This window comes from Burkholderia sp. Ac-20345, assembly GCF_017104825.1.
Taxonomy (GTDB): Bacteria; Pseudomonadota; Gammaproteobacteria; order Burkholderiales; family Burkholderiaceae; genus Burkholderia; species Burkholderia lata_B.
The window spans coordinates 1-53,325 of the sequence record NZ_JAAGPO010000063.1 but is presented as its reverse complement, the minus strand read 5'-3'; the positions used below and the strand labels follow the sequence as shown (position 1 = coordinate 53,325).

At 62.0% G+C, this 53,325-nt stretch carries 57 protein-coding genes, 4 tRNA genes, 1 rRNA gene and 1 pseudogene; 58 read left to right on the top strand and 5 right to left on the bottom strand.

What is annotated here, in order from left to right; genetic code table 11:
* Window positions 1-3: 3 nt before the first annotated feature.
* A 5S ribosomal RNA gene (gene rrf, locus G3O06_RS22810) occupies window positions 4-116 on the top strand.
* Window positions 117-850: 734 nt separating this feature from the next.
* On the opposite strand, the gene G3O06_RS22805 is transcribed toward rrf, so the two are convergent.
* Window positions 851-1,804 (bottom strand): hypothetical protein, encoded by a 954-nt coding sequence (locus G3O06_RS22805; protein WP_205817562.1) that lies wholly within the window; start codon window positions 1,802-1,804, stop codon window positions 851-853.
* Window positions 1,805-2,318: 514 nt separating this feature from the next.
* Here G3O06_RS22805 and G3O06_RS22800 point away from each other — a divergent pair.
* From G3O06_RS22800 to dsbD, 49 genes are all read left to right on the top strand, one after another.
* Window positions 2,319-2,404: transfer RNA gene (locus G3O06_RS22800), tRNA-Tyr, on the top strand.
* A gap of 44 nt (window positions 2,405-2,448) precedes the next feature.
* A tRNA-Gly gene (locus G3O06_RS22795) sits at window positions 2,449-2,522 on the top strand.
* Window positions 2,523-2,546: 24 nt separating this feature from the next.
* Window positions 2,547-2,621 (top strand) — tRNA-Thr (locus tag G3O06_RS22790).
* 66 nt (window positions 2,622-2,687) lie between these two features.
* The gene (tuf, locus tag G3O06_RS22785; protein ID WP_011350666.1) at window positions 2,688-3,878 is read left to right on the top strand and encodes an elongation factor Tu; all 1,191 of its coding nucleotides are present in this window, start codon (window positions 2,688-2,690) and stop codon (window positions 3,876-3,878) included.
* Between the two features lie 59 nt (window positions 3,879-3,937).
* Window positions 3,938-4,013, top strand: a tRNA-Trp gene (locus G3O06_RS22780).
* Between the two features lie 43 nt (window positions 4,014-4,056).
* On the top strand, window positions 4,057-4,437 hold the full coding sequence (gene secE, locus G3O06_RS22775; RefSeq protein WP_006482892.1) for a preprotein translocase subunit SecE: 381 nt from the start codon (window positions 4,057-4,059) through the stop codon (window positions 4,435-4,437).
* Window position 4,438: 1 nt separating this feature from the next.
* Window positions 4,439-4,996, top strand: a complete 558-nt coding sequence (nusG, locus tag G3O06_RS22770; RefSeq protein ID WP_006400672.1) for a transcription termination/antitermination protein NusG — start codon at window positions 4,439-4,441, stop codon at window positions 4,994-4,996.
* 142 nt (window positions 4,997-5,138) lie between these two features.
* Window positions 5,139-5,570 carry a 50S ribosomal protein L11 gene (gene rplK, locus G3O06_RS22765; RefSeq protein WP_174919027.1) on the top strand — a complete coding sequence of 144 codons (432 nt, stop codon included), beginning with the start codon at window positions 5,139-5,141 and terminating at the stop codon, window positions 5,568-5,570.
* Window positions 5,571-6,269 (top strand): 50S ribosomal protein L1, encoded by a 699-nt coding sequence (gene rplA, locus G3O06_RS22760; RefSeq protein WP_174919026.1) that lies wholly within the window; start codon window positions 5,571-5,573, stop codon window positions 6,267-6,269.
* Between the two features lie 295 nt (window positions 6,270-6,564).
* The gene (gene rplJ / locus G3O06_RS22755) at window positions 6,565-7,062 is read left to right on the top strand and encodes a 50S ribosomal protein L10 (RefSeq protein ID WP_021161756.1); all 498 of its coding nucleotides are present in this window, start codon (window positions 6,565-6,567) and stop codon (window positions 7,060-7,062) included.
* 63 nt (window positions 7,063-7,125) lie between these two features.
* Window positions 7,126-7,500, top strand: a complete 375-nt coding sequence (gene rplL / locus G3O06_RS22750; RefSeq protein ID WP_011350669.1) for a 50S ribosomal protein L7/L12 — start codon at window positions 7,126-7,128, stop codon at window positions 7,498-7,500.
* 377 nt (window positions 7,501-7,877) lie between these two features.
* On the top strand, window positions 7,878-11,984 hold the full coding sequence (rpoB, locus tag G3O06_RS22745; protein WP_174919025.1) for a DNA-directed RNA polymerase subunit beta: 4,107 nt from the start codon (window positions 7,878-7,880) through the stop codon (window positions 11,982-11,984).
* A gap of 21 nt (window positions 11,985-12,005) precedes the next feature.
* On the top strand, window positions 12,006-16,250 hold the full coding sequence (rpoC, locus tag G3O06_RS22740) for a DNA-directed RNA polymerase subunit beta' (RefSeq protein WP_174919024.1): 4,245 nt from the start codon (window positions 12,006-12,008) through the stop codon (window positions 16,248-16,250).
* A gap of 240 nt (window positions 16,251-16,490) precedes the next feature.
* Entirely contained in the window at window positions 16,491-18,338 is a 1,848-nt protein-coding gene (gene recQ, locus G3O06_RS22735) for a DNA helicase RecQ (RefSeq protein WP_174919023.1), read from the top strand.
* 226 nt (window positions 18,339-18,564) lie between these two features.
* On the top strand, window positions 18,565-18,945 hold the full coding sequence (gene rpsL, locus G3O06_RS22730; RefSeq protein ID WP_006400662.1) for a 30S ribosomal protein S12: 381 nt from the start codon (window positions 18,565-18,567) through the stop codon (window positions 18,943-18,945).
* 172 nt (window positions 18,946-19,117) lie between these two features.
* Complete coding sequence (gene rpsG / locus G3O06_RS22725; RefSeq protein ID WP_006477195.1) at window positions 19,118-19,588, top strand: 30S ribosomal protein S7; 471 nt, start codon at window positions 19,118-19,120, stop codon at window positions 19,586-19,588.
* Window positions 19,589-19,711: 123 nt separating this feature from the next.
* Complete coding sequence (gene fusA / locus G3O06_RS22720) at window positions 19,712-21,814, top strand: elongation factor G (RefSeq protein WP_122944197.1); 2,103 nt, start codon at window positions 19,712-19,714, stop codon at window positions 21,812-21,814.
* A 39-nt stretch (window positions 21,815-21,853) separates the two neighbouring features.
* Window positions 21,854-23,044 carry an elongation factor Tu gene (gene tuf, locus G3O06_RS22715; RefSeq protein WP_011350666.1) on the top strand — a complete coding sequence of 397 codons (1,191 nt, stop codon included), beginning with the start codon at window positions 21,854-21,856 and terminating at the stop codon, window positions 23,042-23,044.
* Between the two features lie 287 nt (window positions 23,045-23,331).
* Complete coding sequence (gene rpsJ, locus G3O06_RS22710; protein WP_004199280.1) at window positions 23,332-23,643, top strand: 30S ribosomal protein S10; 312 nt, start codon at window positions 23,332-23,334, stop codon at window positions 23,641-23,643.
* A gap of 177 nt (window positions 23,644-23,820) precedes the next feature.
* Window positions 23,821-24,471, top strand: a complete 651-nt coding sequence (gene rplC / locus G3O06_RS22705; protein WP_006482922.1) for a 50S ribosomal protein L3 — start codon at window positions 23,821-23,823, stop codon at window positions 24,469-24,471.
* A complete protein-coding gene (rplD, locus tag G3O06_RS22700; protein ID WP_011350675.1) occupies window positions 24,471-25,091 on the top strand; it encodes a 50S ribosomal protein L4 in 621 nt (206 codons plus the stop codon). Before rplC ends, rplD begins: the two co-directional genes overlap by 1 nt.
* Window positions 25,088-25,402 (top strand): 50S ribosomal protein L23, encoded by a 315-nt coding sequence (gene rplW / locus G3O06_RS22695; protein WP_004199275.1) that lies wholly within the window; start codon window positions 25,088-25,090, stop codon window positions 25,400-25,402. Before rplD ends, rplW begins: the two co-directional genes overlap by 4 nt.
* Before the next feature lie 2 nt (window positions 25,403-25,404).
* Window positions 25,405-26,232 carry a 50S ribosomal protein L2 gene (gene rplB / locus G3O06_RS22690; RefSeq protein ID WP_006482900.1) on the top strand — a complete coding sequence of 276 codons (828 nt, stop codon included), beginning with the start codon at window positions 25,405-25,407 and terminating at the stop codon, window positions 26,230-26,232.
* A 10-nt stretch (window positions 26,233-26,242) separates the two neighbouring features.
* Window positions 26,243-26,518: a 30S ribosomal protein S19 gene (gene rpsS, locus G3O06_RS22685; protein ID WP_004199273.1), complete on the top strand. Its 276-nt coding sequence runs from the start codon at window positions 26,243-26,245 to the stop codon at window positions 26,516-26,518.
* Between the two features lie 12 nt (window positions 26,519-26,530).
* Window positions 26,531-26,860, top strand: a complete 330-nt coding sequence (rplV, locus tag G3O06_RS22680; RefSeq protein ID WP_004199272.1) for a 50S ribosomal protein L22 — start codon at window positions 26,531-26,533, stop codon at window positions 26,858-26,860.
* An 11-nt stretch (window positions 26,861-26,871) separates the two neighbouring features.
* Window positions 26,872-27,672, top strand: a complete 801-nt coding sequence (gene rpsC / locus G3O06_RS22675; protein WP_006482899.1) for a 30S ribosomal protein S3 — start codon at window positions 26,872-26,874, stop codon at window positions 27,670-27,672.
* 2 nt (window positions 27,673-27,674) lie between these two features.
* A complete protein-coding gene (gene rplP / locus G3O06_RS22670; RefSeq protein WP_006482873.1) occupies window positions 27,675-28,091 on the top strand; it encodes a 50S ribosomal protein L16 in 417 nt (138 codons plus the stop codon).
* Window positions 28,092-28,100: 9 nt separating this feature from the next.
* On the top strand, window positions 28,101-28,295 hold the full coding sequence (gene rpmC, locus G3O06_RS22665) for a 50S ribosomal protein L29 (protein ID WP_006400652.1): 195 nt from the start codon (window positions 28,101-28,103) through the stop codon (window positions 28,293-28,295).
* Complete coding sequence (rpsQ, locus tag G3O06_RS22660) at window positions 28,292-28,564, top strand: 30S ribosomal protein S17 (RefSeq protein WP_006477189.1); 273 nt, start codon at window positions 28,292-28,294, stop codon at window positions 28,562-28,564. Before rpmC ends, rpsQ begins: the two co-directional genes overlap by 4 nt.
* Window positions 28,565-28,873: 309 nt before the next feature.
* Window positions 28,874-29,242, top strand: coding sequence for a 50S ribosomal protein L14 (rplN, locus tag G3O06_RS22655; RefSeq protein WP_006482918.1), 369 nt, complete (start codon window positions 28,874-28,876; stop codon window positions 29,240-29,242).
* Between the two features lie 9 nt (window positions 29,243-29,251).
* On the top strand, window positions 29,252-29,560 hold the full coding sequence (gene rplX / locus G3O06_RS22650; RefSeq protein ID WP_128841826.1) for a 50S ribosomal protein L24: 309 nt from the start codon (window positions 29,252-29,254) through the stop codon (window positions 29,558-29,560).
* 16 nt (window positions 29,561-29,576) lie between these two features.
* Window positions 29,577-30,116, top strand: a complete 540-nt coding sequence (gene rplE / locus G3O06_RS22645; RefSeq protein WP_006477186.1) for a 50S ribosomal protein L5 — start codon at window positions 29,577-29,579, stop codon at window positions 30,114-30,116.
* Window positions 30,117-30,123: 7 nt separating this feature from the next.
* The gene (gene rpsN, locus G3O06_RS22640; RefSeq protein ID WP_011350676.1) at window positions 30,124-30,429 is read left to right on the top strand and encodes a 30S ribosomal protein S14; all 306 of its coding nucleotides are present in this window, start codon (window positions 30,124-30,126) and stop codon (window positions 30,427-30,429) included.
* Between the two features lie 14 nt (window positions 30,430-30,443).
* Window positions 30,444-30,839: a 30S ribosomal protein S8 gene (rpsH, locus tag G3O06_RS22635; protein WP_011350677.1), complete on the top strand. Its 396-nt coding sequence runs from the start codon at window positions 30,444-30,446 to the stop codon at window positions 30,837-30,839.
* An 18-nt stretch (window positions 30,840-30,857) separates the two neighbouring features.
* Window positions 30,858-31,388, top strand: coding sequence for a 50S ribosomal protein L6 (gene rplF / locus G3O06_RS22630; RefSeq protein ID WP_085042828.1), 531 nt, complete (start codon window positions 30,858-30,860; stop codon window positions 31,386-31,388).
* Between the two features lie 12 nt (window positions 31,389-31,400).
* Complete coding sequence (gene rplR / locus G3O06_RS22625) at window positions 31,401-31,766, top strand: 50S ribosomal protein L18 (protein ID WP_006477183.1); 366 nt, start codon at window positions 31,401-31,403, stop codon at window positions 31,764-31,766.
* Between the two features lie 14 nt (window positions 31,767-31,780).
* Window positions 31,781-32,299 carry a 30S ribosomal protein S5 gene (gene rpsE / locus G3O06_RS22620; protein ID WP_006482895.1) on the top strand — a complete coding sequence of 173 codons (519 nt, stop codon included), beginning with the start codon at window positions 31,781-31,783 and terminating at the stop codon, window positions 32,297-32,299.
* Between the two features lie 15 nt (window positions 32,300-32,314).
* Window positions 32,315-32,497, top strand: coding sequence for a 50S ribosomal protein L30 (rpmD, locus tag G3O06_RS22615; RefSeq protein WP_006400644.1), 183 nt, complete (start codon window positions 32,315-32,317; stop codon window positions 32,495-32,497).
* A gap of 26 nt (window positions 32,498-32,523) precedes the next feature.
* Window positions 32,524-32,958 carry a 50S ribosomal protein L15 gene (gene rplO / locus G3O06_RS22610; RefSeq protein WP_006477180.1) on the top strand — a complete coding sequence of 145 codons (435 nt, stop codon included), beginning with the start codon at window positions 32,524-32,526 and terminating at the stop codon, window positions 32,956-32,958.
* 42 nt (window positions 32,959-33,000) lie between these two features.
* Window positions 33,001-34,350: a preprotein translocase subunit SecY gene (gene secY, locus G3O06_RS22605; protein ID WP_072443819.1), complete on the top strand. Its 1,350-nt coding sequence runs from the start codon at window positions 33,001-33,003 to the stop codon at window positions 34,348-34,350.
* A 7-nt stretch (window positions 34,351-34,357) separates the two neighbouring features.
* On the top strand, window positions 34,358-34,576 hold the full coding sequence (gene infA, locus G3O06_RS22600) for a translation initiation factor IF-1 (RefSeq protein WP_004521905.1): 219 nt from the start codon (window positions 34,358-34,360) through the stop codon (window positions 34,574-34,576).
* Window positions 34,577-34,596: 20 nt separating this feature from the next.
* Entirely contained in the window at window positions 34,597-34,713 is a 117-nt protein-coding gene (rpmJ, locus tag G3O06_RS22595) for a 50S ribosomal protein L36 (RefSeq protein WP_004199844.1), read from the top strand.
* 38 nt (window positions 34,714-34,751) lie between these two features.
* Window positions 34,752-35,117, top strand: coding sequence for a 30S ribosomal protein S13 (rpsM, locus tag G3O06_RS22590; protein ID WP_006477178.1), 366 nt, complete (start codon window positions 34,752-34,754; stop codon window positions 35,115-35,117).
* Window positions 35,118-35,145: 28 nt separating this feature from the next.
* On the top strand, window positions 35,146-35,547 hold the full coding sequence (gene rpsK / locus G3O06_RS22585) for a 30S ribosomal protein S11 (RefSeq protein ID WP_004197937.1): 402 nt from the start codon (window positions 35,146-35,148) through the stop codon (window positions 35,545-35,547).
* Between the two features lie 154 nt (window positions 35,548-35,701).
* Window positions 35,702-36,325, top strand: a complete 624-nt coding sequence (rpsD, locus tag G3O06_RS22580) for a 30S ribosomal protein S4 (RefSeq protein ID WP_174919022.1) — start codon at window positions 35,702-35,704, stop codon at window positions 36,323-36,325.
* A 124-nt stretch (window positions 36,326-36,449) separates the two neighbouring features.
* On the top strand, window positions 36,450-37,427 hold the full coding sequence (gene rpoA / locus G3O06_RS22575) for a DNA-directed RNA polymerase subunit alpha (RefSeq protein WP_006477176.1): 978 nt from the start codon (window positions 36,450-36,452) through the stop codon (window positions 37,425-37,427).
* Window positions 37,428-37,565: 138 nt separating this feature from the next.
* Complete coding sequence (gene rplQ / locus G3O06_RS22570) at window positions 37,566-37,961, top strand: 50S ribosomal protein L17 (protein ID WP_006477175.1); 396 nt, start codon at window positions 37,566-37,568, stop codon at window positions 37,959-37,961.
* 202 nt (window positions 37,962-38,163) lie between these two features.
* Window positions 38,164-38,490, top strand: coding sequence for a divalent-cation tolerance protein CutA (gene cutA, locus G3O06_RS22565; RefSeq protein WP_174999006.1), 327 nt, complete (start codon window positions 38,164-38,166; stop codon window positions 38,488-38,490).
* Window positions 38,483-40,330 (top strand): protein-disulfide reductase DsbD, encoded by a 1,848-nt coding sequence (gene dsbD / locus G3O06_RS22560; RefSeq protein WP_205817561.1) that lies wholly within the window; start codon window positions 38,483-38,485, stop codon window positions 40,328-40,330. The genes cutA and dsbD overlap by 8 nt, the downstream gene beginning before the upstream one ends.
* Window positions 40,331-40,485: 155 nt before the next feature.
* Here dsbD and hemB read toward each other — a convergent pair whose 3' ends face one another.
* Entirely contained in the window at window positions 40,486-41,484 is a 999-nt protein-coding gene (gene hemB / locus G3O06_RS22555) for a porphobilinogen synthase (RefSeq protein ID WP_174969758.1), read from the bottom strand.
* 252 nt (window positions 41,485-41,736) lie between these two features.
* Entirely contained in the window at window positions 41,737-42,396 is a 660-nt protein-coding gene (yihA, locus tag G3O06_RS22550; protein WP_174919063.1) for a ribosome biogenesis GTP-binding protein YihA/YsxC, read from the bottom strand.
* Between the two features lie 214 nt (window positions 42,397-42,610).
* On the opposite strand from yihA, the gene G3O06_RS22545 reads away from it, so the two are divergent.
* The 5 genes from G3O06_RS22545 to msrQ all read left to right on the top strand — a co-directional run bounded on the left by G3O06_RS22545 (window position 42,611) and on the right by msrQ (window position 48,764).
* Window positions 42,611-43,264, top strand: coding sequence for a c-type cytochrome (locus G3O06_RS22545; protein WP_205817563.1), 654 nt, complete (start codon window positions 42,611-42,613; stop codon window positions 43,262-43,264).
* Between the two features lie 227 nt (window positions 43,265-43,491).
* A complete protein-coding gene (locus tag G3O06_RS22540; protein WP_174987432.1) occupies window positions 43,492-45,708 on the top strand; it encodes a cytochrome c biogenesis protein ResB in 2,217 nt (738 codons plus the stop codon).
* A 4-nt stretch (window positions 45,709-45,712) separates the two neighbouring features.
* A complete protein-coding gene (gene ccsB, locus G3O06_RS22535; protein WP_174969756.1) occupies window positions 45,713-46,903 on the top strand; it encodes a c-type cytochrome biogenesis protein CcsB in 1,191 nt (396 codons plus the stop codon).
* Window positions 46,904-47,061: 158 nt separating this feature from the next.
* A complete protein-coding gene (gene msrP / locus G3O06_RS22530) occupies window positions 47,062-48,057 on the top strand; it encodes a protein-methionine-sulfoxide reductase catalytic subunit MsrP (protein ID WP_174919060.1) in 996 nt (331 codons plus the stop codon).
* A gap of 20 nt (window positions 48,058-48,077) precedes the next feature.
* Window positions 48,078-48,764: a protein-methionine-sulfoxide reductase heme-binding subunit MsrQ gene (gene msrQ / locus G3O06_RS22525; protein ID WP_174999020.1), complete on the top strand. Its 687-nt coding sequence runs from the start codon at window positions 48,078-48,080 to the stop codon at window positions 48,762-48,764.
* A 78-nt stretch (window positions 48,765-48,842) separates the two neighbouring features.
* Here msrQ and G3O06_RS22520 read toward each other — a convergent pair whose 3' ends face one another.
* The gene (locus tag G3O06_RS22520; protein WP_205817560.1) at window positions 48,843-49,121 is read right to left on the bottom strand and encodes a lipoprotein; all 279 of its coding nucleotides are present in this window, start codon (window positions 49,119-49,121) and stop codon (window positions 48,843-48,845) included.
* Window positions 49,122-49,157: 36 nt separating this feature from the next.
* Here G3O06_RS22520 and cyaY point away from each other — a divergent pair, with 36 nt between their 5' ends.
* Window positions 49,158-49,487: an iron donor protein CyaY gene (cyaY, locus tag G3O06_RS22515; RefSeq protein ID WP_174987439.1), complete on the top strand. Its 330-nt coding sequence runs from the start codon at window positions 49,158-49,160 to the stop codon at window positions 49,485-49,487.
* Between the two features lie 91 nt (window positions 49,488-49,578).
* Here the strand turns inward: cyaY and G3O06_RS22510 are convergent, their stop codons facing one another.
* The gene (locus G3O06_RS22510) at window positions 49,579-51,969 is read right to left on the bottom strand and encodes a penicillin-binding protein 1A (RefSeq protein ID WP_174918475.1); all 2,391 of its coding nucleotides are present in this window, start codon (window positions 51,967-51,969) and stop codon (window positions 49,579-49,581) included.
* Between the two features lie 220 nt (window positions 51,970-52,189).
* Between G3O06_RS22510 and G3O06_RS22505 the strand changes: the two genes are divergently transcribed.
* Window positions 52,190-53,116 carry a competence protein ComA gene (locus tag G3O06_RS22505; RefSeq protein WP_205817559.1) on the top strand — a complete coding sequence of 309 codons (927 nt, stop codon included), beginning with the start codon at window positions 52,190-52,192 and terminating at the stop codon, window positions 53,114-53,116.
* Window positions 53,113-53,325: pseudogene (locus tag G3O06_RS22500) on the top strand (fimbrial protein); the annotation flags it as partial. The gene G3O06_RS22505 and the pseudogene G3O06_RS22500, both read left to right, overlap by 4 nt.

The following is a 53,325-nucleotide window of genomic DNA, read 5'->3' as shown; positions in this document are numbered from 1 at the left end:
TTGCCTGATGACCATAGCGAGTCGGTCCCACCCCTTCCCATCCCGAACAGGACCGTGAAACGACTCTACGCCGATGATAGTGCGGATTCCCGTGTGAAAGTAGGTAATCGTCAGGCTCCCTAAGCCAGAAACCCCCGCCCGAAAGGCGGGGGTTTTTGCATTTCAGCGGCGGAAATGCATGGGGGATCGGGATGGGCAGCCTGGCTGGAGCTGGGCGCCGAGTGCGCCAATTTAGCGCTTGCCGTTCTCGAGCGATCCGCAGCTCTGCGCCGCCGATCAAACCAATCGAGCCGGCCCCGCGCTGACAGCTTGCGCTGGCTGGGACCCACATTCGAACATCCATCCCTGCCGCTCACGACAATGACGGCCAGGTCGAGTAGCGACTCCATCAATACCTGACTACCTCTCGACGCAGATTTGAGCGTCGCGGTACGTGGGCCCGGTGTGGCATCGTCGGCCACCCGATTGCCGGCTATCGGGCGCCGTTCGTTCGCGTATTGAGCTCATCTTCGGCAAAAAATCATCATTGCAATTCCGTGCCTATCGGGCAGGTTTCACCGCTTCCGTCATCACGCGAGCCGTCAGCATGATCTGGCAACGAGTCGCGTCTATCGGACGTTTTGGTGTGTTCTTGCCGCGAGGGGTGGACGACCGCTGTCCATCGATCGTGCTAAGTGGGATATCACCCGGGATGGCATCGTGTAGTCATCCCGAGATTTTTGTATCTCAATTCGTCGCATCTCCGCTCAAGTCAACCTGCGCGAGGAGGCGGGCGTGTGTAACCCGGCGGATGGAGAGGATCGTTGCGTAGCGCGAACCGGGTGCCCGCGAATCCATGAACCGGATAGCGTCAGAAATCCGCGCTGTTCCTTTTGACGAGCACGGGCTGTCCGTCGCGCAACACATAGATTTCTTCGATGAGTGAATAGGCTGTGCCGCCAAAACAGTCTCGCCCTTCGCCCATTAGCGCGAAGCGCGTGCCACTGGCGTCGACGCCGGTCGATCGCACCGCGCATGTGGTACTCGGATCGCCGAGTGCGGAGCCGTCGCCAGGCGGAAACCGACGCATCGTGTTCCGCCCTTGATCTCGGGTTAGGACGACCAACGCAGGGCAGCGACCAGTAGACATTGAAGGCTGGCTGTCGCACGCCAGCTTTCCGGCATCTTCCAGCGGATGCGGAGCGGAGAACGCGCCGGCGTCGAATCCTACGCAGGTATTGGTGTCCAGCTGCACGAGGTGGGCATCGTACGGGCATACGGGATGTCGCGTGTATGCCGCGGATTCGCTGCGATAGGCCGACCAGATGCTGACGTTGGTCGGCTTGCACGACGGCGAGGTGCAGTGGGCGGCGCACTGCAGAATGTTTGCCGAGATTGCTTCGACAAGCCTGCGGGGCAGCCCGGGGCGGGGCCGCATGTCGTCGCCAAGTAGTGGTTGCAATACGTCGATGCAGGCTGGGCTGCCGGATTCATTTGGCGATGTGTCATCGCCGACGCTAGCGCCGACGAGGTACATGGAAGCATCGCTGAGCAGCCACGCATAGGCGATCGCATCCTGGCTCCACGGGTGCGCCGCGGTCGAACCGATGTCTCCCAAATCGAGGCACCCGGCATCGAGCGCGGACTTCAATTGGCTGTATGCGGCGAGCGATGCGGTTGCCGCAGGGCGTCCTGGAGCATGGCTGTCAGCCAGGGCCTGCTGGCGGATCCTGGCGATTGTGCTCGAGCGACACCAGGTGTCTGCCGGACCGGCGCCATGAGCGGTCAAAGTCATGAAGGCCATCAAAAGGACAAGCAGGCGCATGAGGATCCGAACCAGAGGCGGGCAGGTAGCCCGGGATGGTATCGTGCTTGTCGCCGAAGTCGACAAAGGTCGGGCCGCATCCACGATTTCCCGTCGGAAGCGTCGGTCAAAGATCGGATGCAGTTGCCGGAGCGTGCGCGAAAGCCTTGTCACGTACATCGCCTGCGAATCGGTCCAGATAACCCGTGATGCTGAAAATGGCGCCTTGCGAGATATCGGAAACAGACGAATGAACCCGCCCGGCACGAAATTTGCGGAAATTTTCGTTTACCCGCTTGGCAGAGTGCTAAAGAGGTCGTATGATGGCGGTCTTTCGTTTTCAGCGTAGATGCAGATCGACGTTGAGGGCGGAGTCTGACGAAGATGCGGCACTGATCGGTAGCACCCATGCTTGCCTTAGCCGGGCAAGGGCGGGAGATCGGTGGTCAAGCCAGCGTCGGGAAGAGAGTGAAAATAATCTTCCGGATGTGCTTGACAGAAGTGCGATGCACCCCCATAATCGTCAGTTCTCTACGGAGGGGTGCCCGAGTGGCTAAAGGGGGCAGACTGTAAATCTGTTGGCTTACGCCTACGTTGGTTCGAATCCAACCTCCTCCACCAAGATTATCAGCGCAGTGAGCGGTAAGGAATCGTTTGTGGCCCGTGCGGGTGTAGCTCAATGGTAGAGCAGAAGCCTTCCAAGCTTACGACGAGGGTTCGATTCCCTTCACCCGCTCCAGACCGCGAAGTTGAAGCGTAAAGCGCCCATGTGGCTCAGTGGTAGAGCACTCCCTTGGTAAGGGAGAGGTCGGCAGTTCGATCCTGCCCATGGGCACCAGCAGTACAAAGTCAGTGTCTTGTTTGCGCGCGGCGCAACCTGTGAAATTCCTTTTGGGAGTCGAAAATGGCCAAGGGTAAATTCGAGCGGACCAAGCCGCACGTGAACGTTGGTACGATTGGTCACGTTGACCACGGCAAGACGACGCTGACGGCAGCGATCACGACGGTTCTGACGAAGAAGTTCGGCGGCGAAGCGAAGGCATACGACCAGATCGACGCGGCACCGGAAGAAAAGGCGCGCGGCATCACGATCAACACGGCACACGTCGAGTACGAAACGGCTAACCGCCACTACGCACACGTCGACTGCCCGGGCCACGCTGACTATGTGAAGAACATGATCACGGGCGCAGCGCAGATGGACGGCGCGATCCTGGTTTGCTCGGCAGCAGACGGCCCGATGCCGCAAACGCGTGAGCACATCCTGCTGGCGCGTCAGGTTGGCGTTCCGTACATCATCGTGTTCCTGAATAAGTGCGACATGGTGGACGACGCTGAACTGCTCGAGCTGGTCGAGATGGAAGTTCGCGAACTCCTGTCGAAGTACGACTTCCCGGGCGACGACACGCCGATCGTGAAGGGTTCGGCAAAGCTGGCGCTGGAAGGCGACACGGGCGAGCTGGGCGAAGTGGCGATCATGAGCCTGGCCGACGCGCTGGACACGTACATCCCGACGCCGGAGCGTGCAGTTGACGGCGCGTTCCTGATGCCGGTGGAAGACGTGTTCTCGATCTCGGGCCGTGGTACGGTTGTGACGGGTCGCGTCGAGCGCGGCATCGTGAAGGTCGGCGAAGAAATCGAAATCGTCGGTATCAAGCCGACGGTGAAGACGACCTGCACGGGCGTTGAAATGTTCCGCAAGCTGCTGGACCAAGGTCAAGCAGGCGACAACGTTGGTATCCTGCTGCGCGGCACGAAGCGTGAAGACGTGGAGCGTGGCCAGGTTCTGGCGAAGCCGGGTTCGATCACGCCGCACACGCACTTCACGGCTGAAGTGTACGTGCTGAGCAAGGACGAAGGCGGCCGTCACACGCCGTTCTTCAACAACTACCGTCCGCAGTTCTACTTCCGTACGACGGACGTGACGGGCTCGATCGAGCTGCCGAAGGACAAGGAAATGGTGATGCCGGGCGACAACGTGTCGATCACGGTGAAGCTGATCGCTCCGATCGCGATGGAAGAAGGTCTGCGCTTCGCAATCCGCGAAGGTGGCCGTACGGTCGGCGCCGGCGTCGTCGCCAAGATCATCGAGTAAGCCAGTTATTCGTTGATCGACAGTTTTGGGGCTGGTGACAGCCAGCCCCAACATGGTTTAGGGGTATAGCTCAACTGGCAGAGCGTCGGTCTCCAAAACCGAAGGTTGGGGGTTCGATTCCCTCTGCCCCTGCCAAAAAATAGCCACGTGTCCTACGTGGCATTTGTTTTAAGGTGTTATGGCGAATCCATCCGTCGAAACTGTAAATACCTCCGGCGATAAGCTGATGCTGGCCCTGGGCGTATTGCTGGTCTTGGCCGGATTCGTGGGCTTCTTCTGGCTGGCCAATCAGCAGTGGTATGTCCGCGGTGCCGCGTTGGCGGTAGGTATCATCGCCGGCGTGGCCGTCGGGCTGATGTCCGCACCTGGCAAGAGCCTCATCGCGTTTGCCAAGGATTCGTACAAGGAAGTCCGGAAGGTCGTTTGGCCCACCCGCAAGGAAGCAACGCAAACCACACTCGTCGTGTTCGGTTTCGTGCTCGTGATGGCGATTTTCCTCTGGTTGAGTGACAAATCGATCGAATGGGTGATTTTCTCGGCGATTCTGGGTTGGAAATGATATGAGCGATACTCCGGCATCCCCGAGCGGAAAGCGTTGGTACGTCGTGCACGCCTACTCCGGTATGGAGAAGAGCGTGCAACGCGCGCTTCAAGAGCGCATCGAACGTGCTGGCATGCAGGACAAATTCGGTCAGATCCTGGTTCCGACCGAAGAAGTGGTCGAAGTCAAAGGCGGCCACAAGGCTGTGACCGAGCGTCGTTTCTTCCCCGGCTACGTGCTGGTGGAAATGGAAATGACGGACGAAACGTGGCACCTCGTGAAGAACACCGCGAAGGTCACCGGTTTCGTTGGCGGTGCGCGTAACCGCCCGACCCCGATTTCCCCGAAGGAAGTCGAGAAGATCATGTCGCAGATGCAGGAAGGCGTCGAAAAGCCGCGCCCGAAAACCCTGTTCGAAGTCGGCGAGATGGTGCGCGTCAAGGAAGGCCCGTTCACGGACTTCAATGGCACCGTCGAAGAAGTCAACTACGAGAAATCGCGCGTGCGTGTGTCGGTCACCATCTTCGGTCGATCCACACCGGTCGAACTCGAGTTCGGTCAGGTCGAAAAAGTTTGATCCCGATTCGGTGGGCAGCCTCGGCTGCCCACCTTCGCGCTTACGGCCCGCGTCATGGCCGTTGAGGAGCGTCAGTAGCCAGCGGCGAAAGCGCGTTACTACTCACCGAACGCCTCCCCTGGCGTTCCATTGAGGTTCACAAATGGCAAAGAAGATTATCGGCTTTATCAAGCTGCAGATCCCTGCAGGTAAAGCCAACCCGTCGCCGCCGGTCGGTCCGGCACTGGGCCAGCGCGGCCTGAACATCATGGAGTTCTGCAAGGCGTTCAACGCGCAGACTCAAGCTATGGAGCCGGGTCTGCCGGTGCCGGTGGTCATCACGGCATTCGCTGACAAGAGCTTCACGTTCGTGATGAAGACGCCGCCGGCGACCGTCCTGATCAAGAAGGCGGCGAAGGTGGACAAGGGCTCGAGCAAGCCGCACACCGACAAGGTCGGTTCGATCACGCGCGCTCAAGCTGAAGAAATCGCGAAGACCAAGATGCCGGACCTTACGGCAGCTGATCTGGACGCAGCCGTTCGCACCATCGCTGGTAGCGCACGCTCGATGGGCATCACTGTGGAGGGCGTGTAAATGGCTAAGATCTCCAAGCGCCGTCAGGCATTTGCCGCCAAGGTTGATCGCCAGAAGCTGTACGCGATCGAAGACGCACTGAGCCTCGTGAAGGAATGCGCGAGCGCGAAGTTCGACGAGTCGATCGACGTCGCAGTCCAGCTCGGCATCGATGCGAAGAAGTCGGACCAGGTCGTTCGTGGTTCGGTCGTTCTGCCGGCAGGTACGGGCAAGTCGGTTCGCGTTGCCGTGTTCGCGCAAGGCGAGAAGGCTGAGCAAGCTCGTGCAGCAGGCGCGGAAATCGTCGGTATGGAAGACCTGGCAGAGCAGATCAAGGCTGGCCAGATGGACTTCGACATCGTGATCGCTTCGCCGGACACGATGCGTATCGTCGGTACGCTCGGTCAGATCCTCGGCCCGCGCGGCCTGATGCCGAACCCGAAGGTCGGTACGGTCACGCCGGACGTCGCAACCGCCGTCAAGAACGCGAAGGCTGGTCAGGTGCAATTCCGTGTCGACAAGGCCGGTATCATCCACGCGACCATCGGCCGTGCATCGTTCGAGTCGACCGCACTGCGTTCGAACCTGTCGGCGCTGGTCGAAGCGCTGCAGAAGGCGAAGCCGGCAACGAGCAAGGGCATCTACCTGCGCAAGATCGCACTGTCGAGCACGATGGGCGTCGGCGTGCGTGTTGACCAGGCTACGCTGGCAGCACAGTAAGCAAGTATTCGGGCCGCTTCGTTCGCGAAGCGGCCTACATGGGCTTTGGGCGGTTGTTCGTGCAACAGGGCGGGCAACCGGTTATCAAAGACCGTTGGTGGGGCGCAGCAGTCAGGTGATCCCTTAATTCAAGCCAACGCAGATGGCGAACCCGAAAAAGTTTTGCAGTGGTGAAGCCGCAGGCCGTGAAGCGATTCCCGGCGTGAGGTGGAAATACTCCTAACGAGGTCGGACGCCGTTGTTGAACGAGGTACGCGAGGTTTCGTGCCGAACGTATCGTTTCTGGAGGCTAACCGTGCCGCTTAATAGAGAAGACAAGCAAGCCGTCGTCGCTGAGGTTTCCGCGCAAGTCGCGAAGGCCCAGACCGTTGTGCTGGCTGAGTATCGTGGAATTGCGGTTGGCGATCTGACCAAGCTGCGCGCGAAAGCGCGTGAGCAACAGGTTTACCTGCGCGTGTTGAAGAACACGCTGGCGCGTCGCGCTGTTGAAGGTACGCCGTTTGCTCCGCTGGCAGAGCAGATGACTGGCCCGTTGATCTACGGCATCTCGGAAGATGCAATTGCTGCTGCTAAGGTCGTCAACGACTTCAGCAAGAGCAATGACAAGTTGGTCATCAAGGCTGGTTCGTTCGATGGCAAGGTGATGGACAAGGCTGGCGTGCAAGCGCTGGCAAGCATCCCGAGCCGCGAAGAACTGCTCTCGAAGCTGCTGTTCGTTATGCAATCGCCTGTTTCGGGCTTCGCGCGCGCTCTGGCCGCGCTGGCCGAGAAGAAGCAAGCGGAAGCTGCGTAATCGAACGTGCATCAGCGTCATTGATCGCTGGCTGTATCCGAATTCAATTTAGGAGTATTTCAAATGGCAATCGCAAAAGAAGACATCCTGGCAGCAGTCGAAGGGATGACCGTTCTGGAACTGAACGAACTGGTCAAGGCGTTCGAAGAGAAGTTTGGCGTGTCGGCAGCTGCAGTGGCAGTCGCTGGCCCGGCAGGCGGCGGCGCTGCTGCTGCTGCTGAAGAGCAGACCGAATTCACGGTCATGCTGCTCGAAGCAGGCGGCAACAAGGTTGCAGTCATCAAGGCAGTTCGCGAACTGACGGGCCTGGGCCTGAAGGAAGCGAAGGACCTGGTTGACGGCGCACCGAAGCCTGTCAAGGAAGCAGTGCCGAAGGCTGCTGCTGACGAAGCCAAGAAGAAGCTGGAAGACGCAGGCGCGAAGGCCGAAATCAAGTAAGTTTCGGCTCGCTGCGCGAAGGCTGGCGGTATTTTCACCGCCGGCCTTTTTGTGCTTTGTGGGGACGTTATTCTGGCACTCATTCGGGAGCCCGAATAATCGGCCCCAGAAGCCAAAGAAAACCGCCTGATCGTTGTCATTGGTCACGAATGGCGGTTCTCTTTGTCTTCTGAAGCGACTGCAGAAGGCAAGTTTGGTCGGGTAGCGGGCAACACAGGCATCCGCTGCCGTCAGCCAGCGGTTGGTAGCGGCCAACCACCAAGCTTCTCGGCTCGTTCAAGCCGTCGAACGGCCATCGGGTCTCAGTCGGTGAACACTCGGGTTTGAAACGTCAAGGTATTCCGCCTCGATAGCACCCGCCGTGATTCGGAGATCGTATGCAATATTCCTTCACCGAGAAGAAGCGCATTCGCAAGAGTTTCGCGAAGCGCCCCATCGTTCACCAAGTTCCGTTCTTGCTGGCTACCCAGCTTGAATCATTCAGCACGTTTCTGCAAGCCGATGTGCCGGCCACACAACGCAAGCCTGAAGGTTTGCAGGCCGCGTTCACATCGGTATTTCCCATTGTTTCGCACAACGGTTTCGCGCGCCTTGAGTTCGTGAGCTATGCGCTGTCCTCGCCGGCATTCAACATCAAGGAATGCCAGCAGCGTGGCCTGACGTACTGCTCCGCGCTGCGCGCGAAGGTCCGCCTTGTCATCCTCGACAAGGAATCGCCGAACAAGCCGGTCGTCAAGGAAGTGAAAGAGCAGGAAGTGTACATGGGCGAAATGCCGCTCATGACGCCGACGGGCTCGTTCGTCATCAACGGCACCGAGCGTGTCATCGTCTCGCAGCTGCACCGTTCGCCGGGCGTGTTCTTCGAACACGACAAGGGCAAGACGCACAGCTCGGGCAAGCTGCTGTTCTCGGCACGGATCATTCCGTACCGCGGCTCGTGGCTCGACTTCGAATTCGATCCGAAGGACATCCTGTACTTCCGCGTCGACCGTCGCCGCAAGATGCCGGTCACGATCCTGCTGAAGGCCATCGGCCTCACGCCGGAACAGATCCTCGCGAACTTCTTCGTGTTCGACAACTTCACGCTGATGGACGAAGGCGCACAACTCGAGTTCGTGCCCGAGCGCCTGCGTGGTGAAGTCGCGCGTTTCGACATCACGGATCGTGATGGCAAGGTCATCGTCCAGAAGGACAAGCGGATCAACGCGAAGCACATTCGCGACCTCGAAGCCGCCAAGACCAAGTTCATCTCGGTGCCGGAAGACTATCTGCTCGGCCGCGTGCTGGCGAAGAACGTCGTCGACGGCGATACCGGCGAAGTGATCGCGAGCGCGAACGACGAAGTCACGGAAAGCGTGCTCGAGAAGCTGCGCGAAGCGGGCATCAAGGACATCCAGACGCTCTACACGAACGACCTGGACCAGGGCCCGTACATCTCGTCGACGCTGCGTGTCGACGAAACGACCGACAGGACGGCCGCGCGCATCGCGATCTACCGCATGATGCGTCCGGGCGAGCCGCCGACCGAAGAAGCGGTCGAGGCACTGTTCAATCGTCTGTTCTACAGCGAAGAAGCGTACGACCTGTCGAAGGTCGGCCGTATGAAGTTCAACCGCCGCGTCAGCCGTGACGAGATCACCGGCCCGATGACGCTGCAGGACGACGACATCCTCGCGACGATCAAGATCCTCGTCGAGCTGCGCAACGGCAAGGGCGAAGTGGACGACATCGACCACCTCGGCAACCGTCGCGTGCGTTGCGTCGGCGAACTGGCGGAAAACCAGTTCCGCGCAGGTCTCGTGCGTGTCGAGCGCGCGGTCAAGGAACGCCTCGGCCAGGCCGAAAGCGAAAACCTGATGCCGCATGACCTGATCAACTCGAAGCCGATTTCGTCGGCGATCCGCGAGTTCTTCGGTTCGTCGCAGCTGTCGCAGTTCATGGACCAGACCAACCCGCTGTCGGAAATCACGCACAAGCGCCGTGTTTCCGCACTGGGCCCGGGCGGTCTGACGCGTGAACGCGCAGGCTTCGAAGTTCGTGACGTGCACCCGACCCACTATGGCCGCGTGTGCCCGATCGAAACGCCGGAAGGTCCGAACATCGGTCTGATCAACTCGCTCGCACTGTATGCGCACCTGAACGAATACGGCTTCCTCGAGACGCCGTACCGCAAGGTCGTGGACAGCAAGGTGACCGACCAGATCGACTACCTGTCGGCGATCGAAGAAGGCCGCTACATGATCGCGCAGGCGAACGCCGCGATCGACGAGAACGGCCAGCTGATCGACGAACTCGTGTCGTCGCGTGAAGCCGGCGAAACGATGATGGTCACGCCGGACCGCATCCAGTACATGGACGTTGCGCCGTCGCAGATCGTGTCGGTTGCAGCTTCGTTGATTCCGTTCCTTGAACACGATGACGCGAACCGTGCACTGATGGGTTCGAACATGCAGCGTCAGGCCGTGCCGTGTCTGCGTCCGGAAAAGCCGGTCGTCGGTACGGGCATCGAGCGCACCTGCGCGGTCGACTCGGGTACGACGGTTCAGGCGTTCCGCGGCGGCGTCGTCGACTATGTCGACGCGGGCCGTATCGTGATTCGCGTGAACGACGACGAAGCGGTCGCAGGTGAAGTCGGTGTCGACATCTACAACCTGATCAAGTACACGCGTTCGAACCAGAACACGAACATCAACCAGCGTCCGATCGTGAAGATGGGCGACAAGGTCTCGCGCGGCGACGTGCTGGCCGACGGCGCCTCGACGGACCTGGGTGAGCTCGCGCTCGGCCAGAACATGCTGATCGCGTTCATGCCGTGGAACGGCTACAACTTCGAAGACTCGATCCTGATCTCGGAGAAGGTCGTTGCGGACGATCGCTACACGTCGATCCACATCGAAGAGCTGAACGTCGTTGCACGTGACACGAAGCTCGGGCCGGAAGAAATCACGCGCGACATCTCGAACCTGGCTGAAGTCCAGCTCGGCCGTCTCGACGAATCGGGCATCGTGTACATCGGTGCGGAAGTCGAAGCGGGCGACGTGATGGTCGGCAAGGTCACGCCGAAGGGCGAGACCCAGCTGACGCCGGAAGAGAAGCTGCTGCGCGCGATCTTCGGCGAGAAGGCTTCGGACGTGAAGGACACGTCGCTGCGCGTGCCGTCGGGCATGAGCGGCACCGTGATCGACGTCCAGGTGTTCACGCGTGAAGGCATCCAGCGCGACAAGCGTGCGCAACAGATCATCGACGACGAACTGAAGCGTTACCGTCTCGACCTGAACGACCAGCTGCGCATCGTGGAAGGCGACGCGTTCCAGCGTCTCGCACGCATGCTCGTGGGCAAGGTCGCGAACGGCGGTCCGAAGAAGCTCGCGAAGGGTACGAAGATCGACCAGGCTTACCTGGAAGACCTCGACCACTACCACTGGTTCGACATCCGCCTCGCGGACGACGAAGCAGCGGCGCAGCTCGAAGCGATCAAGAACTCGATCGAAGAAAAGCGTCACCAGTTCGACCTCGCGTTCGAAGAGAAGCGCAAGAAGCTCACGCAAGGCGACGAACTGCCGCCGGGCGTGCTGAAGATGGTCAAGGTGTACCTCGCGGTCAAGCGTCGCCTGCAGCCTGGCGACAAGATGGCAGGCCGTCACGGTAACAAGGGTGTCGTGTCGAAGATCGTCCCGATCGAAGACATGCCGTACATGGCCGATGGCCGTCCGGCAGACGTCGTGCTGAACCCGCTGGGCGTTCCGTCGCGGATGAACGTGGGTCAGGTTCTGGAAGTGCACCTCGGCTGGGCCGCGAAGGGCCTCGGCTGGCGTATCGGCGAAATGCTGCAGCGTCAGACGAAGATCGAGGAACTGCGCGTGTTCCTGACGAAGATCTACAACGACTCGGGCCGCCAGGAAGATCTGGAAAGCTTCACCGACGACGAGATCCTCGAACTCGCGAAGAACCTGCGCGAAGGCGTGCCGTTCGCAACGCCGGTGTTTGACGGTGCGACCGAGGAAGAAATGGGCAAGATGCTCGACCTCGCGTTCCCGGACGACATCGCGGAACAGCTCGGCATGAACCCGTCGAAGAACCAGGTCCGTCTGTACGACGGCCGCACGGGTGAAATGTTCGAACGTCGCGTGACGCTTGGCTACATGCACTACCTGAAGCTGCACCACTTGGTCGACGACAAGATGCACGCGCGTTCGACCGGCCCGTACTCGCTCGTCACGCAGCAGCCGCTGGGTGGTAAGGCGCAGTTCGGTGGCCAGCGTTTCGGTGAAATGGAAGTGTGGGCACTCGAAGCGTACGGCGCCTCCTACGTGCTGCAGGAAATGCTGACGGTGAAGTCGGACGACGTGAACGGCCGTACCAAGGTTTATGAAAACCTGGTCAAGGGCGATCACGTGATCGATGCAGGCATGCCGGAATCCTTCAACGTGCTCGTGAAGGAAATCCGCTCGCTCGGTATCGATATCGATCTCGACCGCAATTAATCGGACTACGGAGAGAAAGCAATGAAAGCTCTGCTCGATCTATTCAAGCAAGTCCAACAGGAAGAAGTTTTCGACGCGATCAAGATCGGTCTGGCCTCGCCGGACAAGATCCGTTCGTGGTCGTTCGGCGAAGTGAAGAAGCCGGAGACCATCAACTACCGTACGTTCAAGCCGGAACGCGATGGTCTCTTCTGCGCGAAGATCTTCGGGCCGATCAAGGACTACGAGTGCCTGTGCGGCAAGTACAAGCGTCTGAAGCACCGCGGCGTGATCTGCGAGAAGTGCGGCGTTGAAGTGACGCTGGCGAAGGTGCGTCGCGAACGGATGGGCCACATCGAACTGGCCTCGCCGGTCGCGCACATCTGGTTCCTGAAGTCGCTGCCGTCGCGTCTGGGCATGGTGCTCGACATGACGCTGCGCGACATCGAACGCGTGCTGTACTTCGAAGCCTATGTGGTGATCGAACCGGGCATGACGCCGCTGAAGGCGCGGCAGATCATGACCGAAGAGGATTACTACAACAAGGTCGAGGAATACGGCGACGAATTCCGTGCCGAAATGGGCGCGGAAGGCGTGCGTGAACTGCTGCGCGCGATCAACATCGACGAGCAGGTCGAGACGCTGCGCACCGAGCTGAAGAACACCGGCTCGGAAGCGAAGATCAAGAAGTACGCGAAGCGCCTGAAGGTCCTCGAGGCATTCCAGCGCTCGGGCATCAAGCCCGAGTGGATGATCCTCGAAGTGCTGCCGGTGCTGCCGCCGGAACTGCGTCCGCTCGTGCCGCTGGACGGCGGCCGTTTCGCGACGTCGGACCTGAACGACCTGTATCGCCGTGTGATCAACCGTAACAACCGGTTGAAGCGTCTGCTCGAGCTGAAGGCGCCTGAAATCATCGTCCGCAACGAAAAGCGGATGCTGCAGGAAGCCGTCGACTCGCTGCTCGACAACGGTCGTCGCGGCAAGGCGATGACGGGCGCGAACAAGCGTCCGCTGAAGTCGCTCGCCGACATGATCAAGGGTAAGGGCGGCCGTTTCCGTCAGAACCTGCTGGGCAAGCGCGTCGACTACTCGGGCCGTTCGGTCATCGTGGTCGGCCCGACGCTGAAGCTGCACCAGTGCGGTCTGCCGAAGCTGATGGCGCTCGAACTGTTCAAGCCGTTCATCTTCAACAAGCTGGAAGTGATGGGCGTCGCGACGACCATCAAGGCTGCGAAGAAGGAAGTCGAGAACCAGACGCCGGTGGTGTGGGACATCCTCGAAGAGGTGATCCGCGAGCACCCGGTGATGCTGAACCGTGCGCCGACGCTGCACCGTCTCGGTATCCAGGCGTTTGAGCCGGTGCTGATCGAAGGTAAGGCAATTCAGCTGCACCCGCTCGTCTGCGCGGCGTTCAACGCCGACTTCGACGGTGACCAGATGGCCGTTCACGTGCCGCTGTCGCTCGAAGCGCAGATGGAAGCGCGTACGCTGATGCTGGCGTCGAACAACGTGCTGTTCCCGGCCAACGGCGATCCGTCGATCGTGCCGTCGCAGGATATCGTGCTGGGTCTGTACTACGCGACCCGCGAAGCGGTCAACGGCAAGGGCGAAGGCCTGTCGTTCACGGGCGTGTCGGAAGCAATCCGCGCGTACGAGAACAAGGAAGTCGAGCTCGCATCGCGCGTTAACGTGCGGATCACCGAAATGGTCCGCAACGAAGACACGTCGGAAGGCGCGCCGGAATTCGTGCCGAAGATCTCGCTGTACGCGACGACCGTCGGCCGCGCGATCCTGTCGGAGATCCTGCCGCACGGCCTGCCGTTCTCGGTGCTGAACAAGCCGCTGAAGAAGAAGGAAATCTCGCGCCTGATCAACACGGCGTTCCGCAAGTGCGGTCTGCGCGCGACGGTGGTGTTTGCCGACCAGCTGATGCAGTCGGGTTTCCGTCTCGCGACGCGCGCCGGCATCTCGATCTGCGTGGACGACATGCTCGTGCCGCCGCAGAAGGAAACGATCGTTGGCGACGCCGCGAAGAAGGTGAAGGAGTACGACCGTCAGTACATGTCGGGTCTCGTCACCGCGCAGGAACGCTACAACAACGTGGTCGACATCTGGTCGGCAACGTCGGAAGCGGTCGGCAAGGCGATGATGGAGCAGCTGTCGACGGAGCCGGTGACGGACCGCGACGGCAAGGAAACGCGCCAGGAGTCGTTCAACTCGATCTACATGATGGCCGACTCGGGCGCCCGGGGTTCGGCGGTTCAGATTCGTCAGCTGGCCGGTATGCGTGGCCTGATGGCGAAGCCGGACGGCTCGATTATCGAGACGCCGATTACCGCGAACTTCCGCGAAGGTCTGAACGTGTTGCAGTACTTCATCTCGACCCACGGTGCACGTAAGGGTCTGGCTGATACGGCACTGAAGACCGCGAACTCGGGTTACCTGACGCGTCGTCTCGTCGACGTCACGCAGGATCTGGTCGTGGTGGAAGACGATTGCGGCACGTCGAACGGCGTCGCGATGAAGGCGCTGGTCGAAGGCGGTGAAGTTGTCGAAGCGCTGCGCGACCGTATCCTCGGCCGCGTCGCGGTCGCGGACGTCGTGAACCCGGAAACGCAGGAAACGGTGTACGAATCGGGCACGCTGCTCGACGAAACGGCGGTCGAGGAAATCGAACGCCTCGGCATCGACGAAGTGCGCGTGCGCACGCCGCTGACCTGCGAAACGCGTTACGGCCTGTGCGCGGCCTGCTACGGCCGTGACCTCGGCCGCGGCTCGCTCGTGAACGTCGGCGAAGCAGTCGGCGTGATCGCGGCACAGTCGATCGGTGAACCGGGCACGCAGCTGACGATGCGTACGTTCCACATCGGTGGTGCGGCATCGCGTGCGGCAGTGGCTTCGTCGGTCGAAGCGAAGAGCAACGGTATCGTGCGCTTCACGGCGACGATGCGCTACGTCACGAACGCGAAGGGCGAGCAGATCGTCATTTCCCGTTCGGGCGAAGCGATGATCACCGACGACTTCGGTCGCGAGCGCGAGCGTCACAAAGTGCCGTACGGCGCGACGCTGCTGCAGCTCGACGGCGTGACCATCAAGGCAGGCACGCAGCTCGCCACGTGGGATCCGCTGACGCGTCCGATCATCACCGAGTACGGTGGTACGGTGAAGTTCGAGAACGTCGAGGAAGGCGTGACCGTCGCGAAGCAGATCGACGACGTGACCGGCCTGTCGACGCTGGTCGTGATCGACGTGAAGCGTCGTGGCTCGCAAGCTTCGAAGAGCGTGCGTCCGCAGGTCAAGCTGCTCGACGCGAACGGCGACGAAGTGAAGATTCCGGGCACGGAGCACGCAGTGCAGATCGGCTTCCAGGTCGGCGCACTGATCACCGTGAAGGATGGCCAGCAGGTGCAGGTCGGTGAAGTGCTCGCACGTATCCCGACGGAAGCGCAGAAGACGCGTGACATTACCGGCGGTCTGCCGCGGGTGGCGGAGCTGTTCGAAGCACGTTCGCCGAAGGATGCCGGCATTCTCGCGGAAGTCACCGGTACGACGTCGTTCGGTAAGGACACGAAGGGCAAGCAGCGTCTCGTCATCACGGATCTCGAGGGCAACCAGCACGAGTTCCTGATCGCGAAGGAAAAGCAGGTTCTGGTTCACGATGCTCAGGTCGTCAACAAGGGCGAAATGATCGTGGACGGTCCGGCCGATCCGCACGACATCCTGCGTCTGCAGGGTATCGAGGCGCTGTCGCGCTACATCGTCGACGAAGTGCAGGACGTGTATCGTCTGCAGGGCGTGAAGATCAACGACAAGCACATCGAGGTGATCGTTCGCCAGATGCTGCGTCGTGTGCAGATCACCGACAACGGCGATACGCGCTTCATCCCGGGCGAACAGGTCGAACGTTCCGACATGCTGGACGAGAACGATCGCATGATCGCCGAGGACAAGCGTCCGGCTTCGTACGACAACGTGCTGCTCGGTATCACGAAGGCATCGCTGTCGACCGACTCGTTCATCTCCGCGGCATCGTTCCAGGAAACGACCCGCGTGCTGACCGAAGCGGCGATCATGGGCAAGCGCGACGATCTGCGTGGCCTGAAGGAAAACGTGATCGTCGGCCGTCTGATTCCGGCCGGTACGGGTCTCGCGTTCCATAAGGCACGCAAGGCGAAGGAATCGTCGGATCGCGAGCGTTTCGACCAGATCGCAGCGGAAGAATCGTTCGACTTCGGCACGCCGAGCGCGCCGGCAGAAGAGCCGCAGCAACACCCGGCAGCCGAGTAAGTGCGGGCGGCGCGAGCCGCCTTGCCTTACCTCGCTGTCACCGAAACCGCCCGGTTCCGCCGGGCGGTTTTTTTTCATCTGTCGTTCGCGCACATGACGGGCCTGCCGTGCAGCCGCCGCAGGCCCGTCATGTGCGTGAACGAATCCTGGCCGATCGGCCAAAACCGCACGATTCGCCACGCGTCGAGCGAGCGGGTTGTTAAAATTGCGGTCATCGTTTAGCCGTCCCAGCCCTCATTCATGTCCCGCGCCCTCGAAATCCTCGACGAAGTATTTGGTTATCCCGCATTTCGCGGCCAGCAGGGCGAGATCGTCGAACACGTCGCCGGCGGCGGCGATTGCCTCGTGCTGATGCCGACCGGCGGCGGCAAGTCGCTGTGCTACCAGATCCCGGCGCTGCTGCGTCGCGAGGCCGGGCAGGGCGCCGGCATCGTCGTGTCGCCGTTGATTGCGCTGATGCAGGACCAGGTCGCCGCACTGAGCGAAGTGGGCGTGCGCGCGGCATACCTGAATTCGACGTTGTCGGGCGCCGAAGCCGCGGCGACCGAGCGCGCGCTGCGCGAAGGCGAAATCGACCTGCTGTACGTCGCGCCGGAACGGCTGATGACGGGGCGCTTCCTCGATCTGCTCGAGCGCGCGAAGATCGGCCTGTTCGCGATCGACGAAGCGCACTGCGTGTCGCAATGGGGGCACGATTTCCGCCCGGAATACATCCAGCTGTCGGTGCTGCACGAGCGGTTTCCGTCGGTGCCGCGCGTCGCGCTGACGGCCACGGCCGATGCGATCACGCGCGACGAGATCATCCATCGTCTCGCGCTCGACGACGCGCGCGTGTTCGTGTCGAGCTTCGACCGCCCGAACATCCGCTACCGGATCGTCGAAAAGGACAACGCGCGTTCGCAGCTGCTCGATTTCATCCGCGCCGAACACACGAATGCCGACGGTACGACGGATGCGGGCGTCGTCTATTGCCTGTCGCGCCGCAAGGTCGAGGAAACGGCCGAATGGCTTAAGGCGCAGGGCGTGCGCGCGCTGCCGTATCACGCGGGGATGGAGTTCGAGGTGCGGCAGAAGCACCAGGAAATGTTCCAGCGCGAGGAAGGCATCGTGATGTGCGCGACGATCGCGTTCGGCATGGGCATCGACAAGCCGGATGTGCGCTTCGTCGCGCACCTGGATCTGCCGAAGAGCGTCGAAGGTTACTACCAGGAAACGGGCCGCGCCGGCCGCGACGGGATGCCCGCGAATGCGTGGATGGCGTACGGTCTCGGCGACGTCGTCCAGCAGCGCAAGATGATCGACGAGTCCGATGCGGACGACGCGCACAAGCGCGTCCAGACGTCGAAGCTCGACGCGCTGCTCGGGCTGTGCGAGACGATCTCGTGCCGCCGCGTGCGGCTGCTGAACTACTTCGGCGAGGAGAGCAAGCCGTGCGGCAACTGCGACACGTGCCTCGAGCCGCCCGATTCGTGGGACGCCACGCGTGAGGCGCAGATGGCGCTGTCCTGCGTGTTCCGCGCGCAGCGCGCGAGCGGCTTCAATTTCGGCTCGAGCCATCTGATCGAGATCCTGCGCGGCGGGCGCACCGAGAAGGTGTTGCAGCGCGGCCACGACCAGCTCACGACCTTCGGGATCGGCGCGTCGCTGTCGGAGCCCGAGTGGCGCGCGATTTTCCGGCAGCTCGTCGCGTACGGCTACCTGGCCGTCGATCATGGCGGCTTCGGCGCGCTCGTGCTGACCGAGGCCGCGAAGCCCGTGCTGAAGAACGAGGAGAAGGTCACGCTGCGCCGCTACGTGAAGCCGCAGCGCACGCGCCAGTCGTCGAGCCGCAGCGGTACGCGAGTCGATCCGACGGCCGGCATGGGCACGCGTGAGCGCGCGCGATGGGATGCACTGCGCGCATGGCGAGCGGAAACCGCGAAGACGGACGGCGTGCCGGCCTACGTGATTTTCCACGACGCGACGCTCGCCGAGATCGCACGCAACGCGCCGGAGACGATCGACGACCTGCGCCATATCCCCGGCATGGGTGTGCGCAAGCTGGAGCGCTTCGGCGACGAGATCATCGACGTCGTCGAGTCGGCCTGACACAGGCGTTCCGACCCTTCCGGTAAACCACGCGTCTGACCGGCGAATCACGCAAGCCGTTGACTTAGTTGGTATTTCCGGAATATCATGCTGGGTTCCGGTATTCGGCGGGCCGAGTTGCGTTCGAAAGTTCGCCCCGTTTCGCCGGTTCGGAAGTCAACTGTGCGCCGATTCTCGCTTTGCCCGAAATCGATGCGCAGATTTTGTTCAATTTCAGGAATAAACAATGCCAACCATCAACCAACTGGTTCGCAAAGGCCGTCAGTCGGAAACGACGAAGAGCAAGAGCCCGGCCCTGCAGGACTGCCCCCAGCGTCGCGGCGTGTGCACCCGTGTGTACACGACGACGCCGAAGAAGCCGAACTCGGCACTCCGTAAGGTCGCCAAGGTTCGTCTGACGAACGGCTTCGAAGTGATTTCGTACATCGGCGGTGAAGGCCACAACCTGCAGGAACACTCGGTTGTGCTGATCCGCGGCGGCCGTGTGAAAGACTTGCCGGGTGTGCGTTACCACATGGTTCGCGGCTCGCTGGATACCCAGGGCGTCAAGGACCGTAAGCAAGCGCGCTCGAAGTACGGCGCGAAGCGTGCAAAGGCTGCCAAGTAAGCAGTTTTTGATCAGGGATCGCCGTAGGGCGGTCAAGGCGGGAGTGCCGGATTGCCGGTGCTGTCGAGTAAGTGGTCACCCGGCCAAGCTGGTTAGTCGTGAAGATGTGATCGGGTTTGTTGGTGGCCGCGGAGCTGGAACCAGCTCCAACTGAACAAGTAAAGGAAGAATCATGCCGCGTCGTCGCGAAGTCCCCAAGCGGGAAGTGTTGCCGGATCCGAAGTTCGGTAACGTTGATGTAGCCAAGTTCATGAACATGCTGATGCTGTCCGGCAAGAAGTCGGTCGCAGAGCGCATCGTTTATGGCGCATTCGAACAAATCCAGACCAAGGGTGGCAAGGACCCGCTGGAAGTGTTCACGGTTGCGCTCAACAACGTCAAGCCGGTGGTCGAAGTGAAGAGCCGTCGCGTTGGTGGTGCCAACTATCAAGTTCCGGTCGAAGTGCGCCCGTCGCGTCGTATGGCATTGGCGATGCGCTGGCTGCGTGAGGCTGCGAAGAAGCGTAGCGAGAAGTCGATGGCCCTGCGCCTGGCAGGTGAACTCTCCGAAGCGGCCGAAGGCCGTGGCGGCGCGATGAAGAAGCGCGACGAAGTTCACCGCATGGCAGAAGCCAACCGCGCGTTCTCGCATTTCCGTTTCTAAGCGCCTGGCTGGGCTTTTAGCGGAAATAAATTCCGGGCGGGTGCGCTTTTCAGGCGCCTCGCCCGTTTGTGTTGAAGCATGATGCAGCGGCGCTGCATCGTGCCATCCCAGTAGAGGATCAAAGTGGCTCGCAAGACTCCTATCGAGCGCTACCGCAATATCGGTATTAGCGCTCACATCGACGCCGGCAAAACGACGACGACCGAGCGCATTCTGTTTTACACCGGTGTGAACCACAAGATCGGTGAAGTCCACGACGGCGCAGCCACGATGGACTGGATGGAGCAGGAACAGGAGCGTGGCATCACGATCACGTCCGCTGCTACCACCGCCTTCTGGAAGGGTATGGCCGGCGACCGTCCGGAACACCGCATCAACATCATCGACACCCCGGGCCACGTCGACTTCACGATTGAAGTCGAGCGCTCGATGCGCGTGCTCGACGGCGCATGCATGGTGTATTGCGCAGTGGGCGGCGTGCAGCCGCAGTCGGAAACGGTGTGGCGCCAGGCGAACAAGTACAAGGTGCCCCGTCTCGCGTTCGTCAACAAGATGGACCGTACCGGCGCGAACTTCTTCAAGGTCTACGACCAGCTCCGTCTGCGCCTGAAGGCGAACCCGGTTCCGGTCGTGGTGCCGATCGGTGCGGAAGAAGGCTTCAAGGGTGTCGTCGACCTGATCAAGATGAAGGCGATCATTTGGGACGAGGCATCGCAAGGTACCAAGTTCGACTACGTGGACATCCCGGCGGAACTCGTCGACACGTGCAATGAATGGCGTGAAAAGATGGTCGAAGCGGCTGCCGAGTCGAGCGAAGAGCTGATGAATCAGTATCTCGAAGCGGGCGACCTGGCCGAAGCCGAGATCTTGAAGGGTCTGCGTGACCGTACGATCGCGTGCGAAATTCAGCCGATGCTGTGCGGTACCGCATTCAAGAACAAGGGCGTGCAGCGTATGCTCGACGCCGTGATCGATTTCCTGCCGTCGCCGATCGACATCCCGCCGGTTACGGGTGAACTCGAAAATGGCGAGAAGACGGAACGCCGTGCGTCCGACGACGAGAAGTTCTCGGCACTCGCGTTCAAGATCATGACCGACCCGTTCGTCGGCCAGCTGATCTTCTTCCGCGTCTACTCGGGCGTCGTCAATTCGGGCGACACGCTGCTCAATGCGACCAAGGACAAGAAGGAACGTCTCGGCCGTATTCTGCAGATGCACGCGAACCAGCGCGAAGAAATCAAGGAAGTTCGCGCAGGCGACATCGCTGCTGCGGTCGGCCTGAAGGAAGCGACCACGGGCGACACGCTGTGCGATCCGGCACATCCGATCGTGCTCGAACGCATGATTTTCCCGGAGCCGGTGATTTCGCAGGCCGTCGAGCCGAAGACGAAGGCTGACCAGGAAAAGATGGGCCTGGCGCTCAACCGTCTCGCTCAGGAAGATCCGTCGTTCCGCGTGCAGACCGACGAAGAATCGGGTCAAACCATCATTTCGGGCATGGGCGAGCTCCACCTCGAAATTCTGGTCGACCGGATGAAGCGCGAATTCGGCGTGGAAGCGACCGTCGGCAAGCCGCAGGTGGCATACCGCGAAACCATTCGCAAGTCGGCTGCCGATGTCGAAGGCAAGTTCGTCAAGCAGTCGGGTGGTCGTGGTCAGTACGGCCATGCGGTCATTACGCTCGAGCGCAGCGAACTGGGCAAGGGCTACGAGTTCGTCGACGCGATCAAGGGCGGCGTGATTCCGCGTGAATACATCCCGTCGGTTGACAAGGGTATCCAGGAAACGCTGAAGAGCGGCGTGCTGGCTGGCTTCCCGGTTGTCGACGTGAAGGTCACGCTGACGTTCGGTTCGTACCACGACGTCGACTCGAACGAAAATGCGTTCCGCATGGCCGGTTCGATGGCGTTCAAGGAAGCGATGCGTCGTGCGGATCCGGTTCTGCTCGAGCCGATGATGGCCGTGGAAGTGGAAACGCCGGAAGACTTCATGGGTAACGTGATGGGCGACCTGTCGGGTCGTCGCGGCATCATCCAGGGTATGGACGACATGGTTGGCGGCGGCAAGATCGTGCGCGCCGAAGTGCCGCTGTCGGAAATGTTCGGCTACTCGACGTCGCTGCGTTCGCTGACGCAGGGTCGCGCAACGTACACGATGGAATTCAAGCACTACGCTGAAGCTCCGAAGAACGTTGCAGAAGCGATCATCAGCGCGAAGACGAAGTAATTCGTTATCACAATCGATTATTTTTGAAAGAAGAGAATCATGGCAAAAGGTAAATTCGAGCGGACCAAGCCGCACGTGAACGTTGGTACGATTGGTCACGTTGACCACGGCAAGACGACGCTGACGGCAGCGATCACGACGGTTCTGACGAAGAAGTTCGGCGGCGAAGCGAAGGCATACGACCAGATCGACGCGGCACCGGAAGAAAAGGCGCGCGGCATCACGATCAACACGGCACACGTCGAGTACGAAACGGCTAACCGCCACTACGCACACGTCGACTGCCCGGGCCACGCTGACTATGTGAAGAACATGATCACGGGCGCAGCGCAGATGGACGGCGCGATCCTGGTTTGCTCGGCAGCAGACGGCCCGATGCCGCAAACGCGTGAGCACATCCTGCTGGCGCGTCAGGTTGGCGTTCCGTACATCATCGTGTTCCTGAATAAGTGCGACATGGTGGACGACGCTGAACTGCTCGAGCTGGTCGAGATGGAAGTTCGCGAACTCCTGTCGAAGTACGACTTCCCGGGCGACGACACGCCGATCGTGAAGGGTTCGGCAAAGCTGGCGCTGGAAGGCGACACGGGCGAGCTGGGCGAAGTGGCGATCATGAGCCTGGCCGACGCGCTGGACACGTACATCCCGACGCCGGAGCGTGCAGTTGACGGCGCGTTCCTGATGCCGGTGGAAGACGTGTTCTCGATCTCGGGCCGTGGTACGGTTGTGACGGGTCGCGTCGAGCGCGGCATCGTGAAGGTCGGCGAAGAAATCGAAATCGTCGGTATCAAGCCGACGGTGAAGACGACCTGCACGGGCGTTGAAATGTTCCGCAAGCTGCTGGACCAAGGTCAAGCAGGCGACAACGTTGGTATCCTGCTGCGCGGCACGAAGCGTGAAGACGTGGAGCGTGGCCAGGTTCTGGCGAAGCCGGGTTCGATCACGCCGCACACGCACTTCACGGCTGAAGTGTACGTGCTGAGCAAGGACGAAGGCGGCCGTCACACGCCGTTCTTCAACAACTACCGTCCGCAGTTCTACTTCCGTACGACGGACGTGACGGGCTCGATCGAGCTGCCGAAGGACAAGGAAATGGTGATGCCGGGCGACAACGTGTCGATCACGGTGAAGCTGATTGCTCCGATCGCGATGGAAGAAGGTCTGCGCTTCGCAATCCGCGAAGGCGGCCGTACGGTCGGCGCCGGCGTCGTCGCCAAGATCATCGAGTAATATCGACGATCCGCGGATCCCTACGGGGTCCGCGATTCCGCGGTATGCAGTCCGTACCGTCGAAACCGGGTGTCCAGCTTGCGCTGGCACCCGGTTTTGTTTTTCCGCCACGCCGAAGCGCGGGGCGAGAAGTTCGCACCATCGCTCCAGAATTTCGTGTAGAATCGCGGGCTTAGTAGTGGAAGTACCGTCCGGAACCTGATGTCTCGCTCCCCGCAGGCGTCATGTTTCACGTTCTTTTAGTGTTCGGCGATGCAACATCGCCTCGCTCTTTCCAGGGAATTGTCATGCAGCAACAGAAAATCCGCATTCGCCTGAAGGCTTTCGACTATCGTCTGATCGATCAATCGGCTGCCGAAATCGTCGATACCGCAAAGCGGACTGGCGCAATCGTCCGTGGCCCGGTGCCGCTGCCGACGCGCATTCAGCGTTTTGACATCCTGCGTTCGCCGCACGTCAACAAGACGTCGCGCGATCAGCTCGAAATCCGTACCCACCAGCGCCTGATGGACATCGTCGATCCGACCGACAAGACGGTTGACGCGCTGATGAAGCTCGATCTGCCGGCTGGCGTCGACGTGGAAATCAAGCTGCAGTAAGGCTTCCAGCGCCAATCGGCTTGCCGGGCGGCGCTAAGTCTTTGATTGCTTGCGGAAAACGCGAAGGCGGGCTATAATGCTTGGCTTTTCGCGTATTCGCGTAAAAAAGTTGGGCCTTGCGTGCCCGGCATTTTGTAAATCAGCCCCGACCAATCGCAGTCGGGAATGGAGAAAATGATGAGCCTTGGACTCGTAGGTCGCAAGGTTGGCATGACCCGTATCTTCACGGCGGAAGGGGATTCGATTCCCGTCACCGTGCTGGACGTGTCGGACAACCGCGTGACGCAGATCAAGACTGTTGAAACCGACGGCTACACGGCCGTGCAGGTTGCATTCGGCTCCCGTCGTGCCTCGCGCGTGACGAAGCCGCTGGCAGGTCATCTCGCCAAAGCCGGTGTCGAAGCCGGTGAAATCCTCAAGGAATTCCGCATTGACGCGGCCAAGGCAGCTGAGCTGTCGAATGGCGCCGTGGTCGGTGCTGATCTTTTCGAAGTGGGCCAGAAGGTCGACGTGCAAGGCGTGTCGATCGGTAAGGGCTACGCCGGTACGATCAAGCGTTACAACTTCTCCTCCGGCCGTGCTACGCACGGTAACTCGCGCTCGCACAACGTGCCGGGCTCGATCGGTATGGCGCAGGATCCGGGTCGTGTTTTCCCGGGTAAACGCATGACGGGTCACATGGGTGACGTGACGGTGACGGTGCAGAACCTCGAAATCGCTCGTATCGACGCAGAGCGCAAGCTGCTGCTCGTGAAGGGTGCGATTCCGGGCGCGAAGGGCGGCAAGGTCTTCGTGACGCCGGCCGTCAAGACCAAGGGGGCGAAATAATGGAACTCAAGCTCCTGAACGAAAATGGTCAGGAAGGTGCAGTGGTCAACGCATCGGACGTCGTGTTCGGTCGTGACTACAACGAAGCACTGATCCACCAGGTCGTCGTCGCTTACCAGGCGAATGCTCGCCAGGGTAACCGCGCACAGAAGGACCGTGAGCAAGTCAAGCACACGACGAAGAAGCCGTGGCGCCAGAAGGGTACGGGCCGCGCTCGTGCCGGTATGTCGTCGAGCCCGTTGTGGCGTGGCGGTGGTCGTATCTTCCCGAATTCGCCGGAAGAAAACTTCTCGCACAAGGTCAACAAGAAGATGCATCGCGCAGGTCTCTGCTCGATCTTCTCGCAGCTGGCCCGTGAAGGCCGTCTGTCGGTCGTCGAGGACATCATCCTCGAAGCGCCGAAGACCAAGCTGCTGGCCGAAAAATTCAAGACCATGGGTCTCGACTCCGTGCTGATCATTACGGATACGGTCGACGAGAACCTGTACCTGGCTTCGCGCAACCTGCCGCACGTGGCGATTGTCGAGCCGCGCTACGCTGACCCGCTGTCGCTGATCTACTTCAAGAAAGTGCTGGTCACGAAGGCTGCGGTCGCCCAGATCGAGGAGTTGCTGTCATGAGCGAGATTCGCAAGAACGATCATCGTTTGATGCAGGTCCTGCTCGCGCCGGTGATCTCGGAAAAGGCGACGCTGGTTGCCGACAAGAACGAGCAAGTCGTGTTCGAAGTCGCACCGGATGCCACGAAGCAGGAAGTGAAGGCAGCTGTCGAGCTGCTGTTCAAGGTTGAAGTTGATTCCGTCAACGTGCTGGTTCAGAAGGGCAAGCAAAAGCGCTTTGGCCGTTCGATGGGCCGCCGCAAGGACGTGAAGAAGGCGTACGTTTGCCTGAAGCCCGGCCAGGAAATCAACTTTGAAGCGGAGGCCAAGTAATCATGGCAATCGTTAAAGTTAAGCCGACATCGCCGGGTCGCCGCGCGATGGTCAAGGTGGTCAACAAGAACCTGCACCAGGGCAAGCCGTTCGCGGCACTGCTCGACTCGCAGAGCTCGACCGCCGGCCGTAACAACAACGGTCGTATCACCACGCGTCACAAGGGTGGTGGTCACAAGCAACACTATCGTATCGTCGATTTCCGTCGCACGAAGGATGGCATCCCGGCAAAGGTCGAGCGTCTCGAGTACGACCCGAACCGTAGCGCGAACATCGCGCTGGTGCTCTACGCAGACGGCGAACGTCGCTACATCATCGCCCCGAAGGGCCTGACGGTCGGCCAACAGCTGATGTCGGGTTCGGAAGCGCCGATCCGTGCAGGCAACACGCTGCCGATCCGCAACATTCCGGTCGGTACGACGATCCACTGCATCGAGATGCTGCCGGGCAAGGGCGCGCAAATGGCGCGTTCGGCTGGTACGTCGGCCATGCTGCTCGCACGTGAAGGCGTCTACGCGCAGGTTCGTCTGCGTTCGGGCGAAATCCGCCGCGTGCACATCGAGTGCCGTGCAACGATCGGTGAAGTCGGCAACGAAGAGCATAGCCTGCGCCAGATCGGCAAGGCTGGCGCGAACCGCTGGCGCGGTATCCGCCCGACGGTGCGTGGCGTTGCGATGAACCCGGTTGATCACCCGCACGGTGGTGGTGAGGGCAAGACGGCTGCAGGTCGCGATCCGGTTAGCCCGTGGGGTACGCCGGCTAAGGGTTATCGCACCCGTAGCAACAAGCGCACGACGACGATGATCGTCCAGCGCCGTCACAAGCGTTAAGGAGTAGGCAATGGCACGTTCTGTTAAAAAAGGTCCGTTCTGCGACGCCCATTTGCTGAAGAAAGTTGAGGCGGCTGCAGCTTCGCGCGACAAAAAGCCGATCAAGACCTGGTCGCGTCGCTCGACGATTCTGCCGGATTTCATCGGCCTGACGATCGCTGTTCACAACGGCCGTCAACACGTTCCGGTGTACATCTCGGAAAACATGGTCGGCCACAAGCTTGGCGAGTTCGCACTGACCCGTACGTTCAAGGGTCACGCAGCCGACAAGAAGGCCAAGAAATAAGGGGCAATCAAGATGGAAGTGAAAGCAATTCATCGCGGTGCCCGCATCTCGGCGCAGAAAACGCGCCTTGTGGCTGACCAGATCCGCGGTTTGCCGGTCGACAAGGCGCTGAACGTTCTGACGTTCTCGCCGAAGAAAGCGGCTGGCATCGTGAAGAAGGTTGTGCTGTCGGCAATCGCGAATGCGGAGCACAACGAAGGCGCCGATATCGACGAGCTCAAGATCAAGAGCATCTACGTCGACAAGGCTGCATCGCTCAAGCGTTTCACCGCGCGCGCCAAGGGCCGCGGTAACCGCATCGAGAAGCAATCCTGTCACATCACTGTGACGGTCGGGAATTAAGGAGCCATACGATGGGACAGAAAATTCATCCGACTGGCTTCCGCCTGGCTGTCAGCCGCAATTGGGCTTCGCGTTGGTACGCGAACAACAACAATTTCGCGGCGATGCTGCAGGAAGACATCGGTGTTCGTGAATACCTGAAGAAGAAGCTGAAGAACGCTTCGGTCGGTCGGGTCGTCATCGAGCGTCCGGCGAAGAACGCGCGCATCACGATTTACAGCTCGCGTCCGGGTGTGGTCATCGGCAAGAAGGGCGAGGATATCGAGCAGCTGAAGACGGAACTGCAACGCCGCATGGGCGTTCCGGTTCACGTCAACATCGAAGAAATCCGCAAGCCGGAAACCGATGCTCAGCTGATCGCTGACTCGATCACGCAACAGCTCGAGCGCCGGATCATGTTCCGTCGCGCGATGAAGCGTGCGATGCAGAACGCGATGCGTCTGGGTGCCCAGGGCATCAAGATCATGAGCGCAGGCCGCCTGAACGGTATCGAAATCGCTCGTACGGAGTGGTATCGCGAAGGTCGCGTGCCCCTTCACACGCTGCGTGCCGACATCGACTACGCGACTTCGGAAGCGAAGACGACCTACGGGATCATCGGCGTCAAGGTGTGGGTTTACAAGGGCGATACGCTCGGCCGCAACGACGCACCGGTGGTGGAAGAAGTAGCCGAAGACAAGCGTCCGCGTCGCAATGCGCGTCCGGGCGACCGTCGTCCGCGCCGTGACGGCGAAGGCGGCGCTCCGGGTGCTCGTCGTGGCGCACCGCGCCGTGGCGCCGGCAAGCCCGAAGACGGCAAGACTGGAGAATAACGATGCTGCAACCGAAACGCAGAAAGTATCGTAAAGAGCAGAAGGGTCGTAACACCGGCAAGGCGACGCGCGGCAACGCAGTGTCGTTCGGTGAATTCGGCCTGAAGGCTATCGGTCGCGGTCGTTTGACCGCACGCCAGATTGAAGCGGCGCGTCGTGCAATGACGCGTCACATCAAGCGTGGCGGCCGCATCTGGATCCGGATCTTCCCGGACAAGCCGATTTCGCAGAAGCCGGCCGAAGTACGTATGGGTAACGGTAAGGGTAACCCGGAGTACTACGTCGCCGAGATTCAGCCGGGCAAGATGCTCTATGAAATGGACGGCGTAACCGAAGAACTGGCACGCGAAGCGTTCCGTCTGGCTGCAGCCAAGCTGCCGCTGAAGACGGCGTTCATCGTGCGCCAGCTCGGCGCCTAAGGAGAAAATATGAAGGCTTCCGAACTTCTCCAGAAAGACCAGGCCGCGCTCAACAAGGAGCTGGCGGACCTGCTGAAGGCGCAATTCGGCCTGCGCATGCAACTCGCGACCCAGCAGCTCACGAACACGAGCCAGCTGAAGAAGGTTCGTCGCGACATCGCACGTGTGCGGACCGTCATGACTCAGAAGGCGAACCAGAAATGAACGATAGCGTGAAAACCTCGCTGAAGCGGACGCTGGTCGGTCGGGTCGTCAGCAACAAGATGGACAAGACCGTCACCGTGCTGATCGAGCACCGCGTCAAGCACCCGATCTACGGCAAGTATGTCGTGCGCTCGAAGAAGTACCACGCGCACGATGAAGCGAACACCTACAACGAAGGCGATCTCGTCGAAATCCAGGAAACTCGTCCTGTTTCGAAGACGAAGGCCTGGACGGTGTCGCGCCTCGTCGAAGCAGCTCGCGTCATCTAAGCGGGTAGCGCAGTAGGCAGTAACAGGCACTTCTCCGCGAAGTGCTTGAAATCGCAAAGTATTTGCTTGCGTGACCAGGATTATTTGTTATAATCCTGGTCTTCCCTCTTTATGGGAGCCCCGTCGCGGGCGAAGTTGGTGGGGGAAGCGGACTGGCGCCTGCCTGTCCGAAAGATTCACCGAATTGCGATGGCGGGTTTCGTTTGCCGTCGCTGCTGTTCCAACCCAAGCAGCCGATTGGCTGACGGGACCAAGACTGACCGAGTGCATCATGGTGGTGCATCCGGATTAAGTTGGGAAAGACAAACCATGATCCAGACCGAATCTCGGCTCGAAGTAGCCGACAACACGGGTGCACGTGAAGTTCTGTGCATCAAGGTGCTCGGCGGCTCGAAGCGTCGTTATGCCGGCATTGGCGACATCATCAAGGTGAGCGTCAAAGAGGCAACGCCGCGCGGGCGCGTGAAGAAAGGCGAAATTTACAACGCCGTGGTGGTTCGCACCGCCAAGGGCGTGCGCCGTCAAGACGGCTCGCTGATCAAGTTCGACGGCAACGCCGCTGTGCTTTTGAATAACAAGCTCGAGCCGATCGGCACCCGTATCTTCGGGCCGGTGACGCGTGAGCTGCGTAGCGAACGATTCATGAAGATCGTTTCGCTGGCGCCGGAAGTGCTGTAAGGAGTCGCGATGAACAAGATTCGCAAAGGTGACGAAGTCATCATCGTCACTGGCAAGGACAAGGGCAAGCGCGGCGTCGTGCTGGCTGTCGGTGCAGAGCATGTGACGGTTGAAGGTATCAACCTCGTCAAGAAGCATGTGAAGCCGAACCCGATGAAGGGTACGACGGGTGGCGTGGAAGCGAAGACGATGCCCCTGCATATTTCGAACGTCGCACTGGTCGACGCGAATGGCAAGGCGTCGCGTGTTGGCATCAAGGTCGAGGAAGGCAAGAAGGTTCGCTTCCTGAAGACGACCGGTGCTGTACTGAGCGCCTGACGCAGCGGAGTAAAAAATGGCTCGTTTTCAAGAGTTTTACAAAGAAAAGGTTGTGCCCGGCCTGATCGAGAAGTTCGGTTACAAGTCGGTCATGGAAGTGCCGCGCATCACCAAGATCACGCTGAACATGGGTCTTGGCGAAGCGATCGCTGACAAGAAGATCATCGAGAACGCCGTCGGCGACCTCACGAAGATCGCTGGTCAGAAGCCGGTCGTGACGAAGGCGCGCAAGGCAATCGCAGGCTTCAAGATCCGCCAGGGCTACCCGATCGGCGCGATGGTGACGCTGCGTGGCCAAGCGATGTACGAATTCCTCGACCGTTTCGTGACGGTTGCGCTGCCCCGCGTGCGTGACTTCCGCGGTGTGTCGGGTCGTGCTTTCGATGGCCGTGGCAACTACAACATCGGTGTGAAAGAGCAGATCATTTTCCCCGAAATCGACTACGACAAGATCGACGCACTGCGTGGGCTGAACATCAGCATCACGACGACTGCGAAGACCGACGACGAAGCAAAGGCTCTGCTCGCCAGCTTCAAGTTCCCGTTCAGAAACTGAGGTTACCGTGGCTAAACTGGCACTGATCGAACGTGAAAAGAAGCGCGCCCGCCTGGTCGCGAAGTTCGCAGCAAAGCGCGATGCGCTGAAGGCGATCGTCGAAGACCAAAGCAAGTCGGAAGAAGAGCGCTACGAAGCACGCCTTGAGCTGCAGCAACTGCCCCGCAACGCAAACCCGACCCGCCAGCGTAACCGCTGCGCGATCACGGGCCGTCCGCGTGGCACGTTCCGTAAATTCGGCCTCGCGCGTAACAAGATTCGTGAAATCGCATTCCGTGGCGAGATTCCTGGCCTGACCAAGGCGAGCTGGTAATAGGAGAAACGTAAATGAGCATGAGTGATCCTATCGCCGATATGCTGACTCGCATCCGCAATGGGCAGATGGTCGAGAAGGTATCGGTGTCGATGCCCTCGTCGAAAGTCAAGGTTGCAATCGCGCAAGTCCTGAAAGACGAAGGCTATATCGACGATTTCGCCGTTAAGGCGGAAGGTGCGAAGTCCGAACTGAATATCGCGCTGAAGTACTACGCTGGCCGTCCGGTCATCGAACGCATCGAACGCGTGTCGAAGCCTGGCCTGCGCGTGTACCGCGGCCGTAACGACATTCCGCAGGTCATGAATGGCCTCGGTGTGGCAATCGTGTCGACGCCGAAGGGCGTGATGACCGACCGCAAGGCGCGCGCTACCGGCGTCGGCGGCGAAGTCATCTGCTACGTCGCTTAAAGCCGAGGAGAGAGAAACATGTCTCGAGTAGGTAAGAGCCCGATCGCGCTGCAAGGCGCGGAAGTCAAGCTGGCCGACGGTGCAATCACCGTCAAGGGCCCGCTGGGCACCATCACGCAAGCGATCAATCCGCTCGTGAACGTGGCGAACAACGACGGCACGCTGAACCTGTCGCCGGTGAACGAAAGCCGCGAAGCAAATGCACTGTCGGGCACGATGCGCGCGATTATCGCGAATGCCGTGCACGGCGTGACCAAGGGTTTCGAGCGCAAGCTGACGCTGGTTGGCGTCGGTTATCGTGCACAAGCGCAAGGCGACAAGCTGAACCTGTCGCTGGGTTTCTCGCACCCGGTGGTGCACCAGATGCCGGAAGGCGTCAAGGCAGAAACCCCGACGCAAACCGAAATCGTGATCAAGGGGATCAACAAGCAACAAGTCGGTCAAGTGGCTGCGGAAGTCCGCGGTTACCGTCCGCCTGAGCCGTACAAGGGCAAGGGTGTGCGCTATTCCGACGAGGTTGTGATCCTCAAAGAAACGAAGAAGAAGTAAGGGTGCGCAATCATGGATAAGACTCAATCTCGCCTGCGCCGCGCTCGCCAGACGCGTATCAAGATCGCTGAGCTGCAGGTCGCGCGTCTCGCCGTGCATCGCACGAACACGCACATCTACGCTCAAGTGTTCTCGCCCTGCGGCACCAAGGTGCTCGCCAGCGCGTCGACGCTCGAAGCTGAAGTGCGCGCTGAACTGGCCGACAAGTCGGGCAAGGGCGGCAACGTTAATGCCGCGACGCTGATCGGCAAGCGTATTGCCGAGAAGGCAAAGGCTGCCGGCATCGAATCCGTCGCCTTCGACCGCTCGGGCTTCCGCTACCACGGCCGCGTCAAGGCGCTGGCTGAGGCAGCTCGCGAAGCTGGGCTCAAGTTCTAAGGAAGGAATTCGTCATGGCAAAGATGCAAGCGAAAGTTCAGGCTGACGAGCGCGACGACGGCCTTCGTGAAAAGATGATTTCGGTCAATCGCGTGACCAAGGTCGTGAAGGGTGGCCGTATTCTCGGCTTCGCCGCACTGACCGTGGTTGGCGACGGTGATGGCCGTATCGGTATGGGCAAGGGCAAGGCGAAGGAAGTGCCGGTCGCTGTCCAGAAGGCAATGGAACAAGCTCGTCGCAACATGTTCAAGGTGCCGCTCAAGAACGGCACGTTGCAGCACGAAGTGCACGGCAAGCATGGCGCATCCGCTGTCCTCCTCGCTCCGGCGAAGGCAGGTACGGGCGTGATCGCCGGCGGCCCGATGCGCGCAGTGTTCGACGTGATGGGCGTTCAGAACGTCGTGGCAAAGAGCCACGGTTCGACGAACCCGTACAACCTCGTTCGCGCCACGCTGGACGGTCTGCGCAAGCAGTCCACCCCGGCAGACATCGCGGCGAAGCGCGGCAAGTCCGTCGAAGAAATTTTGGGCTAAGCCCGGGTGGTCACCATGTCTGAAAAAACTGTCAAGGTTCAGCTCGTTAAGAGCCTGATCGGGACCCGCGAATCGCACCGCGCGACCGTGCGTGGCCTGGGCCTGCGCCGACTCAACTCGGTCAGCGAGCTTCAGGACACGCCGGCGGTCCGCGGCATGATCAACAAGGTCTCGTACCTCGTTAAGGTCATCGCGTAAGCGGCCCTACGGATCAAGGAGTTGATATGGAATTGAATAACCTGAAGCCGGCAGCTGGCGCCAAGCACGCCAAGCGTCGCGTCGGCCGTGGCATCGGTTCGGGCCTCGGCAAGACGGCTGGCCGTGGTCACAAGGGTCAGAAATCGCGTTCGGGCGGCTTCCACAAAGTCGGTTTCGAAGGCGGTCAGATGCCGCTGCAACGTCGTCTGCCGAAGCGCGGCTTCACGTCGCTGACGAAGGAATTCGTCGGTGAAGTGCGCCTGAGCGACCTCGAGAAGCTGCCGGTCGACGAGATCGATCTGCTCGCACTGAAGCAAGCCGGCCTGGTCGGCGAGCTGACGAAGAGCGCAAAGATCATCGCGACGGGCGAACTGAAGCGCAAGATCGTCGTGAAGGGTCTCGGTGCCACCAAGGGTGCGCGCGCTGCGATCGAAGCGGCCGGCGGTTCGTTCGCCGAGTGACACGCGTAGCGCGTCGTCACTTGCATTCATCGGAGAAGGTACTTGGCTAACAGCCCGAGTCTTGCAAAACCCGGTCGAAGCACGGCGAAATTCGGCGATCTGCGTCGGCGAGCGATGTTCCTGCTCCTGGCGCTGATCGTCTATCGCATCGGCGCGCACATTCCCGTGCCGGGCATCGATCCGGATCAACTGGCTAAGCTGTTCCAGAGCCAGGCGGGCGGCATCCTGGGCATGTTCAACATGTTCTCGGGTGGCGCGCTTTCCCGCTTCACGATCTTTGCGCTGGGGATCATGCCGTACATCTCGGCGTCGATCATCATGCAGTTGCTGGCGATCGTATCGCCGCAGCTCGAGGCGCTGAAGAAGGAAGGGCAGGCAGGGCAACGGAAGATCACGCAGTACACGCGGTATTTCACCGTGGTGCTCGCGACCTTCCAGGCTTTCGGTATCGCGGCTGCGCTGGAAAACCAGCCGGGCCTCGTCACCGATCCCGGCATGCTGTTCCGTCTGACGACGGTCGTGACGCTGGTTACCGGCACGATGTTCCTGATGTGGCTCGGCGAGCAGATTACCGAGCGTGGTCTGGGCAACGGTATCTCGATCATCATCTTCGGCGGGATCGCAGCAGGGTTCCCGAATGCCGTCGGTGGGTTGTTCGAGCTGGTGCGTACGGGTTCGATGAGCATCATTTCGGCGATCATCATCGTCGTTCTGATCGCCGCGGTGACTTACCTGGTCGTGTTCATCGAACGCGGTCAGCGCAAGATCCTCGTGAACTACGCGAAGCGCCAGGTCGGCAACAAGATCTACGGTGGGCAGTCGTCGCATCTGCCGCTGAAGCTGAACATGTCGGGTGTGATTCCGCCGATCTTCGCATCGTCGATCATTCTGTTCCCGGCAACGATTCTCGGCTGGTTCAGTACCGGTCAGCCGACGGGAAGCTGGATTTCCAATACGTTGCATAACGTTGCGGAAGCGCTTAAGCCGGGCCAGCCGGTCTATGTGCTGCTGTACACGCTGGCAATCGTGTTTTTCTGCTTCTTCTACACCGCGCTGGTGTTCAACAGCAGGGAAACCGCGGACAACCTGAAGAAAAGCGGCGCGTTTGTTCCGGGCATCCGTCCGGGCGATCAGACCGCACGATATATCGACCGCATCCTCACGCGTCTGACGCTGGCCGGTGCGATCTACATCGTCTTCGTGTGTCTGCTGCCGGAGTTTCTGGTGCTGCGCTGGAACGTGCCGTTTTATTTTGGTGGAACGTCGCTGCTGATCATTGTCGTCGTCACGATGGACTTTATGGCGCAGGTGCAGTCGTACGTTATGTCGCAACAGTATGAGTCTCTGCTCAAGAAGGCAAACTTCAAGGGCGGCAACATCCCGACGCGTTGAAAGGACTATGGCCAAAGACGATGTAATCCAGATGCAGGGTGAGGTGATCGAAAACCTCCCGAATGCGACCTTCCGTGTGAAGCTGGAAAACGGCCATGTCGTGTTGGGGCATATTTCCGGAAAGATGCGGATGCACTACATCCGCATTCTGCCCGGCGACAAGGTGACGGTTGAGTTGACGCCTTACGATCTGTCTCGTGCGCGGATCGTGTTCCGGGCGAAGTGATTTGAAAAAAGGGTATTATCATGAAAGTGATGGCATCGGTTAAGCGCATTTGCCGCAATTGCAAGATCATCAAGCGCAAAGGCGTCGTTCGCGTGATCTGCAGCTCGGATCCGCGCCACAAGCAGCGCCAAGGCTGACCGCGCGTTTGTTTGCGCTTTTTGTTTGAGGAAAAACAATGGCTCGTATCGCAGGGGTTAACATCCCGAATCACCAGCACACCGAGATCGGCCTGACGGCAATCTTTGGTGTCGGCCGCACCCGTTCGCGCAGCATCTGCGTGGCAGCTGGCGTCGATTTTTCGAAGAAGGTCAAGGACTTGACCGACGCAGACTTGGAAAAGCTGCGTGAAGAAGTGGGCAAGTTTGTCGTCGAAGGCGATCTGCGCCGCGAAGTGACGATGAACATCAAGCGCCTGATGGACCTCGGTTGCTACCGTGGTGTTCGTCATCGCAAGGGCCTGCCGATGCGCGGTCAGCGTACGCGTACGAACGCACGTACTCGCAAGGGTCCGCGTCGTGCAGCGCAAGCGCTGAAGAAGTAAGCGGAACTGACAGTTACAGGAAAACGTAATGGCTAAGGCTTCGAACACCGCGGCGCAACGCGTTCGCAAGAAGGTTAAGAAGAACGTCGCTGAAGGCGTGGTTCACGTTCACGCGTCGTTCAACAACACGATCATCACGATCACCGATCGCCAAGGCAACGCACTGGCATGGGCGACGTCGGGCGGTCAGGGCTTCAAGGGCTCGCGCAAATCGACGCCGTTCGCTGCCCAGGTCGCAGCCGAGTCGGCTGGCCGCGTCGCGATGGAATACGGCGTGAAGAATCTGGAAGTGCGGATCAAGGGCCCGGGCCCGGGTCGTGAGTCGGCAGTGCGCGCACTGCACGGCCTCGGCATCAAGATCACCGCGATTTCGGACGTCACCCCGATTCCGCACAACGGCTGCCGTCCGCCGAAGCGTCGTCGTATCTAAAGGTGTGCTGGCACGTTCGTGCTAGCACATTGCCTGTCGCCGCGTAGCGTCGACGGGCGTTGCTTTTTTGATTGACTAAGCCCACCGTTCGCCCCAAAGGGCGCGAACTAGCGCGGATTCATATCTGCGTGACTGATTGATAGAGGAATGCAAAGTGGCACGTTATATCGGCCCCAAGGCCAAGCTGTCCCGCCGTGAAGGCACCGACCTGTTCCTGAAGAGCGCACGCCGCTCGCTCGCCGACAAGTGCAAGCTCGACAGCAAGCCGGGTCAGCACGGCCGTACCTCGGGCGCACGTACGTCCGACTACGGTACGCAGCTGCGCGAAAAGCAGAAGGTCAAGCGCATCTACGGCGTGCTGGAGCGTCAGTTCCGCCGCTACTTCGCCGAAGCCGACCGCCGCAAGGGCAACACGGGTGAAAACCTGCTGCAACTGCTCGAGTCGCGCCTCGACAACGTCGTGTATCGCATGGGCTTCGGCTCGACCCGCGCTGAAGCGCGTCAGCTGGTGAGCCACAAGTCGATCACCGTGAACGGCGTCGTCGCGAACGTCCCGTCGCAGCAAGTGAAGTCGGGTGACATCGTCGCGATCCGCGAAAAGGCGAAGAAGCAGGCGCGTATCGTCGAAGCGCTGTCGCTGGCCGAGCAAGGCGGCATGCCGAGCTGGGTTGCAGTCGATGCGAAGAAGTTCGAAGGCACGTTCAAGCAAATGCCGGAACGCGCTGACATCGCAGGCGACATCAACGAAAGCCTGATCGTCGAATTGTATTCGCGTTAATCCGATTGACGGCCGAGGTACCCCGATTGCGTTACGCAAGGAGGGGCCTCGGCTGTTTATTTTCTGGTTGTTACCGGTCAGCCTTATCGGTGTAACGAGCCGAGGGTATTGAAAAGGAAAGCCCATGCAAACCAGTTTGCTGAAACCCAAGATCATCGCCGTGGAATCGCTGGGCGAGAACCACGCGAGGGTGGTCATGGAACCGTTCGAACGCGGTTACGGCCATACCTTGGGCAATGCGCTGCGTCGCGTGCTGCTGTCGTCGATGGTTGGCTACGCGCCGACCGAAGTGACGATCGCGGGCGTGGTGCACGAGTACTCGACGCTGGATGGCGTGCAGGAAGACGTCGTCAACCTGCTGCTGAACCTGAAGGGCGTGGTGTTCAAGCTGCATAACCGTGACGAAGTGACGGTTACGCTGCGCAAGGAAGGTGAAGGCGTTGTCACGGCCGGCGATATCGAGCTGGCTCACGACTGCGAAGTCATCAACCCGAATCACGTGATTGCACACCTGTCGAAGGGCGGCAAGCTCGACGTTCAGATCAAGATCGAAAAGGGTCGCGGCTATGTGCCCGGCAACGTCCGTCGCTACGGCGAAGACACGGCCAAGATCATCGGCCGCATCGTCCTCGACGCATCGTTCTCGCCGGTTCGCCGCGTGAGCTACGCTGTCGAAAGCGCACGTGTCGAGCAGCGTACCGACCTCGACAAGCTCGTGATGAACATCGAGACGAGCGGTGTGATCACGCCGGAAGAAGCGATCCGTCAATCGGCCCGCATCCTGGTTGACCAGCTGTCCGTGTTCGCGGCGCTGGAAGGCACGGAAACGGCAGCCGAAGCGCCGTCGCGTGCACCGCAGATCGATCCGATCCTGCTGCGTCCGGTGGACGATCTCGAGCTGACGGTTCGTTCGGCGAACTGCCTGAAGGCCGAGAACATCTACTACATCGGCGACCTGATCCAGCGCACGGAAAACGAGCTGCTGAAGACGCCGAACCTCGGTCGCAAGTCGCTCAACGAGATCAAGGAAGTGCTCGCTTCGCGCGGTCTCACGCTGGGCATGAAGCTCGAAAACTGGCCGCCGGCTGGTCTCGACAAGTAAGCCTGGTTGAAGCTGTAGTTGGCAAAGATGCGGATTTTCCTTTAAAATCCGCATCTTGCTTTTTTTCGTTACCGGCCCGTGCACCCTTCGAGGTGCGATAGAAGAGCTGGATCAAAACTTTGAATCAAGGAAACTGAAATGCGCCATCGTCATGGTCTGCGGAAACTGAACCGCACGAGCAGCCACCGTCTGGCTATGCTCCGTAACATGTCCAACTCGCTGATCGAGCACGAAGTCATCAAGACGACGCTGCCGAAGGCGAAGGAACTCCGTAAAGTCGTCGAGCCGCTGATCACGCTCGGCAAGAAGCCGTCGCTGGCAAACCGTCGCCTGGCGTTCAACCGCCTGCGCGATCGTGACTCGGTGGCGAAGCTGTTCGACGTGCTCGGTCCGCGTTTCGCGAACCGTCCGGGCGGCTACCTGCGCGTGCTGAAGTTCGGCTTCCGCGTGGGCGACAACGCACCGATGGCACTGGTCGAGCTGCTCGATCGTCCGGAAGTCGACGAAACGGAAAACGTGCAAGAAGCTGAGTAAGCTTCCGGTACGCAGCAGTATCTGAAAGGGGCCGAGCAATTGCTTGGCCCTTTTTGTTTTTCAGGCGCCGGCTGCGATCGATTGTCGCAGGGCGGTGCCGGCAGCGTTGTGCGGGGTGCGCTACGATACGGGGCAGCCAGCGCGCTCCCCAGGTGGGCAATCCGCGTCGGCAGGAGCCGATAGACCAGCCAGGAGGGCGCGGATGATAGTGGTGCTGATGCTGACGACGGTGCCCGACGCCGAGACCGCCAACGCGCTTTCAGACGGTGCGCTCGATGCGCGGCTTGCCGCGTGCGTGTCGGAGCTCGGTGCGATCAAGTCGCGCTACCACTGGCAGGGCAAGGTCGAAACGGCCGACGAGATCCAGTTGCTGTTCAAGACGAGCCCCGTGCGGGCGCTCGAACTGGAGCGATTTATTCTCGCGCATCATCCTTACGAGACGCCCGAAATCGTCTCGTGGCAGACGACGGCATCGGCCGCGTACGGTCAGTGGGTGACCAGCGAAACTCAACGTCTATTTCATGTTTAACGGTATGGCGCTTCCCATGCGCGTGCGCGCGCTACGGTTCCTCGCAGTCCTGTTGTCGTTCATGCTGGTGCTGGGCGGCCTGTCGGTCGCGCGCGCGGCCGACGATTTCCTCGATCCGGCGGTTGCGTTCAAGTTCAGCGCGAGCGAATCGCCGGGACAGGTGGACGTCCGCTTCAAGGTCGCCAACGGCTATTACCTGTACCGCGAGCGGTTCGCATTCGCGGTGAAGAACGGGCAGGCGACGCTCGGCGATCCGCAATTCCCGGCCGGCCATGTGAAGTTCGACCAGACGTTCCAGAAGGACGTCGAGACCTACCGTGACGAAGTCGTCGTGCATGTGCCCGTCAAGCAGGCGTCGGGCGCGTTCGAGCTCGCGGTGACGTCGCAGGGGTGCGCGGACGAGGGCATCTGCTATCCGCCGGCCGAGCACGTCGTGAAGGTCGACGGCGCCGCGCTGGGCGCTGCCTCGTCGTCCGGCGATACGGCTGGCGCGGGCAACTGGTTCGACAAGGTCACGAGCGCCGATTTCGCGCAGTCGCTGCTCGAAGGGCACGGTTTCTTCACGATCGTCGTGCTGTATTTCGTCGCGGGCGTCGTGCTGAGCCTGCTGCCGTGTTCGTACCCGATGATCCCGATCGTGTCGGCGATCATCATCGGCCAGGGCACGCGTGCGACGCATGCGCGCGGCTTCGCGCTGTCGCTGACCTATGTGGTCGGCATGGCGCTGGTTTATACGGTGCTCGGCATCGCCGCGGCGCTGGTCGGCCAGAGCCTCGGCGCGTGGCTGCAGAACCCTTGGGTGCTCGGCGCGTTCGGCGTGCTGCTGACCGCGTTTGCCGTATCGCTGATCTCGGGCAAGGACATCGCGCTGCCCGCGCGCTGGCAAAGCGGTGCAGCCGACGCGTCGAGCGCGCGCCGGGGCGGCCATTTCGTCGCGGTCGCGGCGATGGGTGCGCTGTCCGCGCTGGTCGTCGGCGCATGCATGACGGCGCCGCTGTTCGCGGTGCTCGCCTTCATCGCGCACACGGGCAATGCGCTGCTCGGCGGTGCCGCGCTGTTCGCGATGGGGCTCGGGCTTGGCGTGCCGCTGCTGGTCGTCGGCGTCGGTGCCGGGACGGTGCTGCCGCGCGCTGGCGCATGGATGGACGGCGTGAAGGTGTTCTTCGGCATCGTGCTGCTCGCGGCCGCGCTGTGGATCGTGTGGCCGGTGCTTGCCGGTAGCCTGAAGATGGTGCTCGCGGCGTTGTGGCTGCTGATCGCGGCCGCGGCGCTCGGCCTGTTCACGCCGAATGCCGGCGCCGCGTCCATCTGGCGTCGCCTCGGTCGTGGTGTCGGCGCCGCGCTCGCGATCTGGGCGGCCACGCTGCTCGTCGGCCTGGCCGCGGGATCGACCGATCCGGTCAGGCCGTTGGCGGTGCTGGCGGCACGCACGGTTGCGTCAGGCGGCGCTGCGACGGCAGGCGCGGCCGCAGCGCAGGACGGGCCCGCGTTCGCATCGGTGCGCTCGAGTGGTGAGCTCGACACGCTGCTCAAGACGGCGGGCCAGCCGGTGATGCTCGACTTCTACGCCGACTGGTGCGTGAGCTGCAAGGAGATGGAGCATCTGACGTTTACCGACGCGCGTGTGCAGGCGCGGCTCGCGCAGCTTCACCTCGTGCGCGCGGACGTCACCGCGAACAATCCGGACGACCAGGCGCTGCTGAAGCGTTTCAACCTGTTCGGGCCGCCGGGAATCATCTTCTTCGATCGCAGCGGCAATGAGATCGGGCGCGTGGTTGGCTATCAGGCCGCCGAGACGTTCCTGCGCAGCCTCGACCGGGCTGCGGTCCCGACGGTATGACCGTGCCGGCCGGGTGCTTGCCGGTGGCGTATCGGCGCGCTTGCGTGGCATGAGGTGACGATCGACAAGGGCAGGCGGCCACGATCGACGGCAAACAAAAAACGGCGTGACACCGAAGTGTCCCGCCGTTTTTCTTTCCGCCTGCAGGCGGGCAATCAGCGTTGCGCTTTCAGCAGACGCGCGGCGTCGAGTGCGAAGTACGTCAGCACGCCGTCGGCGCCAGCACGCTTGAACGCGAGCAGCGATTCGAGCACGACCTTGTCGTGGTCGAGCCAGCCGTTCATTGCAGCGGCCTTCAGCATCGCGTATTCACCGCTCACCTGGTACACGTAGGTCGGGAAGCGGAACTCGTCCTTCACGCGGCGCACGATGTCGAGGTACGGCATGCCGGGCTTGACCATCACCATGTCGGCGCCTTCGTCGATGTCCAGGCGCACTTCGCGCAGCGCTTCGTCGCTGTTCGCCGGATCCATCTGGTAGGTCATCTTGTTGCCCTTGCCCAGATTCGATGCCGAACCGACCGCGTCGCGGAACGGGCCGTAGAACGCCGATGCGAACTTGGCCGAATAGGCCATGATCCGCGTGTGGATATGGCCGTCGCTTTCCAGCATTTCGCGGATGGCGCCGATGCGGCCGTCCATCATGTCCGACGGCGCGACGATGTCGACGCCGGCTTCTGCCTGCGCGCGCGCCTGATCGATCAGGATCTCGATCGTGTCGTCGTTGATCACGTAGCCGTTCTCGTCGAGCACGCCGTCCTGGCCGTGGCTCGTGTACGGATCGAGCGCGACGTCGGTCAGCACGCCGAGCTCGGGGAAGCGCTTCTTCAACTCGCGCACCGCGCGCGGGATCAGGCCTTCCGGATTGGCCGCCTCGCGGCCGTCAGGCGTCTTCACCGACGGGTCGATGGCCGGGAACAGCGACAGCACGGGCACGCCGAGTTCGACGCACTGCTCGGCGACGTGCATCAGCAGATCGACGGACACGCGTTCGACGCCCGGCATCGACGGCACCGGCTGCCGTTCGTTGGTGCCTTCGACGACGAACACCGGATAGATCAGGTCGTCGGTGGTCAGGCGGTTTTCGCGCATCAGGCGCCGGGAGAAGTCGTCGCGGCGCATCCGGCGCGGACGATGAAGCGGATGGAAGCTCATGGCGATTGGGTAGAAATCAGGGCAGTAAGACCTTACGGAACCCTTAGGTCATTTTCGGGAGCGTTGGTATATGATAGCGATCGAGCGGCACGCGTCGCGTGCAGCTCCCCGCTTCTCCTCCCTGAGCGGGTGCCTGTCGTTTTTCGATTAGGCTGTTTGACCCGCCGTTCAACGGCGGGTTTTTTTATGAGCCGGCCGAATCCGCAGGCGCCGTCAGGTGCGCGCCGCCGTTCCCGGCCGCGCGTTGCCCGATCATTGTGCTACAGGCGCGCTTTCTTCGTCGGCGACGGACGGCCGCAGCCAGCTCTCGATCAGCTCGTGCGCCTCGTCGAGCCCCGTGCGCTTCATTGCTGAAAACAGCTGGACCGTCAGCTTGCCCTGGACGCCCTGGTCACGATACGCATCGAGCCCCTTTTGCGTGGTCCGCAGCGCGTTGATGCTTTCCTGCCGCGTCAATTTGTCGCACTTCGTCAGCAGCGTGTGGATCGGCTTGCCGGTCGGCACGAACCACTCGATCATGCGGCGATCGAGATCGGTCAGCGGACGGCGCGAATCCATCATCAGGATCAGGCCGCAAAGCTGCGAGCGGGTTGCGAGGTAGGACGACAGCAGCATTTCCCAGTGCGCCTTGGCGGCACCGGGCACTTCCGCGTAGCCGTAGCCGGGCAGGTCGACGAGATTCGCGACGGGCTCGGCGGCCGGGCCGACGGAGAAGTAGTTGATATGCTGCGTGCGGCCGGGCGTCTTCGACGCGAAGGCGAGCCGCTTCTGGTTGCACAGCACGTTGATCGCCGTCGACTTGCCGGCATTCGAGCGGCCCGCGAACGCGATTTCCGGCTGAACCGTCGGCGGCAGGTCGCGCAGATGGTTGACGGTCGTGTAGAAGCGGGCTTGATGGAGCAGAAAGGCCATGGGAACCGGAAGGACGGGCGGCGCGAGCCGCTTGGTGGAGGCGGGGTAGCCCCGATAGGCGCGGGAGCTTTCAGCACGATATTGTACAATACGGCGGTTTTGCCGAAGGCTACCGGGCGCCTGCCTCGCGCTTTTATGTAGCTTCTGCGGTAGACTGAACGCCGTCGTTTTTTGCAGAACCTCAAATTCCCACAAGACGAAACAGGGTGTGCGAATGAATCGACTGTGCAAGTCTCTGATGGTGCTTCAGGTTGCAGCAGGGTTCGTAGGTTTCGTAGCGGAGGCAAACGCGGCGGATGCGGCAAAGCCGGATCTCGACCGTGGCAAGGCAATTGCCGGGCAGGTATGCGCGTCGTGTCACGGCGCCGACGGCAATAGCGCGTCGGGCAGTTTCCCGAAGCTTGCCGGCCAGCATCCCGAATATCTGGTCAAGCAGTTGAACGACTTCAAGACGCAGCCGGGCGCGAAGGGGCCGGTGCGGTCCAACCCGGTGATGGTCGGATTCGCGAGCGCGCTGAGCGCGGACGACATGCGCAACGTCGCCGCGTACTACGGAGCGCAGACGACGAAGCTCGGCACTGCACGTGATGCGGCGACCGTGCCGATCGGCCAGAAGATTTATCGCGGCGGCATCGCGGAGAAGGGCGTACCCGCCTGCGCGAGCTGCCACGGGCCGACCGGGCAGGGGCTTCCGGTCCAGTACCCACGTCTGTCGGGGCAATGGGCCGATTACACGGTCGCGCAGTTGACCGCGTTCCAGCAGGGTGCCGGCGCGCGCAACAACAACGAGGCGATGCATCAGATCGCGACGCGGCTGTCGGACAACGAGATCAAGGCCGTCGCGGATTACATCGCGGGCCTGCGTTGAGCGGCCAGCCGCGAGAATAACCGGGCGCCCGAAGGGCGGCCGGCGTCAGAACAAGAAAAGGGTGGGGCGCCGCACTATTGCGGTCGCCTTACCCTTTTTTGTTGTCAGCACTCGCCGGGCCGAGCCAAGCCAGCCAGGATGAAGAGGCATGCTGGGAATGGGGGGCTGCGCCCCCCAAAGCGAACATAGTGAGCGTTGGGGGCTGTTTCCCCTTAGTCGGAGTTTGAATGAGCGTTACCACGTCGGGGTTGCAGTCGAAGTCGGGTCAGGGTGCGTCGAAGCGCGCGGTCGAGCTGCTGAGCTCGATGCGCTTCGCAATTGCGCTGCTGGTGGTGCTGTCGATTGCGAGCATCATCGGCACGGTCCTGACCCAGGACGATCCGTATCCGAACTACGTGAACCAGTTCGGGCCGTTCTGGGCGGACATCTTCCGCTCGCTCGGCCTGTACAACGTGTACAGCGCGTGGTGGTTCATGCTGATCCTGATCTTCCTCGTCGTGTCGATCTCGCTGTGTGTGATCCGCAACGCGCCGAAGATGCTCGCCGATGCGAAGAGCTGGAAGGACAAGGTTCGCGAAGGCAGCCTGCGCGCGTTCCACCACAAGGCCGAATACACGACTTCCGGCACCCGCGCGACGGTCGCGGCGACGCTCGCCACGTTCGTCACCAAGGCCGGCTACAAGCACATCGTGCGTGAGAACGACGGCGCGACGCTGATTTCCGCGAAGCGCGGCGCGATGACCAAGTGGGGCTACATCTCCGCGCACCTGGCGATCGTCGTGATCTGTATCGGCGGCCTGCTCGACAGCAACCTGCCGATCAAATTCCAGATGTGGATGTTCGGCAAGAGCCCGGTCAACACGAGCGCGACGATCAGCGAGATCTCGCCCGACCATCGACTGTCCGCGTCGAACCCGACGTTCCGCGGCTACGCGTGGGTGCCCGAGGGGCAGTTCGTGTCGACCGCGATCCTGAACCAGCCGAGCGGCTCGCTGATCCAGGACCTGCCGTTCTCGATCCAGCTCAACAAGTTCATCGTCGACTACTACACGACGGGCATGCCGAAGCTGTTCGCGAGCGACATCGTCGTGATCGATCGCGAGACCGGCCAGAAGATCCCGGCGCGCGTCGAGGTCAACAAGCCGTTCACGTACAAGGGCGTGTCGATCTACCAGTCGAGCTTCCAGGACGGCGGCTCGCAGATGCAGATGACGGCCTACCCGATGACGGGCGGCAACGCGAAGACCTTCCCCGTGAAGGGCACGATCGGCAGTTCGGCGCCGCTGCAGATGCCGGGCAACGATGGCGACACGATCGAGTTCTCAGATTTCCGCGCGATCAACGTCGAGAACATGGCCGACGCGAACGGCAAGCCGGACGTGCGCGGTGTCGCGACGACGAGCTCGCTGAAGGAAGTGTTCGACGAACGCCTCGGCTCCGGCGCGAAGACGTCGAAGCCGACGCAGCTCCACAACATCGGCCCGTCCGTGCAGTACAAGATCCGCGGCAAGGACGGCCAGGCGCGCGAATTCAACAACTACATGCTGCCCGTCGACATGAAGGGCGAGCGCGTGTTCCTCGCCGGCGTGCGCGCGAGCCCGAACGACCCGTTCCGCTACATGCGGATTCCGGCCGACAGCCAGGATTCGATCGGCGAATGGATGCACCTGCGCGCCGCGCTCGAGGATCCGTCCGCGCGTGCCGAAGCCGCTGCGCGCTTCGCGCAGCGTTCGCTGCCGGGCACCGATGCATCGTTGCGCAGCCGCCTGCAGGACAGCGCATTGAAGGTGCTGACCCTTTTTGCGGCGAGCGACGACAGCGTCGGCCGCGGCGCCGACGGCCAGCCGATCGGCGGCTTCCAGGCCGTGGCGACGTTCATCGACCGCTCGGTGCCCAAGGCCGAGCAGGAGAAGGCCGCGAGCCTGCTGCTGCGGATGCTCGAAGGCTCGATGTGGGAGGTCTGGCAGATCGCGCGCGAGCGTGCGGGCGAGCCGGCGGCGCAGCAGGGCACCGACACGATCCGCTTCGTGCAGAACGCGATCAACGCGCTATCCGACAGCTTTTTGTATGGATCGCCGGTCTATTTGCAGCTTGATTCATTCAAGCAGGTGCAAGCTTCGGTATTTCAGTTGACGCGCGCACCCGGCAAGAATCTGGTGTATCTTGGCAGCCTGCTGCTGGTCGCCGGCATCTTCTCGATGTTCTATGTGCGCGAGCGGCGCCTCTGGTTCTGGCTGAAGGACGCCGGTTCGGGCGTCGATGTGGTGATGGCAATGTCCTCGGCCCGCAAGACCTTCGATTTCGAGAAAGAATTCGTGCAGACGCGCGACGCGGCCGGTGCCGCCTTGCACGCCGCACCTCGCGACGCCGCGCCGGCCGGTGCGGCATCGACGGCCCGTCCGCCTGCCGGCGGCGGTTCCGATTCCGAGAATTCCACCCGGTAACATCATGGATCTCACGCAAGTTTCCTCTTCCCATCGGGCGTCGGCCCAGGCTCCGGTTACGGCGCCGCTGTTCGACGACCGTCCGTTCCTCGCGCGCCTGTCGCTGCTCGACTGGCTGTTCGCACTGGCGCTCGTGGTGGGCGCGGGCTATGCGCTCGTGCACTACAACGAGCACATGGATTACTACGACAAGGCGGTGATGATCGGCACCGTGCCGGCGCTCATCGCGCTCGGCTGGCGCTGGAAGCCCGCGCGGCTGATGATGGCGTCGATCGCCGTGCTGGCGCTGCTGTCGATCCAGATCTACCAGGGCGATCTCGCGCGCGCCGATTCGGCGTTCTTCCTCAAGTACTTCCTGTCGAGCCAGTCCGCGATCCTGTGGATGAGTGCACTGTTCGTGCTCGCGACGATCTTCTACTGGATCGGCTTGCTCGCGCGCTCGGAGTCGGGCTCCGCGATCGGCCAGAAGCTCACGTGGGTCGCCGTGCTGATGGGCTTCACCGGCCTGATGGTGCGCTGGTACGAGTCCTACCTGATCGGTGCGGACGTCGGGCACATTCCGGTGTCGAACCTGTATGAAGTGTTCGTGCTGTTCAGCCTGATCACCGCGCTGCTCTATCTGTATTACGAAGGCCACTACGGCACGCGCGCGCTCGGCGCGTTCGTGCTGCTGGTGATCAGTGCGGCCGTCGGCTTCCTGATGTGGTACTCGGTCGCGCGCGACGCGCAGCAGATCCAGCCGCTCGTGCCGGCGCTGCAGAGCTGGTGGATGAAGATCCACGTGCCGGCGAACTTCATCGGCTACGGCAGCTTCGCGCTGTCGGCGATGGTGTCGGTCGCGTACCTGATGAAGGAGCGCGGCGTGCTCGCGGATCGCCTGCCGACGCTCGAAGTGCTCGACGACGTGATGTACAAGTCGATCGCGGTCGGTTTCGCGTTCTTCACGATCGCGACGATCCTCGGCGCGCTGTGGGCCGCCGAAGCATGGGGCGGCTACTGGAGCTGGGACCCGAAGGAAACCTGGGCGCTGATCGTGTGGCTCAACTACGCGGCGTGGCTGCACATGCGTCTGATGAAGGGACTGCGCGGCACGGTGGCCGCATGGTGGGCGCTCACGGGCCTGCTCGTGACGACCTTCGCGTTCCTCGGCGTCAACATGTTCCTGTCCGGGCTGCACAGCTACGGCAAGCTGTAAGATTTCCGCTGTTCGTCCGACTATGAAACCGCCGGTGCACTGCGTGCCCGGCGGTTTTCTTTTGTAACGGGCGGGCGGTCCGGGCGTCGAACGGCGCAAGACGGGTCGGGTCGAACGCTCATGAAGCTGCGCGCGGCGCATGCAGGAGGAGCAGCACGATGTGGATCAAACGCCCTTTGCGGAACGTACTGACCGGCGGCGATATCGCACCCGGCGAAATCACGCCGCGTGCGGTCTTCGAGAACCGGCGGCGCGTATTGCAGGCGGCCGGCCTCGCTGCAGCGGGCGGGCTGCTCGGCGGCAGCGGCGCAGCATTGGCCGCCTATGCGTCGCCCGATGCGCGGGCCGCGAAGCTCGCGGCGAAAACGAATCCGAAGTTCGTCGCGGCCGACAAGGTGACGCCGTTCAAGGACATCACGTCCTACAACAACTTCTACGAATTCGGCACCGACAAGAGTGATCCCGCGCAGAACGCCGGTACGTTGCGGCCGCGCCCGTGGCGCGTGAGCGTCGAGGGCGAGGTGCTGCATCCGAAGGTGTTCGATCTCGACGAACTGCTGAAGCTCGCGCCGCTCGAGGAGCGCGTGTACCGGCTGCGCTGCGTCGAGGGATGGTCGATGGTGATCCCGTGGATCGGCGTGCCGCTGTCCGAGCTGATCAAGCGCGTGCAACCGACCGGCAACGCGAAATACGTGCAGTTCATCACGCTGGCCGATCCGTCGCAGATGCCCGGCCTCTCGACGCCCGTGCTCGACTGGCCGTACTCGGAAGGCCTGCGGATGGACGAGGCGATGAATCCGCTGACGCTGCTGACGATGGGCGTCTACGGGCAAGTGCTGCCGAACCAGAACGGCGCACCGGTGCGGATCGTCGTGCCGTGGAAGTACGGTTTCAAGAGCGCGAAATCGCTCGTGAAGATCCGCTTCGTCGACAAGCAGCCGAAGACGAGCTGGAACACATACGCGTCGAACGAGTACGGCTTCTATTCGAACGTGAACCCGAACGTCGATCATCCGCGCTGGAGCCAGGCAACCGAGCGGCGCATCGGCGAGGACGGCTTTTTCACGCCGAAGCGCAAGACACTGATGTTCAACGGCTACGGCGATCTCGTCGCGTCGATGTATCAGGGCATGGACCTGAAGAAGAATTTCTGAGGGCGACGGTGAGAAACGACATGCCTCCTTCGACGCTGACGGCCGCGCCCACGGCCGGCGCCAGCCCGGCTGCACGTGCCGCGCGGGCCGGTGCGGTCCGTCCCGCTGCCCCACGCTGGCTCGCGCCGGCCAAGGTGCTGGTTTTCGCGGCCGGCCTTTATCCGCTCGCGCGTCTCGTGCTGTTCGGGCTGACCGACCGGCTCGGCGCGAATCCGATCGAGTTCATCACCCGCTCGACGGGCCTCTGGACGCTCGTGATGCTGTGCGTCACGCTCGCCGTCACGCCGCTTCGGCGCATGACCGGGTTTGCCACGCTGTTGCGCTTTCGCCGGATGATCGGGCTGTTCGCATTCTTTTACGCGACGCTGCACTTCACGACCTACCTGTGGTTCGACAAGTGGTTCGACGTCGTCGCGATCCTGAAGGACGTCGGCAAGCGCCCGTTCATCACGGTCGGTTTCGCGGCGTTCGTACTGCTGATTCCGCTCGCGGCAACGTCGCCGCGCGCGATGGTGCGCCGGCTCGGCCGCCATTGGGCGACGCTGCACAGCGCGATCTACGCGATCGCGCTGTTCGGTGTGCTGCACTTCTGGTGGATGAGGGCCGGCAAGCACAATCTCGCACAACCGAAGCTGTATGCGGCGATCGTCGCCGCGCTGCTCGGCTGGCGGCTCATTGCATGGGGATGGCGGCGCGTGCGCGCGTGACGGTGCAGCCTGAAAAAACAAAAGGCGATGACCGGGAAGTCATCGCCTTGTTTCGTGAGCCGTGCAGGCGGCGCGTCGTTACTTCGAGACGGCCGGGCTCGACGCCGGAGCGGGCATGGACGATGCCCCGCTCGACAATTCGGGTGACAGCGTGAGCGGTGTACCGGACGAATCGGGCACACTGTCGGACGACGCGTTTTCATCGGTCGGCTTCACGTCCGACGGCGGTGCGTCCTGCTGCTGAAGTGGCTTGGGCATCGGAGGCACGGTGGGCAGGTAGAGCGCGCCGCTTTGACCGCAGCCGGCAAGAATCGCCAAAGCCGCTACAATCGCGCTCATCCGGAAAACGACTCGCATGATCGTCCCTGAACAATTGAACCGATAGAGTTTAGCATGTCCGATACCGAATACCTGACCCGTGCCGAGGCCGTACTGGCGGCCGTCGAGCGTACCGTCGACGACGCCAACGACGGCGATCACGACATCGATCTGGAGCGCAACGGCAGCGTCCTGACGCTGACGTTCGAGAACGGCTCGAAGATCATCGTCAACCTGCAGCCGCCGATGAAGGAAGTGTGGATCGCCGCGAAGGCGGGCGGTTTCCACTACCGTTTCATCGACGGCGAATGGCGCGATACGCGCACGGGTACCGAGTTTTTCTCGGCGCTCACCGAATTCGCGACGCAGCAGGCCGGCCTGCCGATCACGTTCAGCGCGCCGTAACAGCCCGGGCCGAAGCCGGGGCCGCGCCCCGACGCGTCGTGCCAAAGAAAAAGCGCCCCGCGGGGCGCTTTTTTCATGTCCGTGCCGGTGGTCAGTGCGCGAACAGGTTCATGATGTCCTGCTTTTCCTGCTCGTCGACGTGCGGCACGGTTGCGTCGACGTTCTGCGCGGCCGGTGCTTGCGGTACGCCAACCGTCGACACGAAGCCGTGGCCCGGTGCGAACTCGGTGAAGTACAACTCGCCGCCGAGCGATTCGACGCCGTCCGGTACCGTCGGCTTGAACTCGGGCACGCCCTTCAGCGCGGCGCCCATGTAGTCGATCCAGACCGGCAGCGACAGGCCGCCGCCCGTTTCGCGATCGCCGAGGCTGCGCGGGTTGTCGTAACCGATCCACGCGATCGCGGCGAGCGTGTGCTGGTAGCCGGCGAACCACGCGTCGTGCGAGTCGTTCGTCGTGCCGGTCTTGCCCGCGAGGTCGGTGCGCTTCAGCACGTTGGTCCGTGCGCCCGTGCCGCGCTGCGCGACGCTCTGCAGCAGGCTGTTCATCACGTACGCATTGCGCGGGTCGATCGCACGCGGTGCGTTCTGCTCGGCGACGAGCGGCTGCGCGCGCACGACGATCGCGCCGTTCGGATCGGTGACTTCGGCGATCAGGTACGGATTGACGCGGTAGCCGCCGTTCGCGAAGACCGAGTACGCGCCCGCCATCTGCAGCGGCGTGACCTGGCCTGCGCCGAGTGCCATCGGCAGGTAGGCCGGATGGCGTTCGGCGTCGAAGCCGAAGCGCGTGATGTACTGCTGCGCGTACTTCGTGCCGATGTGGTTCAGGATCCGGATCGACACGAGGTTGCGCGAGCGCTGCAGCGCGGTGCGCATCGACATCGGGCCTTCGAAGCCGCCGCCGTAGTTCTTCGGCTCCCACGGCTGGCCGCCCGTTTCTGCCGCGCTGAAATACAGCGGGCCGTCGTTGATCACGGTTGCCGGCCCGAGACCCTTGTCGAGCGACGCCGAATAGATGAACGGCTTGAACGACGAACCCGGCTGCCGCCACGCCTGCGTGACGTGGTTGAACTTGTTCTTGTTGTAGTCGAAGCCGCCGACGAGCGAGCGGATCGCGCCGTCCTGCGGGACGATCGACAGGAACGCGCCCTCGACCTGCGGCAACTGCGTGATCGACCATTTGCCGGTGTCGTTCTTCACGACGCGGACGATCGCGCCCGGGCGGATGCGGCGATTCGGCTGCGCGTTGGCCGACAGCGCGCCCGACGCGAAGCGCAGGTTGTCGCCTTCGATCGTCGCATTGCTGCCGTCGATGAACGCAACCGTGATCTGCCGCGGGCTGGCGGCCGTGACGACCGCGGCAATCAGTTCGCCGTTGTCGGGGTGTTCGAGCAGCGCATCGTCGATCGCCTGTTCGCGGTCGTCGGCACCGGCAGGCAATTCGATGAAGCCTTCCGGCCCTCGATAGCCGTGCCGGCGTTCGTAATCCATGATGCCCTTGCGCAGCGCCGTGTACGCGACCTGCTGGTCCGCGGAGTCGATCGTCGTGACGACGTTGAAGCCGCGCGTGTAGGTTTCCTCACGGTACTGCGCGTACATCATTTGTCGGACCATTTCCGCGACGTACTCGGCGTGCACGCTGAAATCGCGGCCCGGCCCCTTGACGACGAGCGGCTGTGCGACGGCCTCGTCGTACTGCTCGCGCGAGATGAAGTTCAGCTCGAGCATCCGTTGCAGGATGTATTCCTGGCGCACCTTCGCGCGCTTCGGGTTCACGACCGGGTTGTACGCGGACGGCGCCTTCGGCAGCCCGGCGAGCATCGCGGCTTCGGCGAGCGTGATGTCCTTCAGGTCCTTGCCGAAATAGACCCGCGCGGCGCTCGCGAAGCCGTACGCGCGCTGGCCGAGATAGATCTGATTCATGTAGACCTCGAGAATCTGATCCTTCGTCAGCGCACGCTCGATCCGGTACGCGAGCAGCATCTCGTAGATCTTGCGCGTGTAGGTCTTCTCGCTCGACAGGAAGAAGTTGCGTGCGACCTGCATCGTGATCGTGCTCGCACCCTGCGACGCATGGCCGTTCGTCAGCGCGACGATGCCGGCGCGGACGATGCCGGTGAGGTCGACGCCGCCGTGATCGTAGAAGCGCGCGTCCTCGATCGCGAGGATCGCCTTCTTCAGCGAGTCGGGCACGTCCTTGAAATGGACGACGTCGCGGCGCTCTTCACCGAATTCGCCGATCAGCACGTGATCGGACGTATAGATGCGCAGCGGCACCTTCGGCCGATAGTCGGTCAGCGCGTCGAGCGACGGCATGTTCGGCCACGCAACGACGAGCGCGTAGCCGAGCACGAGGCCGCCGGCCACGACGAGCGCCACGCACATGGTGGCGAATCCGAGCAGGACTTTTTGCCACCAGGGCCGCTTCTTCGGCTCCGGGGCGGGAGGCGGGGACGTAGGAGTCGTGGATTGCATAGGCATACCGGAAAACAGTCCCGCGATTATAGCTGCCCGGTAAGACCGGTCCTGACGCGGGGGCCGTCCGCCCCGAAGCCGCGGGCTGGCGTACTTCCAGCATAGCCCGCGCGCGGGCGTCGGGAGCGGATGCTGGCCGTTAGGCCGACTGTCGGCCGCACGCGCCGCTTTGCAGAATCAGGTCTCGGAAACGCGGCATGGGCCGCGACGATTTCGGGAGGCTGGGATGGCGGGACGATGGGGAGCGCGGTTTGCGCAGGGCGGGCACCGGTCGATGGGAATCGACGTTGGTGCGGACGAGGTGAGGGTGGTCGTGCTGAGCCGGCGCGGCCGGGGCGCTCAGGTGTGCGTCGAGGGGCTCGAGCGGGAGCCGGTCGGGTTGGCTGGCGGGCCCGAGGATGCGCGCTGGGCGGCGGTCGCGCGTGCGCTGGCCGCAGCCGTGTCGAGGCTCTCGGCGGCCGGCGTGCGGTGCGACGCGCGCGGCGTGATGGCGTTGCACGATGACGAGATGCGCACCGCGACGCTGGACCTGGCCGGGCGGGACGACATCGAGGACGCCGCGCGGCAGGCGGCCGAACGCATCTCGGGGCTGGCACCCGACAGTCTCGCGTTCGACTGGCGGCAGGATGGCGGCGCGGGGTCGGGCGAAATCGAGATTGCCGTGGCCCCGCTGGCGCTGCTCGAACGGCGGATCGACGTAGCCGCGCAGGCCGGTGTCGACCTGACGGTGGTCGACGGCGAGTCTGCCGCTGCGCTGCGTGCGTTGCGCCATGCCGCGCAATTCGAACCCGACGCGCAGGCGGGCCCCTACGCGGCGCTCTGGTTTCATGACTCGGGCGTGTACGGCTGGCGCATCGACGGCCCGTTGGCCGTACCGGTGCTGACGCTGTCCGGCGCCGTGCCGGGGGCGTTTCCCGATGCATTGCGCCGGCGCTCGCTCGGGGCCGTGTGTTGCGTGCTCGTGGCCGGCGACGAGCGATGTATCGCCCGTTTCGATACGTCCGTCGCCGAGATCGGCGACGTGCTCGGCGCGGTTGCGGTGCCGTTCGACTGTACGGGCTGGAACGGGCAACCGTGTCCGCCCGCCGGCATGCCGGGCGGCTCGGCATTGGCTGTCGCATTCGGGCTGGCATTGCGCGGGGTGTGGGAGTGACGGCCTGTCGTGCGGAGCCGGGCGGCTTCAACCTGCTGCCGTACCGCGAGCGGCTCGCGCAGGCGTTGCGACGTCGTCGGGCCGCGCAGTGCGGTACGGCGATTCTGTCCGGCGTGCTCGGCGCCACCCTCTGGACGGGCGCCGCCGCGGGGGCGCGGTGGCGTGTGGATGCCGAGCGCGCAAGCGTGGAGGCGCGGCTGCGGCAGTTA

Excerpts from the sequence above, each read along its gene's own strand:
- G3O06_RS22805 (WP_205817562.1), bottom strand. The coding sequence starts at position 1,804 with ATGCGCCTGCTTGTCCTTTTGATGGCCTTCATGACTTTGACCGCTCAT.
- tuf (WP_011350666.1), top strand. The coding sequence starts at position 2,688 with ATGGCCAAGGGTAAATTCGAGCGGACCAAGCCGCACGTGAACGTTGGT.
- secE (WP_006482892.1), top strand. The coding sequence starts at position 4,057 with ATGGCGAATCCATCCGTCGAAACTGTAAATACCTCCGGCGATAAGCTG.
- nusG (WP_006400672.1), top strand. The coding sequence starts at position 4,439 with ATGAGCGATACTCCGGCATCCCCGAGCGGAAAGCGTTGGTACGTCGTG.
- rplK (WP_174919027.1), top strand. The coding sequence starts at position 5,139 with ATGGCAAAGAAGATTATCGGCTTTATCAAGCTGCAGATCCCTGCAGGT.
- rplA (WP_174919026.1), top strand. The coding sequence starts at position 5,571 with ATGGCTAAGATCTCCAAGCGCCGTCAGGCATTTGCCGCCAAGGTTGAT.
- rplL (WP_011350669.1), top strand. The coding sequence starts at position 7,126 with ATGGCAATCGCAAAAGAAGACATCCTGGCAGCAGTCGAAGGGATGACC.
- rpoB (WP_174919025.1), top strand. The coding sequence starts at position 7,878 with ATGCAATATTCCTTCACCGAGAAGAAGCGCATTCGCAAGAGTTTCGCG.
- rpoC (WP_174919024.1), top strand. The coding sequence starts at position 12,006 with ATGAAAGCTCTGCTCGATCTATTCAAGCAAGTCCAACAGGAAGAAGTT.
- recQ (WP_174919023.1), top strand. The coding sequence starts at position 16,491 with ATGTCCCGCGCCCTCGAAATCCTCGACGAAGTATTTGGTTATCCCGCA.
- rpsL (WP_006400662.1), top strand. The coding sequence starts at position 18,565 with ATGCCAACCATCAACCAACTGGTTCGCAAAGGCCGTCAGTCGGAAACG.
- rpsG (WP_006477195.1), top strand. The coding sequence starts at position 19,118 with ATGCCGCGTCGTCGCGAAGTCCCCAAGCGGGAAGTGTTGCCGGATCCG.
- tuf (WP_011350666.1), top strand. The coding sequence starts at position 21,854 with ATGGCAAAAGGTAAATTCGAGCGGACCAAGCCGCACGTGAACGTTGGT.
- rpsJ (WP_004199280.1), top strand. The coding sequence starts at position 23,332 with ATGCAGCAACAGAAAATCCGCATTCGCCTGAAGGCTTTCGACTATCGT.
- rplC (WP_006482922.1), top strand. The coding sequence starts at position 23,821 with ATGAGCCTTGGACTCGTAGGTCGCAAGGTTGGCATGACCCGTATCTTC.
- rplD (WP_011350675.1), top strand. The coding sequence starts at position 24,471 with ATGGAACTCAAGCTCCTGAACGAAAATGGTCAGGAAGGTGCAGTGGTC.
- rplW (WP_004199275.1), top strand. The coding sequence starts at position 25,088 with ATGAGCGAGATTCGCAAGAACGATCATCGTTTGATGCAGGTCCTGCTC.
- rplB (WP_006482900.1), top strand. The coding sequence starts at position 25,405 with ATGGCAATCGTTAAAGTTAAGCCGACATCGCCGGGTCGCCGCGCGATG.
- rpsS (WP_004199273.1), top strand. The coding sequence starts at position 26,243 with ATGGCACGTTCTGTTAAAAAAGGTCCGTTCTGCGACGCCCATTTGCTG.
- rplV (WP_004199272.1), top strand. The coding sequence starts at position 26,531 with ATGGAAGTGAAAGCAATTCATCGCGGTGCCCGCATCTCGGCGCAGAAA.
- rpsC (WP_006482899.1), top strand. The coding sequence starts at position 26,872 with ATGGGACAGAAAATTCATCCGACTGGCTTCCGCCTGGCTGTCAGCCGC.
- rplP (WP_006482873.1), top strand. The coding sequence starts at position 27,675 with ATGCTGCAACCGAAACGCAGAAAGTATCGTAAAGAGCAGAAGGGTCGT.
- rpmC (WP_006400652.1), top strand. The coding sequence starts at position 28,101 with ATGAAGGCTTCCGAACTTCTCCAGAAAGACCAGGCCGCGCTCAACAAG.
- rpsQ (WP_006477189.1), top strand. The coding sequence starts at position 28,292 with ATGAACGATAGCGTGAAAACCTCGCTGAAGCGGACGCTGGTCGGTCGG.
- rplN (WP_006482918.1), top strand. The coding sequence starts at position 28,874 with ATGATCCAGACCGAATCTCGGCTCGAAGTAGCCGACAACACGGGTGCA.
- rplX (WP_128841826.1), top strand. The coding sequence starts at position 29,252 with ATGAACAAGATTCGCAAAGGTGACGAAGTCATCATCGTCACTGGCAAG.
- rplE (WP_006477186.1), top strand. The coding sequence starts at position 29,577 with ATGGCTCGTTTTCAAGAGTTTTACAAAGAAAAGGTTGTGCCCGGCCTG.
- rpsH (WP_011350677.1), top strand. The coding sequence starts at position 30,444 with ATGAGCATGAGTGATCCTATCGCCGATATGCTGACTCGCATCCGCAAT.
- rplF (WP_085042828.1), top strand. The coding sequence starts at position 30,858 with ATGTCTCGAGTAGGTAAGAGCCCGATCGCGCTGCAAGGCGCGGAAGTC.
- rplR (WP_006477183.1), top strand. The coding sequence starts at position 31,401 with ATGGATAAGACTCAATCTCGCCTGCGCCGCGCTCGCCAGACGCGTATC.
- rpsE (WP_006482895.1), top strand. The coding sequence starts at position 31,781 with ATGGCAAAGATGCAAGCGAAAGTTCAGGCTGACGAGCGCGACGACGGC.
- rpmD (WP_006400644.1), top strand. The coding sequence starts at position 32,315 with ATGTCTGAAAAAACTGTCAAGGTTCAGCTCGTTAAGAGCCTGATCGGG.
- rplO (WP_006477180.1), top strand. The coding sequence starts at position 32,524 with ATGGAATTGAATAACCTGAAGCCGGCAGCTGGCGCCAAGCACGCCAAG.
- infA (WP_004521905.1), top strand. The coding sequence starts at position 34,358 with ATGGCCAAAGACGATGTAATCCAGATGCAGGGTGAGGTGATCGAAAAC.
- rpmJ (WP_004199844.1), top strand. The coding sequence starts at position 34,597 with ATGAAAGTGATGGCATCGGTTAAGCGCATTTGCCGCAATTGCAAGATC.
- rpsM (WP_006477178.1), top strand. The coding sequence starts at position 34,752 with ATGGCTCGTATCGCAGGGGTTAACATCCCGAATCACCAGCACACCGAG.
- rpsK (WP_004197937.1), top strand. The coding sequence starts at position 35,146 with ATGGCTAAGGCTTCGAACACCGCGGCGCAACGCGTTCGCAAGAAGGTT.
- rpoA (WP_006477176.1), top strand. The coding sequence starts at position 36,450 with ATGCAAACCAGTTTGCTGAAACCCAAGATCATCGCCGTGGAATCGCTG.
- rplQ (WP_006477175.1), top strand. The coding sequence starts at position 37,566 with ATGCGCCATCGTCATGGTCTGCGGAAACTGAACCGCACGAGCAGCCAC.
- cutA (WP_174999006.1), top strand. The coding sequence starts at position 38,164 with ATGATAGTGGTGCTGATGCTGACGACGGTGCCCGACGCCGAGACCGCC.
- dsbD (WP_205817561.1), top strand. The coding sequence starts at position 38,483 with ATGTTTAACGGTATGGCGCTTCCCATGCGCGTGCGCGCGCTACGGTTC.
- hemB (WP_174969758.1), bottom strand. The coding sequence starts at position 41,484 with ATGAGCTTCCATCCGCTTCATCGTCCGCGCCGGATGCGCCGCGACGAC.
- yihA (WP_174919063.1), bottom strand. The coding sequence starts at position 42,396 with ATGGCCTTTCTGCTCCATCAAGCCCGCTTCTACACGACCGTCAACCAT.
- G3O06_RS22545 (WP_205817563.1), top strand. The coding sequence starts at position 42,611 with ATGAATCGACTGTGCAAGTCTCTGATGGTGCTTCAGGTTGCAGCAGGG.
- G3O06_RS22540 (WP_174987432.1), top strand. The coding sequence starts at position 43,492 with ATGAGCGTTACCACGTCGGGGTTGCAGTCGAAGTCGGGTCAGGGTGCG.
- ccsB (WP_174969756.1), top strand. The coding sequence starts at position 45,713 with ATGGATCTCACGCAAGTTTCCTCTTCCCATCGGGCGTCGGCCCAGGCT.
- msrP (WP_174919060.1), top strand. The coding sequence starts at position 47,062 with ATGTGGATCAAACGCCCTTTGCGGAACGTACTGACCGGCGGCGATATC.
- msrQ (WP_174999020.1), top strand. The coding sequence starts at position 48,078 with ATGCCTCCTTCGACGCTGACGGCCGCGCCCACGGCCGGCGCCAGCCCG.
- G3O06_RS22520 (WP_205817560.1), bottom strand. The coding sequence starts at position 49,121 with ATGCGAGTCGTTTTCCGGATGAGCGCGATTGTAGCGGCTTTGGCGATT.
- cyaY (WP_174987439.1), top strand. The coding sequence starts at position 49,158 with ATGTCCGATACCGAATACCTGACCCGTGCCGAGGCCGTACTGGCGGCC.
- G3O06_RS22510 (WP_174918475.1), bottom strand. The coding sequence starts at position 51,969 with ATGCCTATGCAATCCACGACTCCTACGTCCCCGCCTCCCGCCCCGGAG.
- G3O06_RS22505 (WP_205817559.1), top strand. The coding sequence starts at position 52,190 with ATGGCGGGACGATGGGGAGCGCGGTTTGCGCAGGGCGGGCACCGGTCG.